The organism is Alcanivorax sp. UBA3183 (assembly GCF_002364155.1).
Lineage (GTDB): Bacteria > Pseudomonadota > Gammaproteobacteria > Pseudomonadales > Alcanivoracaceae > Alcanivorax > Alcanivorax jadensis.
The window spans coordinates 17710-75218 of record NZ_DEXN01000048.1; the positions used below are offsets into that span (position 1 = coordinate 17710).

Annotated in this window: 55 protein-coding genes and 2 pseudogenes; 22 read left to right on the plus strand and 35 right to left on the minus strand. The window is 56.9% G+C overall.

What is annotated here, in order from left to right:
- Positions 1 to 126 precede the first annotated feature (126 nt).
- The 3 genes from rdgB to B3Q33_RS15945 all read left to right on the plus strand — a co-directional run bounded on the left by rdgB (position 127) and on the right by B3Q33_RS15945 (position 1478).
- A complete protein-coding gene (gene rdgB / locus B3Q33_RS15935; RefSeq protein ID WP_272975165.1) occupies positions 127 to 714 on the plus strand; it encodes an RdgB/HAM1 family non-canonical purine NTP pyrophosphatase in 588 nt (195 codons plus the stop codon).
- A 75-nt stretch (positions 715 to 789) separates the two neighbouring features.
- Positions 790 to 960 carry a hypothetical protein gene (locus B3Q33_RS15940; RefSeq protein WP_272975164.1) on the plus strand — a complete coding sequence of 57 codons (171 nt, stop codon included), beginning with the start codon at positions 790 to 792 and terminating at the stop codon, positions 958 to 960.
- 74 nt (positions 961 to 1034) lie between these two features.
- Complete coding sequence (locus B3Q33_RS15945; protein ID WP_286829292.1) at positions 1035 to 1478, plus strand: hypothetical protein; 444 nt, start codon at positions 1035 to 1037, stop codon at positions 1476 to 1478.
- Here the strand turns inward: B3Q33_RS15945 and B3Q33_RS15950 are convergent.
- On the minus strand, positions 1469 to 1921 hold the full coding sequence (locus B3Q33_RS15950; RefSeq protein WP_337894537.1) for a YaiI/YqxD family protein: 453 nt from the start codon (positions 1919 to 1921) through the stop codon (positions 1469 to 1471). The two genes, B3Q33_RS15945 and B3Q33_RS15950, sit on opposite strands and share 10 nt — an antisense overlap.
- Positions 1922 to 2088: 167 nt before the next feature.
- Here B3Q33_RS15950 and hemW point away from each other — a divergent pair, with 167 nt between their 5' ends.
- Both hemW and B3Q33_RS15960 read left to right on the plus strand, forming a co-directional pair.
- Positions 2089 to 3237, plus strand: coding sequence for a radical SAM family heme chaperone HemW (gene hemW / locus B3Q33_RS15955; RefSeq protein ID WP_272975160.1), 1149 nt, complete (start codon positions 2089 to 2091; stop codon positions 3235 to 3237).
- Between the two features lie 66 nt (positions 3238 to 3303).
- Positions 3304 to 4059: a TetR/AcrR family transcriptional regulator gene (locus tag B3Q33_RS15960; protein ID WP_286829302.1), complete on the plus strand. Its 756-nt coding sequence runs from the start codon at positions 3304 to 3306 to the stop codon at positions 4057 to 4059.
- Positions 4060 to 4243: 184 nt separating this feature from the next.
- On the opposite strand, the gene B3Q33_RS15965 is transcribed toward B3Q33_RS15960, so the two are convergent.
- From B3Q33_RS15965 to mutM, 4 genes are all read right to left on the minus strand, one after another.
- The gene (locus tag B3Q33_RS15965; RefSeq protein WP_286829308.1) at positions 4244 to 7174 is read right to left on the minus strand and encodes a hypothetical protein; all 2931 of its coding nucleotides are present in this window, start codon (positions 7172 to 7174) and stop codon (positions 4244 to 4246) included.
- Positions 7175 to 7188: 14 nt separating this feature from the next.
- Positions 7189 to 7704 (minus strand): outer membrane beta-barrel protein, encoded by a 516-nt coding sequence (locus B3Q33_RS15970; protein WP_272997584.1) that lies wholly within the window; start codon positions 7702 to 7704, stop codon positions 7189 to 7191.
- 67 nt (positions 7705 to 7771) lie between these two features.
- Positions 7772 to 8107, minus strand: a complete 336-nt coding sequence (locus B3Q33_RS15975) for a hypothetical protein (RefSeq protein ID WP_035248658.1) — start codon at positions 8105 to 8107, stop codon at positions 7772 to 7774.
- A 176-nt stretch (positions 8108 to 8283) separates the two neighbouring features.
- Complete coding sequence (gene mutM, locus B3Q33_RS15980) at positions 8284 to 9093, minus strand: bifunctional DNA-formamidopyrimidine glycosylase/DNA-(apurinic or apyrimidinic site) lyase (protein WP_272962268.1); 810 nt, start codon at positions 9091 to 9093, stop codon at positions 8284 to 8286.
- 128 nt (positions 9094 to 9221) lie between these two features.
- Here mutM and B3Q33_RS15985 point away from each other — a divergent pair, with 128 nt between their 5' ends.
- Positions 9222 to 11198, plus strand: coding sequence for a hydantoinase/oxoprolinase family protein (locus B3Q33_RS15985; protein ID WP_286829339.1), 1977 nt, complete (start codon positions 9222 to 9224; stop codon positions 11196 to 11198).
- A 206-nt stretch (positions 11199 to 11404) separates the two neighbouring features.
- Positions 11405 to 12598, plus strand: a complete 1194-nt coding sequence (locus B3Q33_RS15990) for a DesA family fatty acid desaturase (RefSeq protein WP_035248666.1) — start codon at positions 11405 to 11407, stop codon at positions 12596 to 12598.
- 195 nt (positions 12599 to 12793) lie between these two features.
- Here the strand turns inward: B3Q33_RS15990 and B3Q33_RS15995 are convergent, their stop codons facing one another.
- From B3Q33_RS15995 to B3Q33_RS16065, 15 genes are all read right to left on the minus strand, one after another.
- A complete protein-coding gene (locus B3Q33_RS15995) occupies positions 12794 to 14551 on the minus strand; it encodes a hypothetical protein (protein WP_035248669.1) in 1758 nt (585 codons plus the stop codon).
- 22 nt (positions 14552 to 14573) lie between these two features.
- Positions 14574 to 14846 carry a hypothetical protein gene (locus tag B3Q33_RS16000; RefSeq protein WP_035248672.1) on the minus strand — a complete coding sequence of 91 codons (273 nt, stop codon included), beginning with the start codon at positions 14844 to 14846 and terminating at the stop codon, positions 14574 to 14576.
- Positions 14843 to 15514, minus strand: coding sequence for a tetratricopeptide repeat protein (locus B3Q33_RS16005; protein ID WP_035248674.1), 672 nt, complete (start codon positions 15512 to 15514; stop codon positions 14843 to 14845). Before B3Q33_RS16005 ends, B3Q33_RS16000 begins: the two co-directional genes overlap by 4 nt.
- A gap of 15 nt (positions 15515 to 15529) precedes the next feature.
- Complete coding sequence (locus tag B3Q33_RS16010; protein WP_286829352.1) at positions 15530 to 16399, minus strand: type II secretion system F family protein; 870 nt, start codon at positions 16397 to 16399, stop codon at positions 15530 to 15532.
- Entirely contained in the window at positions 16392 to 17312 is a 921-nt protein-coding gene (locus B3Q33_RS16015) for a type II secretion system F family protein (protein ID WP_035248678.1), read from the minus strand. Before B3Q33_RS16015 ends, B3Q33_RS16010 begins: the two co-directional genes overlap by 8 nt.
- Positions 17309 to 18469 carry a CpaF family protein gene (locus B3Q33_RS16020; protein ID WP_035248681.1) on the minus strand — a complete coding sequence of 387 codons (1161 nt, stop codon included), beginning with the start codon at positions 18467 to 18469 and terminating at the stop codon, positions 17309 to 17311. Before B3Q33_RS16020 ends, B3Q33_RS16015 begins: the two co-directional genes overlap by 4 nt.
- An 11-nt stretch (positions 18470 to 18480) precedes the next feature.
- Positions 18481 to 19671, minus strand: coding sequence for an AAA family ATPase (locus B3Q33_RS16025; RefSeq protein ID WP_035248683.1), 1191 nt, complete (start codon positions 19669 to 19671; stop codon positions 18481 to 18483).
- A gap of 4 nt (positions 19672 to 19675) precedes the next feature.
- The gene (locus B3Q33_RS16030) at positions 19676 to 20848 is read right to left on the minus strand and encodes a type II and III secretion system protein family protein (RefSeq protein WP_232222095.1); all 1173 of its coding nucleotides are present in this window, start codon (positions 20846 to 20848) and stop codon (positions 19676 to 19678) included.
- Positions 20838 to 21680, minus strand: coding sequence for a Flp pilus assembly protein CpaB (cpaB, locus tag B3Q33_RS16035; RefSeq protein ID WP_035248685.1), 843 nt, complete (start codon positions 21678 to 21680; stop codon positions 20838 to 20840). The genes B3Q33_RS16030 and cpaB overlap by 11 nt, the downstream gene beginning before the upstream one ends.
- A 57-nt stretch (positions 21681 to 21737) precedes the next feature.
- Entirely contained in the window at positions 21738 to 22205 is a 468-nt protein-coding gene (locus B3Q33_RS16040; RefSeq protein WP_035248687.1) for a TadE/TadG family type IV pilus assembly protein, read from the minus strand.
- Positions 22206 to 22223: 18 nt separating this feature from the next.
- Entirely contained in the window at positions 22224 to 22451 is a 228-nt protein-coding gene (locus B3Q33_RS16045; RefSeq protein WP_035248689.1) for a Flp family type IVb pilin, read from the minus strand.
- 452 nt (positions 22452 to 22903) lie between these two features.
- Positions 22904 to 23071, minus strand: a complete 168-nt coding sequence (gene rpmG, locus B3Q33_RS16050) for a 50S ribosomal protein L33 (RefSeq protein WP_007151127.1) — start codon at positions 23069 to 23071, stop codon at positions 22904 to 22906.
- A 21-nt stretch (positions 23072 to 23092) separates the two neighbouring features.
- A complete protein-coding gene (rpmB, locus tag B3Q33_RS16055; protein ID WP_035248690.1) occupies positions 23093 to 23329 on the minus strand; it encodes a 50S ribosomal protein L28 in 237 nt (78 codons plus the stop codon).
- 194 nt (positions 23330 to 23523) lie between these two features.
- Complete coding sequence (gene radC, locus B3Q33_RS16060; protein WP_272975152.1) at positions 23524 to 24198, minus strand: RadC family protein; 675 nt, start codon at positions 24196 to 24198, stop codon at positions 23524 to 23526.
- A complete protein-coding gene (locus B3Q33_RS16065) occupies positions 24189 to 24491 on the minus strand; it encodes a four helix bundle protein (protein ID WP_052042915.1) in 303 nt (100 codons plus the stop codon). The genes radC and B3Q33_RS16065 overlap by 10 nt, the downstream gene beginning before the upstream one ends.
- Positions 24492 to 24609: 118 nt before the next feature.
- Between B3Q33_RS16065 and coaBC the strand changes: the two genes are divergently transcribed.
- From coaBC to slmA, 5 genes are all read left to right on the plus strand, one after another.
- Positions 24610 to 25809 carry a bifunctional phosphopantothenoylcysteine decarboxylase/phosphopantothenate--cysteine ligase CoaBC gene (gene coaBC / locus B3Q33_RS16070; RefSeq protein ID WP_035248694.1) on the plus strand — a complete coding sequence of 400 codons (1200 nt, stop codon included), beginning with the start codon at positions 24610 to 24612 and terminating at the stop codon, positions 25807 to 25809.
- 87 nt (positions 25810 to 25896) lie between these two features.
- A complete protein-coding gene (gene dut, locus B3Q33_RS16075; protein ID WP_035248696.1) occupies positions 25897 to 26349 on the plus strand; it encodes a dUTP diphosphatase in 453 nt (150 codons plus the stop codon).
- 198 nt (positions 26350 to 26547) lie between these two features.
- Positions 26548 to 28944 (plus strand): phosphomannomutase/phosphoglucomutase, encoded by a 2397-nt coding sequence (locus B3Q33_RS16080; protein WP_035248698.1) that lies wholly within the window; start codon positions 26548 to 26550, stop codon positions 28942 to 28944.
- Positions 28945 to 29159: 215 nt separating this feature from the next.
- Positions 29160 to 30059, plus strand: a complete 900-nt coding sequence (gene argB, locus B3Q33_RS16085) for an acetylglutamate kinase (protein ID WP_035248699.1) — start codon at positions 29160 to 29162, stop codon at positions 30057 to 30059.
- Positions 30060 to 30169: 110 nt separating this feature from the next.
- Positions 30170 to 30757, plus strand: coding sequence for a nucleoid occlusion factor SlmA (slmA, locus tag B3Q33_RS16090; RefSeq protein ID WP_035248701.1), 588 nt, complete (start codon positions 30170 to 30172; stop codon positions 30755 to 30757).
- Between the two features lie 49 nt (positions 30758 to 30806).
- Here the strand turns inward: slmA and B3Q33_RS16095 are convergent, their stop codons facing one another.
- The 3 genes from B3Q33_RS16095 to rph are packed head-to-tail and all read right to left on the minus strand — an operon-like array spanning position 30807 to position 32818.
- Complete coding sequence (locus B3Q33_RS16095) at positions 30807 to 31427, minus strand: hypothetical protein (protein ID WP_035248703.1); 621 nt, start codon at positions 31425 to 31427, stop codon at positions 30807 to 30809.
- 2 nt (positions 31428 to 31429) lie between these two features.
- A complete protein-coding gene (gene pyrE, locus B3Q33_RS16100) occupies positions 31430 to 32092 on the minus strand; it encodes an orotate phosphoribosyltransferase (RefSeq protein WP_035248706.1) in 663 nt (220 codons plus the stop codon).
- Between the two features lie 9 nt (positions 32093 to 32101).
- On the minus strand, positions 32102 to 32818 hold the full coding sequence (gene rph / locus B3Q33_RS16105) for a ribonuclease PH (RefSeq protein WP_035248709.1): 717 nt from the start codon (positions 32816 to 32818) through the stop codon (positions 32102 to 32104).
- Positions 32819 to 32976: 158 nt separating this feature from the next.
- Here rph and B3Q33_RS16110 point away from each other — a divergent pair, with 158 nt between their 5' ends.
- The 4 genes from B3Q33_RS16110 to B3Q33_RS16125 all read left to right on the plus strand — a co-directional run bounded on the left by B3Q33_RS16110 (position 32977) and on the right by B3Q33_RS16125 (position 37259).
- A complete protein-coding gene (locus B3Q33_RS16110; protein ID WP_272962922.1) occupies positions 32977 to 33828 on the plus strand; it encodes a YicC/YloC family endoribonuclease in 852 nt (283 codons plus the stop codon).
- Positions 33829 to 34120: 292 nt separating this feature from the next.
- Positions 34121 to 35338 (plus strand): tyrosine-type recombinase/integrase, encoded by a 1218-nt coding sequence (locus tag B3Q33_RS16115; protein WP_063508271.1) that lies wholly within the window; start codon positions 34121 to 34123, stop codon positions 35336 to 35338.
- A 449-nt stretch (positions 35339 to 35787) separates the two neighbouring features.
- Positions 35788 to 36102, plus strand: coding sequence for a helix-turn-helix domain-containing protein (locus tag B3Q33_RS16120; protein WP_052042919.1), 315 nt, complete (start codon positions 35788 to 35790; stop codon positions 36100 to 36102).
- 233 nt (positions 36103 to 36335) lie between these two features.
- Entirely contained in the window at positions 36336 to 37259 is a 924-nt protein-coding gene (locus B3Q33_RS16125) for an alpha/beta hydrolase (protein WP_035248713.1), read from the plus strand.
- A 74-nt stretch (positions 37260 to 37333) separates the two neighbouring features.
- On the opposite strand, the gene B3Q33_RS16130 is transcribed toward B3Q33_RS16125, so the two are convergent.
- The 7 genes and pseudogenes from B3Q33_RS16130 to B3Q33_RS16160 form a co-directional block, all read right to left on the minus strand.
- A complete protein-coding gene (locus tag B3Q33_RS16130; protein ID WP_231866110.1) occupies positions 37334 to 37903 on the minus strand; it encodes a LysR substrate-binding domain-containing protein in 570 nt (189 codons plus the stop codon).
- Between the two features lie 189 nt (positions 37904 to 38092).
- A pseudogene (locus B3Q33_RS16135) lies at positions 38093 to 38219 on the minus strand (LysR family transcriptional regulator); the annotation flags it as partial.
- A gap of 194 nt (positions 38220 to 38413) precedes the next feature.
- Positions 38414 to 38575: pseudogene (locus B3Q33_RS16140) on the minus strand (integrase core domain-containing protein); the annotation flags it as partial.
- A gap of 19 nt (positions 38576 to 38594) precedes the next feature.
- Positions 38595 to 38897 carry an iron-containing alcohol dehydrogenase gene (locus B3Q33_RS16145; RefSeq protein ID WP_063508270.1) on the minus strand — a complete coding sequence of 101 codons (303 nt, stop codon included), beginning with the start codon at positions 38895 to 38897 and terminating at the stop codon, positions 38595 to 38597.
- A 220-nt stretch (positions 38898 to 39117) separates the two neighbouring features.
- Entirely contained in the window at positions 39118 to 40299 is a 1182-nt protein-coding gene (locus B3Q33_RS16150; protein WP_063508269.1) for a lipid-transfer protein, read from the minus strand.
- Positions 40300 to 40322: 23 nt separating this feature from the next.
- Positions 40323 to 43310: a peroxisomal multifunctional enzyme type 2 gene (locus B3Q33_RS16155; RefSeq protein WP_200819534.1), complete on the minus strand. Its 2988-nt coding sequence runs from the start codon at positions 43308 to 43310 to the stop codon at positions 40323 to 40325.
- 56 nt (positions 43311 to 43366) lie between these two features.
- Positions 43367 to 44542 carry an acyl-CoA dehydrogenase family protein gene (locus B3Q33_RS16160; protein ID WP_063508267.1) on the minus strand — a complete coding sequence of 392 codons (1176 nt, stop codon included), beginning with the start codon at positions 44540 to 44542 and terminating at the stop codon, positions 43367 to 43369.
- 162 nt (positions 44543 to 44704) lie between these two features.
- Between B3Q33_RS16160 and B3Q33_RS16165 the strand changes: the two genes are divergently transcribed.
- Entirely contained in the window at positions 44705 to 45370 is a 666-nt protein-coding gene (locus B3Q33_RS16165; RefSeq protein ID WP_035248720.1) for a TetR/AcrR family transcriptional regulator, read from the plus strand.
- A gap of 681 nt (positions 45371 to 46051) precedes the next feature.
- Here the strand turns inward: B3Q33_RS16165 and B3Q33_RS16170 are convergent.
- From B3Q33_RS16170 to B3Q33_RS16185, 4 genes are all read right to left on the minus strand, one after another.
- Entirely contained in the window at positions 46052 to 47284 is a 1233-nt protein-coding gene (locus B3Q33_RS16170) for an NAD(P)/FAD-dependent oxidoreductase (RefSeq protein ID WP_035248721.1), read from the minus strand.
- 97 nt (positions 47285 to 47381) lie between these two features.
- Positions 47382 to 49037: a GMC family oxidoreductase gene (locus B3Q33_RS16175; protein WP_273009714.1), complete on the minus strand. Its 1656-nt coding sequence runs from the start codon at positions 49035 to 49037 to the stop codon at positions 47382 to 47384.
- Positions 49037 to 50377: a cytochrome P450 gene (locus tag B3Q33_RS16180; RefSeq protein WP_414631554.1), complete on the minus strand. Its 1341-nt coding sequence runs from the start codon at positions 50375 to 50377 to the stop codon at positions 49037 to 49039. The genes B3Q33_RS16175 and B3Q33_RS16180 overlap by 1 nt, the downstream gene beginning before the upstream one ends.
- Positions 50378 to 50463: 86 nt before the next feature.
- Entirely contained in the window at positions 50464 to 50784 is a 321-nt protein-coding gene (locus B3Q33_RS16185) for a 2Fe-2S iron-sulfur cluster-binding protein (protein ID WP_273009710.1), read from the minus strand.
- A gap of 122 nt (positions 50785 to 50906) precedes the next feature.
- Here B3Q33_RS16185 and B3Q33_RS16190 point away from each other — a divergent pair, with 122 nt between their 5' ends.
- Positions 50907 to 51950 (plus strand): AraC family transcriptional regulator, encoded by a 1044-nt coding sequence (locus B3Q33_RS16190; protein ID WP_273009708.1) that lies wholly within the window; start codon positions 50907 to 50909, stop codon positions 51948 to 51950.
- 69 nt (positions 51951 to 52019) lie between these two features.
- Here B3Q33_RS16190 and B3Q33_RS16195 read toward each other — a convergent pair whose 3' ends face one another.
- Positions 52020 to 52625 (minus strand): TetR/AcrR family transcriptional regulator, encoded by a 606-nt coding sequence (locus B3Q33_RS16195; protein WP_007151233.1) that lies wholly within the window; start codon positions 52623 to 52625, stop codon positions 52020 to 52022.
- Between the two features lie 181 nt (positions 52626 to 52806).
- On the opposite strand from B3Q33_RS16195, the gene B3Q33_RS16200 reads away from it, so the two are divergent.
- The 4 genes from B3Q33_RS16200 to B3Q33_RS16215 are packed head-to-tail and all read left to right on the plus strand — an operon-like array spanning position 52807 to position 57214.
- Positions 52807 to 53751 (plus strand): metal-dependent hydrolase, encoded by a 945-nt coding sequence (locus B3Q33_RS16200; protein ID WP_007150490.1) that lies wholly within the window; start codon positions 52807 to 52809, stop codon positions 53749 to 53751.
- A complete protein-coding gene (locus B3Q33_RS16205) occupies positions 53748 to 54575 on the plus strand; it encodes an SDR family NAD(P)-dependent oxidoreductase (RefSeq protein ID WP_273009705.1) in 828 nt (275 codons plus the stop codon). The genes B3Q33_RS16200 and B3Q33_RS16205 overlap by 4 nt, the downstream gene beginning before the upstream one ends.
- A gap of 39 nt (positions 54576 to 54614) precedes the next feature.
- Positions 54615 to 55574 carry an alpha/beta hydrolase gene (locus tag B3Q33_RS16210; protein ID WP_273009704.1) on the plus strand — a complete coding sequence of 320 codons (960 nt, stop codon included), beginning with the start codon at positions 54615 to 54617 and terminating at the stop codon, positions 55572 to 55574.
- Positions 55571 to 57214, plus strand: coding sequence for a flavin-containing monooxygenase (locus B3Q33_RS16215; RefSeq protein WP_273009702.1), 1644 nt, complete (start codon positions 55571 to 55573; stop codon positions 57212 to 57214). Before B3Q33_RS16210 ends, B3Q33_RS16215 begins: the two co-directional genes overlap by 4 nt.
- Positions 57215 to 57509: the final 295 nt, after the last annotated feature.

A 57509-nucleotide genomic window follows, 5' to 3' on the forward strand; every position in this document is an offset into this window, starting at 1 on the left:
TACGAGCTACGAGCTACGAGCTAAACAGTTGGATAACAAAGAGCCGGGCACTCAAGTTCCAGGCTTTTCTCTTTTCCTCGCAGCTCGTCGCTAGAAGCTCGCCGCTAACGACGTCAGGAGTTTTCCATGGAAAAAATCGTTCTTGCCTCCGGCAACGCCAAAAAACTCGCCGAAATGCAGCAACTGCTGGCGCCACTGAATATTGAGGTGGTGGCCCAGAGTGAGTTTTCCGTGCCGGAAGCGGATGAAACCGGTACCACCTTTGTGGAAAACGCCATTATCAAGGCCCGCAATGCCAGCAAGTACACTGGCCTGCCCGCCATCGCCGATGATTCCGGCATTGAAGTGGCAGCACTGAAAGGAGCCCCCGGGGTGTACTCAGCGCGTTTTTCCGGGGTCGGCGCCACCGATGCCAAGAACAATGCCTTGCTGGTGGAAATGCTGACCGATGCGCCGGACGTCTCCCGTAACGCCCGCTACGTAGCCGTGATCGTGCTCATGCGCCACGAGGATGATGCCACCCCGCTGATCTGCCAGGGCACCTGGGACGGAGAAATCGTACTGGAACCCCAGGGAGAGCAGGGCTTCGGCTATGACCCGCATTTCTTTGTTAAAGAAAAGCACTGCACCGCCGCCCAGTTGCCCGTGCAAGAAAAAAACGCACTCAGCCACCGGGGCAAGGCCATGGCCCAGCTGATCCAGGCCCTGCAGTAATGTTCTCCAGCCACCTTCACCCGTGTATCGTCCCGACCTGTTAGCATGGACTTCACGTGCAGCAGGGATGCCATTATGCGAACACGACAACTTGCCGTCGCCAGTGCCCTGACATCACTCGTCTCACTGGCCCAAGGCAGTGGCCTGGAGGGCAGCTTCCAGTCTCAGTGGCAAAGCCGCTATGTGACCGAAGGGCGAGACAACCTGGACAGCAACCCTCTGGTCTCCGCTGCCGCGTTGACCTGACCCGCCAGGCCATCACCGCCGGGGTCTGGCAGGCCTGGGCCAATGGCAGCGATTACCGGGAAAACAATCTCTTCGTGGAATACGCTCCCTACGTGGAGCACTGGAGCCCCTACCTCAATGTCACCTACCTGCAGTTTCACCCACAGGGTGGGGATGATGTGGAAACCGGCGCCGGTTTTATCGCGCCGCTTCAGCCCTGGCTATCCGTATCTCTGGATGGCACCTGGAGCAAACAGGCCTCTGGCGCTTTCTATGCTCTGACTCTGCACGCCCGGAGAGAACTGGCCCCCGATTGGACCGGTAAACTCCATATCACCCAGACCTACGATGACGGCTATGCCAGTGAGGATTACAACGGCCCGAATCACAGGGAGGTGGGCGCTCATTTACTCTGGGACGTACTGCCGGCACTGGAACTGCATGCGGGCTGGCAACATAGCTGGGCCGGGGAAGACGTACGCCGGGACGGCGGTAATGACCTCAGCTGGGGCCAGATCGGCCTGATCAGCTATTTCTGAACACGAGCCAGCCAGCGATCCAGGGCATTGGCGAATCTCGCCTTGTCCTGACCCGAATAACTGCTGGGGCCGCCGGTCTGCATACCGGCCGAGCGCATCTCTTCCATGAAATCGCGCATATTCAACCGCTCGCGCACGGTATCCTTGTCCAACCAATGCCCGTGTGGCGTTACCGCCTCCGCCCCCTTGGCGACCACCTCTGCCGCCAGCGGGATATCCTGGGTCACCACCAGGTCCCCCGGCTCGCAGCGGCGCACAATCTCGTTATCGGCCACGTCAAAGCCCTGTCCCACCTGAATGGCACGGATCAACGCAGAGCGCGGCACTGCCACCGGTTGATTGGCCACCAGAGTGCACGGAACCTGCACCCGCTGAGCCGCCCGAAACAACACCTCTTTCACCGGCCGCGGACACGCGTCGGCATCTACCCAGATATGCACCATATAGACCAGTTGATAATTGACAGTGAACAGTTGACAGCTAAAACCCTGTAAGCCCCATAACTCGACGCAACTCTTTGTTTTTCGCTGTCAATTGTCAACTATCAACTGTCAACTATTCTGCTACCATGCCCACACTTTCCCATTGCCCCAGCGCTCCTCCAACTCTCATGCCTCTGAAGAACCCACCCCTCTCCCTCTACATCCACACCCCCTGGTGTGTGCGCAAATGCCCTTATTGCGATTTTAATTCCCACGAGCGGGGTGAATTGCCAGAGGCGGCTTATCTACAGGCACTGCTGAAGGATCTGGATCAGGATCTACCGCTGATCAAGGACCGGCCGGTGGAAACCGTGTTTATTGGTGGCGGCACGCCGAGTTTGCTGTCCGGGGATTTTTATCAACAATTGTTTCAGGGTATCCGGCAACGGCTATGCCTGACCGATCAGGCTGAAATCACTCTAGAGGCCAATCCTGGCACGGTGGAAGCGGGTCGCTTTGCCGGCTTTCGGGAGGCTGGCATCAACCGGCTGTCTATCGGAGTGCAGAGCTTTAACAATGCGCACCTTCAAGCCCTGGGCCGCATCCATGATGCCAGTACCGCCATTGATGCCGCCCGCCAGGCCCGGGAGGCCGGCTTCACCACCTTCAACCTGGATATCATGCATGCCCTGCCCGGCCAGAGCCGGGCCCAGGCCCTGGATGACCTGCAACAGGCCATTGCGCTGCAGCCGACACATCTGAGCTGGTACGAGCTAACCATCGAGCCGAACACCGTCTTCTACCGCTCCCCCCCCGACCAGCCCGCACCCGACAGCATGGCCGATACCGAAGAGGCCGGCTTTGCCCTGCTGGCCAGCGAGGGGTTTCAGCGCTATGAGGTTTCTGCCTTTTCCCTGGACGGCCATGCCTGTCGGCATAACCTGAATTACTGGCAATTCGGCGATTACCTGGGTATCGGCGCAGGCGCCCACGGCAAGATCACCGATGCCGCCCGGGGCACCATCCACCGCTACCAGAAAACCCGTAAGCCGGAAGACTATCTGGCCCACCCGGAACAGGCCCGCCGCCAGTTCCAGCCAGTGACAGAAGATGACCGCTTGTTCGAATCCCTGATGAACGGCCTGCGACTCGTGGAGGGTATCCGGTTACAGACTGTAGAGGACAACACCGGCCTTCCTGCGGCACAATGGATAAAGAATCTGGGGGAACTCCGGCAACAGGGACTGCTGGAGGTCACCGCTCAGCGACTGCATTGCACCGACAAGGGCATGCACCACCTGAACGGGGTATTGGCGAAGCTGGCAGAGGCGCTATGACAAAGCGCTTGAACCACTCCCCAATGCTATCCACACTGTTTCCATGCATCACAACAGATACCGACTATGATCAAGACACGGAGCGGGCGCGAACAGGCGCTGGCAGAGCGCGAACAACTGTTTATCGAAGCCACCCGCCAGCAATTGTGCAACGAAGGCCTGCTCGGCATCCAGATGGCTGCCATTGCCCGGAGCTGTAATTTCGCTACCGGCACGCTGTACCACCACTTTGCCTCGAAAGAGGATCTGCTTATCGCGGTCTGCACGGAGTTGACCACGACTCGCCGGGACTACTTCCAGCGCGTCGCCGACTCCGAGCTCAGCACCCGTGACAAGATGCTGGCCTTCGCCGTGGCCTATGCCCTGTTTGCCCAGCACTACCCGGAACACTTCCGGCTGGAACAATATGTAATGACCGAAGTGGTCTGGCACGCAGCGTCTGCCAATCGCCGCGAACAAATGCTGGAAGCAACCCAACCCATCGGCCGCATGGTGGAGCAGGTAGTCAAGGACGCCATGGAAAATGGCGAACTGGAAACCCACGGCCTGGCGCCGCTGGCTTTCAGCATCGGCCAATGGTCCATGAGCATGGGCATGCACACCCTGATCCATGCGGAAGGGATTCTGGACATGTATGACCTGAAAGACCCCTACCGGATGCTGCTGCGCAATATCCAGCTACAGCTCAATGCCATGAAGTGGCAGCCGCTGGCTGGCGATCCCTTTGACGATGCTGAACTCGACCAGAAAGTGGATGACTTGTGCAGAACGCTCTTCAGTGATCTGTGCAGTGAAAAGAAGCATTGCCTGGCTCTGGGATAATTCACCTACCCACTACTAGTGGCAGACTCTCCCCCACAGGCCCAAGCGACCAGTTTGGGCTGCATACTATATGTTACAACAAGCACAGCCCCCAACCCGCCCTCGCAATCTGAATACTTGAACCCATAAAAAACGGCCTAGGCACTTAGACACCTAGACCGTTTCAAAAACCGCAACTATTGAATCAGTTTACTGGCACGATCCGGCTTATTGCGCGACCAGTAGGCGGATCCACCGTAATCACCAGCGGCAAGAAATTTTGCCCCTCGGGGTTTTTGGTGAATGCGAATGAGCAGAATTCTGGCTCGGAAGTCGAACCAATCGTACATTCTGTTGCACCTGCCGATAGCAGCATATCCCCAGGATCGACCGAAATGGTTGTGCCCTCCTCAGGAGCGTTACCGTTCAGATCTGCCACCATTGGAGAAATGGTAAAACCACCCACATCGGCATAAGTGACGCTTTGAATAAACCCTTCTGCGGATACGGTTACCCCGCTCACTGGGCTGCCTGCTACAGAATCAACAAAAAGCGCGTCAGCCCACCCTTGCGGGGAATCGTTACTTCCACTGGCAAGCCAGGCCTGCTCAGAAACCCATTCGGCGCTGCTCAAATCCGCATTGGCCATAAAAGGATACAGCTGAACATTTGCGGTAGAAGATACGATCACCAGCTGTCGTCTTACGTAGATCCGGCAATCCCCTCCCTGAGCACAATCGCCATTGATGCCGTTATACTCACCATTACGCTGCTGGTAGCTTCCTGCATTTTCAATATTGAAGAAAACATTATTAGGCGGAGCACCATACAACCCGGTTTCATTGGCATCCACGAATGGGTCTGGCAAATCCACATAGACCCGATCACTATTATCCGCCGCCGTTCCCCAGATTGAATCACCATTGGTGTCGATAAAAGATTCGACGCCAGGCGTATAAGCGAGAACCGTACTACGACCAAAACGATCATGGAAACCACACCCAAATCGGGCCACACCATACTGAGAGACAAACTCTCCAGGCTGCGCAGTCACACAGGTCCGCCCTTTCTTAGAGGCATCGAACTTTTCTTCTCGCAAACCCTGGCTGGTCCAGGTTACCGAACAGGTACCATCTACTGTCTGACAACTGGATCCAATTTTTCCCAACTCGGACACAAACTGAACATTAGTGCCATCCGGCACAGGGTTGCCGAATTGATCAGCCGCACTGGCGATCACCTGAGTCGGTGTATTTAGAATACTGCCACCAGCAGGAGATGGGTTTTGTGAACCAACAGCAATTCGAAAGTTCTCCTGTACCGGCAGCCCGGCACTGATTGATAGCGCATTTGTACTAGTGGTGACTGCAGGGAGAGCGGTGAGCGTCGCCTGGACTGCCAACGAGGTGGGCACAGTACCGGAGTTCACCTGTACACTGACCTCACCCTGGGAATTGCTCTGACGGACAATTTCCGTCTGGCCACCGGCAAATACAATACCGCCGATGGTCGTGGAGAGGGTAAACGTCACATCCGCAGGGGAGGTGAGCGGCGTACCGTTCTCGTCTTTCAGCAGGAATAGCAAGGTAGCACTTTCCTGGCCACCCACAGATGCAGAGCCCTTGATGCTCAGCTGACCGTCAGCCGGATCCGAACCAAGATATTCGATGGAAGACGGCGCCGCATTCTCGATGGCGATTGTGCCGGACTGGGCTTGAAGCTGCTCGCCGTTCACGGTTGCAAACGCACGGATACTGTCAGAATCACAACCCGCACCGGCAGTATAGGTCACTGTGACGACGCCGCTGCGAGCAATCTTGCTGGCCTCCACCTGAGAGGTACCACAATTTACGCTCTGGAAAGTCACTTCCGTTTCGTCGGTGTAGGCTGTACCCGCAGTCACATTACGAAGGTTACCGGTGACGGTAATCGTGCTACCGGCAGCGATGTCATCGTTGCTGAGGCCCAATACCCCTTCCTGAAAGCTGGCGCCATCATCGAAACCAAATTGCACTTCATCCTGAACCGCATTGAAAACCCGCTCTTCGACCACGGTCTGGTTATCAAAATCAGTGGTTGCCTGAAGCGTACCCGCACCAGAATCATTGCCGATATCCAGTGACACCGTTGCCTGTCCTGACGCATTGGTCAGCACTTTACCGGTAGAGGGCGACAGAGTGCCCAGATCGGTGGAGAAAACCACGATCTTGTTCTGCTGGGTCGCCCCCGAGGAATTCCTCACCTCAACCGTAATATTTTCGGGCTGAGAAGAATTGATCTCCGTGGGCATCTGCACAAACGAAATGGTGCCAACCTGCACATCACTGCCGGAACCATCGGTAACGAAATTGACCGTAGCGTTCAAATTGCCATAGGAGGCGGCGGCGGCGGCGGCACCCGCGGAAGAACCCGCCGAGAGATTCGCGCTGGCACAGCCATTATTCTGTGTAAGGGCGGTACCGGAGGCTGGAGAAATCACCCCCAGGGAAGTCTGGAAGAAGATGACTTCACCCGGTACCGGGTCACCCTCCGAGTCCACCAGGCAGGCTTTTAACAACCCTAATTGATCACGACTGACTTCGGCGATGTTCACCGTATCATTCTGGTCACGCAGCACCAGGGACAACGCATTACTATTATCCACCGTTCCACCGCCGCCAGTCGCATCGCCAAGGGTTTCAAAGTTCACAATGCCCAGCGAGTCGGTGTTCGGAATACCTGCCACCAGTTGACCGGCGCCTTCTACATCACCAGCGCGAAGAACAATGGTCGCGACACCACTGGCATTCGTCAAAGCTGTACCGCCTTCTGGCGACAGCTCGCCCAGTGATGCCTGGAACTCGACAATGACACCTTCCTGGGGCACCCCATTTTGCGCAACAAATGCTCTTGCCCTTGCCGGGTTATCCGCTGAAATAGGGTTCATCGCGCTGCCAATGGCACCACCAGAAAGATCATTCAGACTAACGGATATGGAGAAACCGGACCCATCATCACTACCGGGGGTTCCTCCGTTTCCGGGGATCAGATCCTGACTACTACCACCACCGCCACAGGCGGCCAGCATTAGCACCAACAGGCCGATCATAAAGCCTGGCAACAACCGCAAGGACGCCGCCTTATTCATCTCAGACATTTCCTTCCCCCACTTCAGAACTGATGAACCAGGCCTACTGATGGGCCTTTATAAGTTACATCCCCGATATCGTAATACTGGGTATATTCCACATTGACACCGAGACGTTCACCAAATATGAAATCGGCCCCTACACCATAGGAGACATCCTCAATGGTATTCTTGAAAGACCAGGATGCTCCTTCAAACTCTTCCTCCCCTGCGGTGAAACCGACTAATGCATAGGGACGAACCAAACCAAGCTGATAACCAAGAGACAGATACCCGCCGGCATGGTAGTTAAAGCGATATTCCGCATTGTTTTCAGAATGATCCGACAGGGTTGTGCCGAGCCGCATTTCAGCACTGACATACTCGTTAATATGTGCACCCAATCGAACAAAGACCTCACCGGTGTCGAAACGGTCACCCCGGAAGAAACGGTCATCCTGCTCCAGCTGGGTATAATTGATCCCGATAAAACCATCATCCGCTACTGACAAAGATGGCATCAGTACCAGCAAGGCGGCGGCCCCCGCAAATACTTTCATTGTTCTCTCCTTGGCGTCCAAACCAGGATCTGGACGTTTCTTTTTTTAAGGTCTGTCAGGTCGCTAGCTAGCGATCCATAGCGTTCTGTGCCGGAGTGCAACCCAGGCAGCGCAGGAATGTAGAGCGAGCCGGGGTTTTCACCAACACTTCAGCGGCTTCGTCTTCATTTTTTCCCAAAAGCGTAAAGGGCAAAGACACCGTGTAAACAGCGGTACCAACAATCGTCGCTCCCAGCATCAACGGACGCACCAGCAAAGTATCGGCGATCATGGCGATTTCACCTGGCCGGTTCCCTTCAATGTCGTCCATCTGACGAGCCTGGGCAGCAAGCGGAGACAGCGCCCCAAAAGCCATGCTGATCGCGAGTGCGGATGCCACTACCGGGCGCTTTGCTCGCTTCATGGTGATTCCCTCTTCGAGTCTTGATTCTTGTAGTTAAAGTATCGCTGACATTGTTCCAGCTAAGTCGTTAATATTCCGACAATTGCATCACAATCTACACCTTTGTTCGTAGCCCAGCAATAGGCTGAATGATCAATTCATGACCAGCGGCACCCGACTGCGGACCAGGTCTCATACTAGCGTTGGCATTGCGGGCAATAGCTGGTGCTGCGCTGGCCATGACGATCTGCCTTGAGCAACGCCTCGCATTGCGGGCAGGGCTGGCCGGCCCGACCATAGACATTCAGGGACTGGGCAAAATAGCCTGGCTGACCATCTGCACTGGTAAAGTCTTTCAGGGTCGTGCCGCCCGCCTCGATTGCCCTGGCCAGCACCACCCGGATGGCATCCGCCAACCGCTTGTAACGCTCCCGGGAAATCCGACCTGCCGCCCGGGAAGGATGGATTCCAGCAATAAACAGACTTTCCTGCGCGTAGATATTGCCCACCCCGACCACCGTGGCGTTATCCATGATGAAGCTCTTCACCGCCACCTTGCGCCCCCGCGAGCGGGCAAACAGCCAGTCACCATGGAAGTCCTCACCCAAGGGTTCCGGGCCAAGTGCCGCCAGTAACGCATGGGGCTCGCCTCCAGGCTGATACAACACGCTGCCGAAACGTCGCGGATCGTTAAACCGCAGCACCTTGCCACTGTCGAGCAGCAGATCCACATGATCATGCTTGCGCAGAGGCAGAGCGGCCTCCACCACTCGCAAAGTCCCAGACATGCCGAGATGAATCATTACCTGGCCCGCCTCGAGCTCAATCAGCAGGTATTTAGCCCGTCGCCGCAGGGCAATGACCGGGCAATCCTTCAGCGCATACAGGGCGTCACTGACCGGCCATCGTAACCGTGACTCACGCACAGTAACGGCTTTCAGGGTGCGCCCTTCCAGGTGGGGGCGAATGCCTCTGAGGGTGGTTTCCACTTCGGGTAATTCGGGCATAGGAAAGTCAGTTGACAGTTGATAGTGGACAATTGACAGCTAAGGGCGTGCTGGCGCCAGCTATGTTACCTTGCTGCCAGTTTTTTTGTCTTTCGCTGTCAACTTTCAACTGTTAACTGTCAACTGATATGTCCGTTTCCTATTGGCTCGGCGTCGACACCGGCGGCACGTTTACCGATTTTGTGCTGCTCGGGGACGGCGAGCCGCGTATTCACAAGGTACTGTCCACTCCAACAGCTCCCGAACAGGCGATCCTGCAAGGCATTGGTGAGCTTGGGCTCGATGACGCCATGGCCGCGGGCCAGCTGGCCATCGTCCATGGCACTACAGTGGCTACCAACGCGGCGCTGGAAGGCAAAGGCGTCCACACGGTGCTGGTCACCAACCAGGGGCTGGAAGACATACTGCGCATCGGCCGGCAGAACCGGGCAGAGCTTTATAACCTGACACCGACACAGCCCCCCTCAGTGCTGGAGACCTTGCCCGTTGCCGGCACATCTTGCCGGCTTGATGCCCAGGGCCAGGAAGTGACACCACTCAGTGAAGCGAGCCTGTCACAACTGGTGGAGGAGGTGCTTGCCCACCAGCCGCAATCTGTGGCCCTGTGTCTGCTGTTTTCCTATCTGAATCCGGCCCATGAGCAACGGATCCGCGAGGCCCTGGAAGTCACCGGCCTGCCGGTCAGTGCCTCCCACACCATTCTGCCCACCCGGGGTGAGTACGAACGTGGCATAGCCACTTGGCTGAATGCCTGGCTGGCCCCCAAGGTAGCCAACTATCTGCAGCGCCTTCAGCAGGCGACAAGCCCCGCGCCACTGGCAATTATGCAATCCCACGGCGGCACCATTGCCTCCGAGCAGGCCGCCGATCTGGCGGTAAACCTGCTGCTATCCGGCCCTGCCGGCGGCCTTGCCGCCGCCAAGCGACTGGGCGAACAGCTCCAGCAGCCGCAACTGATGACCTTTGATATGGGCGGCACCTCCACGGACGTTGCCCTGCTGGACGGCGACCTGCGACTCACCCAGCAGGGCCACATAGGCCCCTATCCAGTGGCGGTTCCCATGGTAGACATGCATACCATCGGCGCCGGTGGCGGCTCACTGGCCTATGTGGATGATGCGGGCCTGCTCCACGTGGGGCCGCATTCCGCTGGCGCCGACCCTGGGCCAGCCTGTTATGGACGTGGCGGTGACCGGGTCACGGTCACCGACGCCAATGTAGTGCTCGGCCGTCTGCAACCGGATTTCGCCCTGGGCGGCTCCCTGACACTGGATGTGGCCTCCGCGAAAAATGCCATGCAGCAGCTGGCAACACAGCTTGGGCTCGGCATGGAGGAAACGGCAGAAGGGGTATTGGCACTGGCCAATGAACACATGACCCAGGCACTACGGGTGATTTCCATTCAGAAAGGCTTCGATCCAGCGGATTTTGCCCTGCTCAGTTTTGGCGGTGCCGGCGGTCTTCACGTCTGCGCCCTGGCAGACAATCTGGGCATGCAGAGGGCCATTGTTCCCCGTCGTGCAGGCGTCCTTTCTGCCGAGGGGCTGGTGTATGCACCCCGTAAACGCGAACACCTCCAGGCGCTGCCCGAGGCCTCTGACGACACGACACTGCAATCCCTGACAGCCCTGCAACAACAGGGCAGCGAAGAACTGATTCAAGAAGGGGTCCCGGAGCGCGACATTCAGCACCAGGTCTTTGTGGATATGTGTTACCAGGGCCAGTCATCCGTATTACAGATTCCCTGGCAGAGCGCCGCCGCAGAGCGAGAAAAACGGTTTCACGCGGCCCATGAGCAGCGTTTCGGTCACCGCCTGGCACTGCCGGTACAACAGGTGAATATCAGGGTACAAAGCCTGGCCACCACCTATCCACCTCCCCAGCCGCCCCTGCCTGCGCGAACCGGCCAGGCAAATCGCCAAGCGCAGCTGCCCGGCGTGGACCCGCTGGTGACAGTTTATGACCGCGAGACCCTGGGCGCAGGCCAGACCCTACATGGCCCGGCATTGATCAGTGAAGCGGTGGGAACGACCTGGCTCGCCCAGGGCTGGCAGGCTTCGGTGGACCAGTCCGGCCATTTGTTGCTGGACCGCTCTGACGCCTGACACCAATCAGTGTAGTCGCCCTGAGTCCAGCACGCGGTTTTGCTTATTTTGCGTCCTGCGTCAGGCCCAGGGGCTCTTTTTCCTACCGCTCATCCGCCCCTGGCCAACCCCTGGCCCGAAAGTCCGAATATGACCCGTTCGGCACCTTCTTCCTGTCATCCTGACTGGGCACAATAGGAGCTCCGTTTTTACCTTGTGCGATTTTCATGCTGAATTATCTGAGCAACGGCCTGCTGGCCCCTAGCCTGGGTGTGCTGATTCTGATCACCCTGGCCATGACCCACATCACTATTGTCGGCGTCACTGTATACCTGCACCGCTATTCCGCCCACCGGGCCCTGGAATTGCATCCGGTGCTGAAACATTTTTTTCGCTTCTGGCTGTGGCTGACCACCGCTCAGAACACTCTCGAGTGGACCGCCATCCACCGCAAGCACCACGCCAAATGCGAAACCGAAGACGACCCGCACAGCCCGCAGGTCAAAGGCATCAAAAAAGTCCTCAGCGAAGGGGCCGAGCTTTATCGTGAAGAAGCGGAAAATCAGGAAACCCTGAAAAAATATGGCGCCGGCTGCCCGGACGACTGGGTTGAGCGCAATATCTATTCCCGCTTCCCCATGGGCGGCGTGACTCTGATGGCGGTGATCGACCTGCTGCTGTTTGGTGCCGCCGGTATCACCGTGTGGGCGATTCAGATGATGTGGATTCCACTGTTCGCTGCCGGGGTCATCAACGGCATCGGTCATTACTGGGGCTATCGCAACTTCGAGTGCGCCGATGCCTCCCGTAACATTTCGCCGTGGGGCATCCTGATCGGCGGTGAAGAACTGCATAACAATCACCACACCTACCCCAACTCCGCGAAACTTTCCGTACGCCGCTTTGAGTTTGATATGGGCTGGGCCTGGATTCGTCTGTTTGAAATGCTGGGTATGGCCAAGGTGAAAAAAGTCGCTCCCAAACCGGCCTTCGAGAAAAGCGCCAGCAAAGTGGACCTGGATGCCCTGCGCGGCATCATGCAGCATCGTTTCCAGGTAATGGCCACCTATCGCAAGACCGTCATCGTGCCGGTGTTCAAGCAGGAACAGGCCCGCGCCTGTGACGCTACCCGCGATTTGTATGCCCGTGCCCACGCCCTTTTCCATCGGGACATAAGCCTGATCAAGCCCGGCCAGAAAAAGCGGCTGCAGAAGCTGACCGAAAGCAACGAAACCCTGGATGCCATCTACCAGTTTCGGTTACGCCTGCAGGACATCTGGACCCAGACCAGCCGTAATTCTTCGGAGATGGTAGAAGCTCTGGAGCAGTGGTATCACGATGCCCGAGAGTCAGGCATTGCGGCCCTGCAGGAGTTTGCCGACCAGCTGACTCGCTATCGGCCAGCGACTGTGTCGCACTGATTTTCAGTTGTCGAGCACCACAAAAAAGGCCGCATTTTTGCGGCCTTTTTTTGTGGTGCCAGGTTGGCAGTCTTCGAAGAACACGAAACTCAATATCCAGGCTGAAGCAGAGGAGAGGGCGCGAATAGGCAGAGTACTCCAGTGCCAACATCACCTCTGATTAGCCGTTTCCTAAAAGAGCGACCGAAAGGGCCATCACTGATCCGGCTGCTCAACCGCAATATTCTCGATCAGTTGGATACCATCCTGGTTGGCCGCACTGACATTAACGCTAATACCCCCCAGCCCAACACCCAGGGTTCGTAGCAAAGGATTGATAACAGCCTCCGCGAGGCTTGATATGACATCATTCAAAAGCACAAGCACCGGATCCACAATAGGGGTCAATAGCGGCGTCAGGTTAATCAAGCCAAAATTGCTCCTGAGAAGCGAAGCCTCATGAACCGTTATATCCAGATCCAGACCAGACAACCCATCACCCAGATCGTTGTGTTGTGACTGATCGCATCCTTCAATTGGATCACAATACAAATTATAGCGAGGGTCCATGAACACCGTTTCTTCAACACCGGGAACCTCCCCCTCCACTTCCGCGTTCAGATAAAGTATGCCTTCGATGGGGGGAAGCAGCCCAGACAACAGCGACAATCTACCAACATTTGCTTCCAATCGCTCTGGCAGTAACTCGCCCCCCGGCCCCAACCGCCCGGTTACAATACGAGCCACTTCCCGCTCAAGATTAACGCCAAACTCCACCGAGTTTGAGCGCCCTCTAGCGCAATCAGCGGAAATTAATTGGCCTTCGCCGCCGCCTGCATTGACGGCCAGAGGGACCGTTAAATCCGCAAGAGAAAATGTCAGCAGGGGACCCAGGCTTATCGGCAACAATTCTACCTGTGCGGATAACTGCAACGTCACATCCGGCGCATAAAAACGGGTGACCCATTCCCCATCCGCGTCCTGACGAGCAGGACCGACAGCTACAGTCGGTGGCTCGCCCACGTTCAAGCCAAGGTCCACCGAATTAATATTGGCGATAAGCGGGACAGACAGGTTGTTGATAGTTAGCGGCAACGACAGCAGGCCGCCGGCTCCAGCCTGCTGCTGCTCAGCCAGATTGAGCACCAGGCTGATGACTAGATCATAGACAGGAAACTCACTGGAAGCAGGAACAGAGGCATTTTCCACCACATTGATAATGTCTCCCACTTTGACAGTATCGATTCCTTGGGCCGTTACAATATCATCCAATAGATCGGCAACCGGCGCCGTAACGTCTCCAACATCACCAATGGCCGCCGCTAATTCGGACGCATCAAGCGCCAGGAGATCCACCAGGTCATCAACACCGACTGCTGTCAACAAATCGCCTAATTGCACGGTGGTATTTTCTAGGCTGTTGAGGTCAGTCGGATCAAGACTGAACCCCGGCTGATTGAGAACAACGCCTAGCAAACTGCCCAGCAAGGTGGCATCACCGCCCACGCCTGCAGTGCTGCCAGCCGCACTGACGGTTGCCACCACCTCCTTGCGCACAGCAGCATTGACGGAAATATCAATGCCCCCGAACACCGATTGCGGCAACAGCATGGAAATCGGTTCTGTGCGGGTATAGCTCACCAGCACCGCATTACTTTGTTCGATAATATTGACGGGAGCGAAAGCCACCACACCATCATTATCGGTATCATCAATCACACCGAGCTGCACTTCCAGCTCTTCAGCAGCACCCTGAAAGCCCTGGGCGGCTGCCGCCGCCAATGCGCGCTGCTGGACAAGGGCAGTGCTGGGTGCTTGCCCACCACAGGCCTGAGCCTCTCCTGCTGCAGCCTGGGCCGCCACATTCACTTGAGCCTGCATATCACTGCGCAAACTGTAAAGGCGCGCACCATCCAGCGCCATGACCGTGAGGGTAATGACGATCAACAGCAACAGCGGGGTAATGACTGACAAGGCCCCGCGTTGCCGGAGACGGTTAATTGTCGTCTCGGGTCTGTTCACCGAAGCTTTCCGGAATCGCGGTACGGAAGGAGTCTGCCAGTCGGCGCTGGGTATCTACATAAAGCGGCGCTGACAGCTCACTCTGCCCTGCCGGGCGGGAGTCACGCTGCTGGTTAAGCAACCAGTCAGTCACTGTCTCGGATTCATTACTGACAACCTGCCCGGAAACACCAAAGCTATAGGTTTGCTGGGGCTCCGCTGCCAGAACCGCTCCAGGCAACACGAGTATCAAGGCCAGTTTTTTCATTGTCGGGTCCTCCCGAACTGTTCACTGAGTTTCTCGGCATAGGCGATTTCATCCTCCGAGAACCCATAATTGGACTGTAACGCTTGCAGCCCCTCACGGTCATCGGTCATCAGATAGGCCACTGCCAGGTTCTGACGAACCGGTCCCTTGCCATTCGCCAGCTCCAGAGCGGTTCGCAACTCGAAGGCGGCATCTTCATAGCGCCCCACCAGCATCAACGCATAGCCATAATCATTACGCACCTGAGAGGTGGCGGGCGCAAGGCTTCGTGCACGCTCCAGATGCGACAGTGCCGCCATGACCTCATGCCGCTTTAGCAGAACCATACCCAGCCCATGGCGGCTGCGACCATCATCACAGCGGTTGGCCAGGGTCCGGTATACCTGTTCGGCCTCATCAAGCTTGCCGGAAGCTGCCAGCAACTGGCCGTATCGCAACCAGTGGTCGATTGCGCCCATCGGCTTGCTTTCCAGCTGTGCCAGAGCCGCATAATTGCGCCCCTTGGCCATCAGAGTATCAACCATTTCCAGATCCACGCGCTGCTCTGGCTGCAATGCGTCCTTGCAGGCAATTGCTGATACATCCACTGTGCCGGGGGCCGACTCCGGCACTGACTGGTGGGCACAACCCGCCAGCAATACCAGTGCTCCCCAAACCATGCCACGCATGTTGTTACTCCCTTGTTATCGTGCCAATGCATCGGCGATGGAAATCACCGCCGGTCCGCCGATCAAGATAAACAGTGCTGGCAGCATGAACGCCATCATTACCACCGTCATCTTGGCGCCGATCCGGTTAGTTTCCTCCCGGATGCGGCTACGTTCCACGTTCTGGGCTTCTTCAATAATCTGATCCAGGCTAGCTGAGACACCCGCCCCCAGTTGGCTGCTTTGCTTCATCAGCACCACATAGCTACGCAACACTGGAATACGCTTGTTTTCACCCAGTTCATCCAGCGCCTGTGTGCGCTCCGCACCAGACTTCATCAGCCGGTTAAAACGATCTATCCGCATAATGAGAATGGGTAGAAGTGGTCGACCCTGGCGGCCGATGATACGCAGCACTCGTTCCAGCGAGAGACCCGCCTCCACCAGCATCCGCGTCATATGACAAAGCTCCACGGCTTCCAGATTCTGTCGCAATTCGGCCTGAGCGCCCATGCCGCGAATCATCCGCCGCGGCACAATAAATCCCGCTGCCGATGCCAGCAGGCCACCCAACAGACCGAACACCAGAAATCCCACTAGAGCCACCAGGCCCGGCAACAGCCAGCAGGACAGCAGGTAGATAACCTGGGATTGTTCGCGGCTTTTGCCCATGCCTGCCAACGCCTGGCGAATCTCCTGATAATCGCCGGAAGCGACAGAGGAGTCCGTCAATGCACTGGAAAGCTTCCAAAGCCAGAACCCCCGATCCTCATCGTCCCGATGACTGCCGCTATCCTGCAAACGCTGACTAACGCGCGCACGCAGCGCCCAGTCCCGGGTCTTGTATACCAGCCACAAGGACAACGCAGACAGAAGAATGGCGACTATCAGCAGCGCATTATTCACGGCCCACCCCCTGGATCATTCGCCAGATCACCAGCACGCCCACACCCTGCAGGATGCCGGCGATCATCAGCATGGTATGGCCGGTATCCGTGTTCAGCAGAACCTCGGCATACTTCTCGTTGATCAGCATCATGTACGCAGCCATACCCAGTGGCAGCAGGGTAAAGGCACCGGCTGTAAAACGGGTTTCAGCCGTTGAGGCAAGAAATTCCCGACGCAGCTCCTGCTGGGAGCGAAGCGAGGTGGCCACCTGCTCAAGTACCGGCCGAATGGAGGAACCAAACCGGGCAGAAGTGCGTAATGCAATGGAAACCAGCACCAGAGACGACACCTGATAAAGTCTGGAAAAATCTTCAAACAGGCCGGTGTAATCCCGTCCCGATTCAATGGCACTGCGCAACCGGAAGGTCAACGGCGCAAACACGGGTGGCGCATCCTGAAAAGATTCCAGCAGGGACGCTTCCAGAGACCGGCCCGCACTCATATAACGCAAAGTGGATTCCATGATTCCAGGCAGGGACTCAAAAATCATGCGTCGCTGTTGCTGGAAGCGAAACCGCCAGTACATCCACAGGCTCGCCGCCAACAGGGCCAGCACTACAGCAGCCGCAATGAACCCCGAAGATGCCAGCACCAGCACCACGATCAGGAAGATAACAATACCGAGTAACGACAACTGTACTCTGGACAGGCGGATATCGGCCCGCAATAACAGCCGCTCCAGCGGCCCCGCCACCACTCGCACCTGTCCCGGCTCACCACCGATTTCCATCCGCTGCTGCAAACGCTGGCGCACCCGCTCGGTGAGCAGGCTACGTTGCCGGTAGCGAAACCAGACGAGCTGCATCAGCACGGTCAGCACGGCAATAATGCCGAGCATCTGCGCCATGCCGAGCAACTCCACCGCACTCATGCCTGACTCCTGTACAGGTAATCCATGTGATAGAGATCATTTTCCGTAGGCGTCAGCGCCACCACCTCGCTGACGCGACGGCGACCATCGGGCAACCTTTCCAGCTGAATGATGATATCCAGCGCCGAGCCGATCAGTCGGCCGATAGCGGTTTCGCTGGCTTCATAGCCACTGACCGCCAGCAAGGTTTCGATCCTCACCAGAGCATCGCGGGTGCTATTGGCATGAATGGTGCTCATGGAACCATCATGGCCGGTGTTCATGGCCTGGAGCAATTCGATGATCTCGTTGGAACGTACCTCACCGAGGATAATCCGGTCCGGGCGCATCCGCAGGGCGTTGATGACCAACTCCCGGGCACTGATTCGGCCCCTACCCTCTGTGTTGGCCGGGCGGGTTTCCAGACGAACCACATGGGGATGGTTGAGCACCAGTTCGGCAGAATCCTCAATGGTGAGGATGCGCTCCTGGCGAGGAATATACTGGCTGATCAGGTTCAGCATGGTGGTCTTACCAGTACCCGTACCGCCACTAATAATGATATTTCGCTGCGATTCCACTGCCTTGACCATGGTGTCCAGGCACGCTTCGGTCAGGGAGCCGCTGTCAATCAGCTCCTGTGCGCTCAGATGGTTACCGGTGAATTTACGGATACTGATACTGGGGCCGTCCAGAGCCAGCGGCGGAATGATCGCATTGACCCGGGAACCATCCGGCAGCCGGGCATCCACCATGGGGCTGGATTCATCCAGCCGGCGCCCCAGGGGAGCCAGCATGCGACGAATCACCCGTACTACATGGTCATCATTGATGAACCGCACCGATGCCTTTTGTAGCACCCCGGCCACCTCAATAAAGACGCTGTCCGGACCATTGACCAGAATATCGTTGATCCGCGGGTCTGCCAGCAAAGGCTCCAGCGGCCCGTAGCCGGTCACTTCGTCCAGCGTATCGCGCACCAGCTGATTAAGGTCCTGGGTGGACAGGGGCACCCGGTTAAGAGCGATATGCTGCCCTGCGGCGGTTCGGACAAAATCCGCAAGCTGATCTCGGCCGGTATTACCTACCTCGATGCCTTCTTCATCCAGCCGCTCCACCACCCAGCGATGAGTGCGATCCTTGAGGTGCTGGTACTCCGCGTCGATTCGTCCCGCCACAAGTGCTCCTGCTATCCGTTGCTACGCAGTCGTTGCCACCAGCTCTCGCCGATACTGTTTTCCTGCTGGGACTCCAGTTTGTTCATCAACGTCTGCAAGCTACGACTGTAACGACAGCGGGAAGATTGCTCCTGAATCGGCAGTCCACTGTTCATGGCCATCAGGCGATGACGCCAGTCCATGGGCAATCCACCCAGCAGGCTCACTCCGGCGGTCTCCGACAGCTCATCCAGCCCCGGTGGCACCTTGCCTTCCATGCCATCCACAACAAGATGAACCTGGCTATCGCGGCCAAGGTGAGAGCGCCATTCATTGCCCAGGGTCCGCACGGCATGGGCCTGGTCCACCAGCGGCTGCATGGTGATCAGCAGATGGCGGGCATGAATACCCAGCGCCCGCACCCAGTGACGGCTCTCCAGAGTGCCCACATTGATCACGATGCGATCGAACATCTGCATCAGGTGGTTGAGCGCGATAAACAGATCTGCGCTGCGATCTCCCTCCAGCTCGCGGCTATCGATACCGCCGGCCAGCAATCGTAGCCCTGGCCGGTACTCTTCCAAAGCGGTGCCGATCAGGGTTTCATCCAGGGTTTCCGGGCTCGCCAACAAGTTCTCCAGGGTGTATTCGTTATGCACATCCAGATAGAAAATACCGCGCTCGGCGGGCTGGGTATCGATGGCCAGGCAGCGCTCATTGGGGAACAGGCGGTTCAACCCCAACGCCACGTTCTGAGCCAGAAAACGGGTGTCCACCGTGGGGCTCGCTGCTGCAACCAGGGTCAGATTATTGGTGGCCGAACGGGCCTGATCATCATAGTGACCGACTCGCAGCAGCTGATGGCGACGCAAGCGATCACGGACATCGCCGGCTTCACTGCCTGCCACAAAACAATCCCGGGCACCGGCGCGCATGGACTGCAGCAGCAATTCCTGATTGGCGCGGGCGCAAACGGTAATCACGGTTACCCAGGGGCGAGCACTGGTCAGGGCAGTGATAATCGCCAGTGACTGGTCCATATCCACTTCGGAAATTTCCACCATCACGACATGGGCCGTAGTGGCTTCCAACAACCGCAGCACCCGGGTCAGGTCACTGCGGCTGACCTGCTCCAGACGGAAGGGTTCATCCACCACCCGTTCCAGCCAGGCCTCGATGCCTTCATCGTCAACGACGGAAAGAACAATGTCATGATCACTCATAGCATCACCAGCTCAGGCCGTGACGAATGGGCTGAGAACCACGGCGGCTTTCCGTGGCCATATCCAGCCAGCCCATACTGCTGCTGTGGTAGCCCGCGCCAGGCAGGGTCACCGGAGGTTCGGTGCTTTGCTGTGGCGTCACCAGATGAGGCGTCACCACCATCACCAGCTCCTTGTCACTTTTCTCGATACGCGAAGAACGGAAAAAGGCACCCAGCAGCGGGATATTGCCGATACCCGGCAGTCGATTGCTGTTATTGATAGTGTTGCGGCTGACCAGACCACTAATGATAAAAGTCTCTCCCGGCGCCAGAGACACGGTGGTCTCAGCACGCCGCACCCGCAGGCCCGGCACCGCCACGCCACCGGTTTCCACACCGGCAGAGAAATCCAGTTCGGATACTTCCGGCGCCACCTTGAGAATAATCTGTCCGGCATCAATCACCGTAGGGGTCAGACTCAGGCCAATACCGAATTCCTTGAACTCAATCTGTATCCCGGTGTTATCACTGCGAATCGGAACGGGAAACTCACCGCCTGACAGAAAACTGGCGCTCTGTCCGGACAGGCTGGTCAGAGAGGGCTCTGCCAGGGTGTACGCAAAGCCGCCGGCCTCGAGGGCATTAATGGCCAACACTGAATTGGGGCCAAAGCCGAACAGATTGAAGCCGTCTGAACTCAACGGCGCCGGCACCACTCCCGGCACCTGGAAGCCAGCCCCGGGAGGGGCAATCCCCACGGCAGACTGGCCATCATTAAAGACATTGCTATAGCTCATACCCAGTTGATTGAGCTCGGAACGGCTTACCTCGAGCACGCGGATATCCGTTTGCACCTGAGTACCAAATGGCAATGCGGATCCCAACGTTGTTGCAACTACCACGGTGCTGCGAAGTGGCTTTGACTCGCCACGCAACCATACCGATATCACCGCCGAGCCCTCAGCCTTGGCCGTCAGCAACAGCTCTTCACTGCCGGTCACGGTTAGCGCTGCCACCTTCGGGTCGGAAGTCGCTACCTTGGCCACAGCGGCCGGAAAGTTCAGAACTTTCTGATCTCCAGGCGCAACTCGCATGGTGCCTTGAAGGGTTTCCGCCTGCGCCACCATGGCAAGCGACAGGGATAACCACAGTGCCAGGCAGGTCCCGGCCCCCTTCCACAACCACTTAACGCACATAAGTGCTCCTTGACTCTGATCCCTCATACACTTCCACTTTCTGGCCCGGTGTCGCCCGTGGTGCAGGTGCGCGGGCCGCCGGGAACAGATCCTTGTAATAAACCGGTTTGGCTTTATTTTCTTCGTCGCTGTCGTCAGCAGCCTTGTCTTGGCTGGCCACCACCGCCAATCGCAACGTACCCTCTTCCGAGGCAAGCAACAGTGTCGGCACCTTCTCTTTCGGTACCGCCAGTACCACGGTGTTGTTGCGGCGCTGGGCCTCGCGATCCTGGTCACTGCTAGCCGCAGCCATGGCACCCTTCACGGCAAGCACCTGAAGGCTGCGCAACAACACCATGGCAGCCGGGTTGTCCCGTTCCGATTTGCGAAAAGACACCGCCACATCCACCAGATCGCCAGGTTGTAGCAAACCTCCGGCCATGACCACATCATCCACCCCTACCGCCACGGCGCGGAAGCCGGAGGGCAGAGTGCTGGGCAGGGTGCCACCAGGCTCAAGATGGTTTCGGGAAAGTAGCTCGCCCGGGCGGGCGTATTGACGTAATTCCTTGCCGACCACCTTTTCATCAGCAGTCAGCACATTGGGGATGGGCGCCGGCGAAGATACTACCGCCAGAGCCTCTTCATCCAGGGAGTCACCGATATTGAGACTTTCAGTAACGACCCAATAGCGGTAACTGGGCGTTTCCTGATCGCGCACTTCCTCGCCGGAGGCGTTATCGCGGACTACCAGCGACGGTGCCGGGTCGCGACTTAATCCCACCAGCGCCAGTATCAGCGCAACCAATGCCACCGCCAACGCCGGCAGCATGTAGAGCAGTCTTGATCCCATGTTCTCTCCGGAACATCCCTGTCAAATATTGATTCTTTTGCCGATCCGCATCCTAAATCAAAACGCGGCCCGGGCATCCACATCCAGTTGTGCCGGCAGTGGGGGGAAATCCCCCAGCATGCCAAAACTCAACACCGGCACAATCGGGTTGGTTTGATAGTTGGGGTATACCAGACTGCAGCGAAGCACTTCCACCCCCCCCGCAATGGTTTCCAGCCCACAGGCCGAAGCCGTATTCAGATTATCTCTCAGACTTTCCGGTAACTGCGCCACCAGGCCAGCCAGAGCCGTGTTGGCCCTCTGTGATACCGCTGTGCCGATGTTACTGGCCTGGTTTTCGGACCGGTCCACATACAGCGCCGTTGATACTGCGGTATCCACGGCGGCCTGCATCCGATACTGGGCAAAGAAAGTCAGGCCGTAGACCGCCGCGCCATAGAGCATGGCAATCACAAAAGGGAACAGCATCAGAAACTCCAATGCTACCGCCCCAGTCCATCTCCGGCGAGTCAGCATACTTTGCATCCGAATGGCGATTAAACTCTACGAGCCACCAGCGTTGGAAGCGTCGGTAAACAGATCTGTAAATGCCGTATTAATGGTGGTCTGGACAGTCTCATTCGTTGCCAAAACACCAATAATGATAATCAGTGCCGCAGCCAGCACAATATATTCAAGCGCACTAGCGCCACGCTGGTTACGTGCTCGCCCCGGCAATTGGGTGTACAGGCGGATCATCAACAAACGAAACATATTTTTAAAGGTACTCATAGTGCTCTCCGTTGCACGTTCCTTGATGTGAACATTGCGTAAATTCATATGCGAAAAAGTGAATTACTCATTTAATGCTATGCATCCGTGAAGTGCATCACAACTTTCACTGCGTAGTGTTTTGTTGCGATGTACCGCTTTCTGTAAACGTAGCACCAGAGTACCGGCAGCAGCATGGCAAAAGCCCCATTCGGGCCTGAAAGGTGACGAACGGTGTTTCAAAAGCACAGAATTGCACGTATGCGACAGACAAAGGTTGTGACTTTGTGATATCGATTTGAATATCGGCAAACTATTGCCTCCCCGCAGAAGGAAATTTGCCGCAACCATCCGGCAAAAGGCACCTTAACCAACTTTTTTGACCTTCCCGGCAAGATTTCGGACATAAAAAAACCCGGAACAGAATCCCGGGTTTTTTTATGTCCGTTGCCAGGCAGGCAGGAAGAAAATCGTTACTTGATCTTCGCTTCCTTGTAGGCCACGTGCTTGCGCACGACCGGATCATACTTCTTGGTTTCCATCTTTTCAGGATGGAGACGCTTGTTCTTGGTGGTAGTGTAGAAGTGCCCCGTGCCAGCAGAGGACACCAGGCGGATTTTTTCACGAATAGGACCGGCCATGGGTTAGCTCCTTAATTAGCCTTAAACACGCTCGCCGCGAGAACGGATATCAGCCAGCACGGCATCAATCCCTTTCTTGTCGATAATACGCATGCCCTTGGAGGTCACACGCAGGCGCACAAAGCGCTTCTCGGACTCAACCCAGAAACGATGGTGGTGCAGATTCGGCTCGAAACGACGCTTGGTCTTGATGTTCGAGTGAGAAACTCTGTTGCCCGTTACAGGGCGCTTACCGGTCACCTGGCAAACCTTGGACATTGTCTTGCTCCGTAAATCTTCTTGCGGGGGGACGGTAGAGCCCCGGAAAAGGCGCGTTTTATACCAATCCGCCGGTCAAGTTTCAAGCTAAATCTTGGATATTCGACCGGAAGGGCCAGGATTCAGGGACTTACCTCCGCCTTGCCAAGACCTGGCAGGGCGAAAATACCCCGCAGAGAATCTTCGCAACGCCACTATAAGGCCCCTCTCGAGGCCAGCGACACCCAGCCACCATCACCGATCACCAGATGATCCAGCACCCGAATCTCCATCAGCCCCAGCGCCTCCACCAGCCGCCGGGTGATGGCATGGTCGGACTGGCTGGGTTCCGCCACACCGGAGGGGTGATTGTGAGCCAGAATCACTGCCGCCGCATTGTGCTCCATGGCCCGGCGCACCACCTCCCGCGGATACACCGCTGCCGCATCGATAGTGCCCTGAAACAACTGCTCAAAGGCAATCAGCCGATGCTTGTTGTCCAGAAACAGGCAGGCAAACACCTCGTAAGGCAACCCGCGCAGGCGAGCAGTGAGTAACTGCCCGGCCTTGTCCGGATTATCCAGCGGCAAGCCCCGCTCCAGAGGTTCAGCCAGATAACGCCGCCCCAGCTCCAGGGCCGCCAGCAACAAAGCCCGCCGGGCAGTGCCCATGCCCGGCAGACGGGCCATACGCTCCGGCCCGGCATCCAGCAAGGCGCGCAGCCCGCCCCCTGCCAACAACTGTGTTCTGGCCAGATCCACCGCTGTCATACCCTGCTGCCCGGTGCGCAAGAAAATCGCCAGCAGCTCCGCATCACTCAGTGATTCCGCCCCTCTTGCCAGCAACTTTTCCCTGGGCCGCTCATCCGTCGGCCAGTCAGTTATCGCCACAGGAACGCTCCACACGGCATGGAACCACGCAACATGGAATAATCAGACATCACGCCGCCTCCAGCTTTCTCAGCACGCCCATAGCCCTGGGCGATATTGGACGGTATTCCCAGCGCCGCTTTTTGCATCTGGCCAGCCAGCCCAGAGCGTTTTTCTCTCGGCCACCACTTGGTCATCCCATATACCGCTTCGGCCAATTCCACCGCTCCCAGCCAAACTCGCAAATTTCTATAGCGCCGATTCTCTCTCTCCACCTTTTCGCCCCTGATCTTTTCCGTGTTGCGTGCTTGCATGCTGCGTGCCGCGCCTCTTTTACAGTGCTACCCTATGCGCCTCGATTAATAGCATTCCGGGGGCAGCATCGGCAGACGAGATTTGCCATGATTGCCGTCAGCCAATAAGGGTTCTCGCATGCATCGTCTGGTGAACAAACGCATCCTTCTGGGAGTCACGGGCGGGATTGCCGCTTATAAAGCCGCCGATCTGGTTCGTCGCCTGCAGGATGTGGGTGCCCAGGTGCGGGTGGTGATGACCCAGGGAGCCTGCGAATTCATTACCCCATTGACCATGCAGGCCCTGTCCGGGCATCCGGTCCATACCACCTTGCTGGACCCCAACGCGGAAGCCGCCATGGGCCATATCGAGCTGGCCCGATGGGCGGATCTGGTACTGATTGCCCCGGCCTCAGCCAACTTCATGGCGCGTCTCGCTCATGGCCATGGCAACGATCTGCTCGCCACCCTCTGCCTGGCCACCGGCGCCCCCATCGCCATCGCTCCGGCCATGAATCAGCAGATGTGGGCGGACACCAGCACCCAGAAAAACCTGCTGATCCTGCAGGAAAAGGGCATCAAGGTATTCGGCCCCGGCAGCGGCAGCCAGGCCTGCGGCGAAATCGGCGCAGGGCGGATGCTTGAGCCGCTGGAGATCCTCCAGCATGCCGCCGAGGTATTCGATTACCAGCTACTCACCGGCAAACATGTGGTGATTACCGCCGGCCCTACCCGCGAGGCCATCGACCCGGTGCGCTATATCACCAACAAGAGTTCCGGGAAAATGGGCTTCGCCCTGGCCGAGGCCGCCGCCGAAGCCGGTGCGCGGGTCACCCTGATCGCCGGGCCGGTCAATCTGCCGACCCCGTCGCGGGTAGACCGGGTGGACGTGAGCCGGGCGGTGGACATGTTCGATGCCTGCATGAAAACCGTGGACGAGGGCTGTGATGTGTTCATTGCCACTGCCGCCGTGGCCGACTACCGCCCCACCGTCACCGCCGACCACAAGATCAAAAAATCCACCGAGGAAATTCACCTCACCCTGGTGAAAAACCCGGACATCGTGGCGTCGGTGGCAGAACACGACAAACGCCCCTTCACTGTGGGCTTCGCCGCTGAAACCCGGGATGTGGTGGCCTACGCCCAGGCCAAACTGGTGAACAAGAAACTGGATATGATCGCCACCAATGATGTGTCCGGCAGCAACGTGGGCTTCAACAGCGACAACAACGCCCTCACCGTCATCTGGCCCGGTGGCCACAAGGTGTTGCCGCTGGCCTCCAAGGCCCAGATTGCCAAACAACTGATCGAACTGATTGCGATACGGTATAAAGATTAATAACGCCTGACGCCTGACGCCAGATGCCAGACGCTCAGCGCGTCCGGCGTTCAGCGTCAGGTGTCCGGCCAATCAGGAACTGATTCCATGAAACTGCAATACCGCGTTCTCGACACCCGACTGGGCGACGCAATTCCACTGCCCCATTACGCCACCGACGGCTCCGCCGGCCTGGACCTGCGTGCCATGGTCAAAGAACCACTGACACTGGCACCGGGGCAGACCGAATTACTGCCCACCGGCATGGCCATCCACATCAGCGATCCCGGCTATGCGGGCATGATCCTGCCGCGCTCCGGACTGGGCCACAAACACGGCATAGTGCTGGGCAATCTGGTGGGGCTGATTGATTCTGACTACCAGGGCGAGCTGATGGTGTCCTGCTGGAACCGGGGCAACCAGCCATTCACCGTGGAACCCGGCGAGCGAATCGCCCAGCTGGTGATCGTACCGGTGATGCAGGTGCAACTGGAACAGGTGGAGACTTTCACCAACACTGAGCGGGGCAGCGGCGGTTTCGGCCACAGCGGCCGTCACTGAGCCTAACCTGAAGCCATGACTTCAGCGCGGATGGATGGCATAAAAATTTGTTGTCACAGCGAGCTTTCTGAAGAAGTCTCGTATCAGAGAGTACGATTGACTGAAGACTTTTCTTCAGAAAAAACGGGTCTGTGGCGGCAAAGGCTTGTGTCAGACGCCGCGCCGCCATCACGGATTCAGGTCTAATCCGGAGGGGATATGGGGAACAACAAGAAGAACAATAAAGGCGCCGACGTCAGCGTATTCAAGCCACTGGCGCCCCTGCTGATTGCCGCCCTGGCGGCCATCCTGGTGGCCGGCAGTGCAACCTGGTTTTACCAGACGAGGGTGGCAGACGCGGCACAACAACAGCAAGCCGCCACGCAGCTTGCTCAGTCCATCGCCAACCTGGCCCAGAGCCATATCAAGGCACACCAGCAGCAGCTGGCATTGCTGGCCACCCGTAACGATATCGACCAGGCACTATCCACTGACACCGTCGCCAACTTCAACGCCCATCATCACCAATGGCTGCCGGATGCCAGCCTGCGCCTGGTGCCACGCCGTGGCGCGAACACCGACGATTTCAGCTATACCGCACAGCAACTGCTCAAGGAAGTGCGTCTGGGCCAGTCACCGGGCCCGGCCATCATCGCCGGCCAGCCCCCCACCCTGATTCTGGTGAAAGCCACCCGCACCCAGAGTGGCGCCCTGCTACTACAAGTGCCTCTGAGCGTATTGGCAAAAAGCCTGCAAGACCTGGCGCCCGCCGGTAGCCAACTGCAGGTAACATTCGCTGGCAGCAACCTCTTCAGCCAGCCCGACAACAATAATGGCACCCGTGTCGACGCCACTTCTGGCCAGGTGCTTGTCCAACTGACGCTGCCCCCCACCGACAGCAATCTGCTGATGATCAGCACCATCGTTGTAGCCCTGGGCATCGTGTTGTTATTACTCGGCACCTTGTTGGTCAACCGCTTGCTGGCCCGGTTTCTCAAGCAAGACTGCGCCGAACTGATTCGTTACTGCGATGAACTGGCGCGCCAGCCCGGCGTCAGCGCCCGCAATCACTTCCATTTTCCGCTTTTCAGCACCGTCAACGACGCCCAGGCACGCATGGCAACCAAGCTTCGTGAGCGGGGCGGCCCACACCGCTCTGCTGTCAAAAAACAGTCGGAAGACCTGGTCGTGGTGGAAGAAAATGACGACAGCATTCTGCTGATGGACGAGAAACAAGGCGAGACCCTCCCGGACAGCATCTTTCGTGCCTACGACATCCGTGGCGTGGCCGGCGACACACTCACCGCCCAGGGTGTGTATCTGCTCGGCCGCGCCATCGGCACCGAAGCTGGCGACGCCGGCCAGCAAAGCGTACTGGTGGCCCGGGACGGGCGCCTGTCCAGCCCGGAGCTGAGTCGCTCTCTGATCAAGGGCCTGCTGGAATCCGGTCGTGATGTCATCAATCTGGGGCTGGTGCCCACCCCGGTGCTCTACTACGCCACCGAAGTGCTGGAAACCCGTAGCGGCGTCATGCTCACCGGCAGCCACAATCCGACCAGCCACAACGGCCTGAAGATCGTTATCAATGGCGACACTCTCTACGGCGAACGCATCACTGCCTTGCAGGAACGCATCCGCAACAAGGCCTTCAGTGAAGGCAAGGGCCGCGAGGAGGAACGCGATATCGCCGATCGTTATCTGGACGATATTCTCAGCGATATCGTGCTGGCACGATCCCTCAGAGTCGCCATAGACTGCGGTAACGGCGCTGGCGGCGAACTGGCGCCACGCCTTTTCCAGCAACTTGGCTGTGAAGTAACCTCTTTATACACCGATATCGACGGCAACTTCCCCAATCACGCCCCCGACCCGGGCAATCCGGACAACCTGGCCGACCTGATCCGCATCGTGCAAGAGGAAAATCTGGATCTTGGCCTGGCCTTTGATGGCGACGCTGACCGGGTTGCAGTGGTCACCAACAGCGGCGAAATCATCTGGCCCGACCGCCTGTTGATGCTGTTCGCCAAGGATCTGCTGGGGCGCAGCCCGGGCGCAGACATTCTCTTTGACGTAAAATGCAGCCGGGCTCTGCCGGCCATTATCCGCAAGAACGGTGGCCGCCCGATGATGTACAAGACCGGGCATTCACTAATCAAGGCCAAAATGAAAGAGTGCGGTGCGCCACTGGCCGGCGAGATCAGTGGCCACATCTTCTTCGCCGACCGCTGGTTCGGCTGCGATGACGGCCTGTACGCCGGCGCTCGTCTGCTGGAAATCCTCTCACTGCAGGATGACAGCGCCGGGCAGGTGTTCGACGGCCTGAAAACCGGTCTCACCACCCCGGCCCTCTACATCGATGTGAGCGAAGAAAACAAGTTTGCCCTTGTGGACGCCCTTGCCGCTCGCGCCGAACAATTCGCTGGCGGCCGGCCCACTACCATCGATGGTTTGCGGGTGGACTTCCCGGACGGCTGGGGCCTGGTGCGCGCCTCAAACACCACGCCGTCGTTGGTGGCCCGCTTCGAAGGCCGCGACGAGGAAGCCCTGGAAAGGGTCAAGGAACAGTTCCGCAAGCACCTTCAGGCCGTGGACGACAGCCTGGAATTGCCATTTTGAGTTAGAATCAAGCAGTCGAGGAGTTGAAAGTTCAAAGTGCAAAGTTGAAAAGCGTGGGCAAGGCATTTTGTATTCGGCAAGGTCGCACCCGCGTTCGCGCCAAGGATGAAGCGCGGAGCAAAATATTTTCGGTTAGCGTGGTGCCATCTTCACGTTTCAACTTTGAACTTTAAACTTTCAACTCCCCGGCTAACGCTAATACCCTAGGAGATCCAATGGACACCAACAGTGCCCACGACACTGCCCGGATTCTGATCGAGGCGCTGCCCTACATTCAGCGCTTTTCCGGTGCCACCGTGGTGATCAAGTACGGCGGCAACGCCATGGAAAACGACGAGCTGAAAAACAGCTTCGCTCGCGACGTGGTGATGCTGAAACAGGTTGGCCTCAACCCGGTGATCGTTCACGGCGGCGGCCCACAGATCGGCAGCCTGCTGGAACGCCTGGGCAAGGAATCCAAGTTTGTTCAGGGCATGCGCGTCACTGATCAGGAAACCATGGACGTGGTGCAGATGGTGCTCGGCGGCCTGGTCAACAAGGACATCGTCAACCTGATCCAGCACAACGGCGGCCAGGCCATCGGTCTCACCGGCAAGGACGGACGCCTGATCAAGGCCCGCAAGATGCTGCTCAAGGCACAGGACAAAAACGACCCGGCCCTGCAGACGTCGGAAATTATCGACATCGGCCATGTGGGCGAAGTGCAGGGTATTGATACCACCATCATCGACCTGATTGCCGGCAGTGACTTTATTCCGGTAATCGCCCCCATCGGCGTGGATAAAGATGGCGTTAGCTACAATATCAATGCGGATCTGGTGGCCGGCAAAATGGCCGAGGTGTTGCGCGCCGAAAAATTGATCCTGCTCACCAATGTGGCGGGCCTGAAAGATAAACAGGGTAAAGTACTCACCGGCCTTAGCGCCGAACGGGTCGATGAACTAATCAAGGACGGCACCATCCACGGCGGCATGCTGCCCAAGATCGGCTGCGCCCTGGAAGCGGTAAAAAACGGCGTACACACCGCTCACATCATCGATGGGCGGGTATCCCACGCGGTGCTGCTGGAAATCCTTACCGATCAGGGGATCGGGACCCTGATCAGCAAGGACTGAGACTGTAGGAACCATGCTCGCATGGCGAACATGGCAATGCCCTTCAGGACTTCGCCATGCAAGCATAGCTCCTACGAAGGCTGACAATATAACAACGGGAACGACGCTACATGACCGAAAAAAAACCGTCGCGCAAAGAGCAGATTCTGCAGTCGCTCGCCCATATGCTGGAAGCCGGCCCCGGGGGACGTATCACCACCGCCGGCCTGGCTCGGGAAGTGGGAGTTTCAGAGGCGGCGCTGTACCGGCATTTTCCCAGCAAGGCGAAGATGTTCGAGGGGCTGATCGAGTTTATTGAAGAGGCGATCTTCTCCCGCATTAATCGCATTACCGAAGAAGGAAATGCCACTGGCCAGGTGGAACAGATCCTGACCCTGATGCTGGCTTTTACCGAGCGCAACCCGGGGATTACCAGGCTGCTCACCGGTGATGCCCTGACCGGCGAGAATGAACGACTGCACCAGCGCATCCAGCAGTTCTATGATCGGGTGGAAAGCCAGCTCAAGCAGGTACTGCGCGACGCAGAGCTGAAGGAAGGGCTGCGCACCCGGACCACCCCCACCATTACTGCCAACCTGTTGCTGGCAGTGGTTGAGGGCCGTATTGCCCAATTCGTTCGCTCAGGCTTCAAAGCCCGTCCCAGCCAGGACTGGCAGACGCAGTGGGAATTGCTGATCCCAACCCTGTTCCGGGAATAGTCCTGTAGCCGCCAGCCTGCAGGCAGGCGGCTACAGCAAAGGGGCAAGGTTAACGTTCTGTCTTCTCGATTTCCTTCAGTCGCTGGATAATAGGCGCATATTCCTTTTTCGCCGCGTCGATATCGGTTTCGAACTCCACCAGCTTTTCTTCTGTCAGCTCAATCTGGCGCTTCAGGCGCTCAATGGCCTCCTGAACGCCATCCGGCACATCGCGACCGGCTCGCTCATTCCGGGCCGCTACTGCAATCTCGTCATCAAGCTTCATCTGTAGCTGGGCCAGGCTGTTTTCTTCATAGCTGATGCTAAGCTCCAGGGCATCGATCTTGCGATCCATGGCACGTACCGCATCTTCCGGCCCCGCATACAGGCGCACGAGCTCCTTGTCTTCACGGGCCTGACGAGCCCGCTGCAGACGAACCTCCCGGGCCTCTTCGTCATTCAGATTAACGCCGTCCACATCTTCCAGGACCCGCCCGTGCTGATCCAGCAGCTGATAACCGCTACGCATGGCGTCAGTGGTCAGAGTACGGTTCAGGTGAACCACTCCATCGGCAGTCACATGCCGAAAATAGGCCCCGTCCGGCATGCGCTCACTGGCGCGTTGTCCAAATCGCGCAGCCAGTGTTGGCGCCGACAGAATCAACACCAGAATCAGAGCAATACATCTCATTATTATTCCACTCCATAACGCTCCCGGTACTGCCGCATACGGTACACCATGGGCTCGCTATCCGGTTGCTGTTCCAGCCAGTGGATAATATCGTTCATCGCCACGATACTGCCCACCGGCACCCCCAACGATTGCTCCACTTCCTGAATCGCCGACAGCCCCCTCCCTGCTTCGGAAGGCTCCTTGCCGCATTCCTGACGATCCAGTGCCACCATGACCCCCGCCATGGTGGCATCGGTCTTCTCGAACAGCGCCGCCACTTCACGGATCGCAGTACCCGCAGTGATCACATCATCAATTACCAGCACCCGGCCCTGTAAGGGCGCCCCTACCAGCCAGCCGCCTTCGCCATGATCCTTGGCTTCCTTGCGGTTGAAGGCCCAGGGCAAATCGCGACCATGGTGTTCGGCCAGCGCCACCGCCACCGCTGCCACCAGTGGAATGCCTTTATAGGCCGGCCCGAACAGCATATCGAATTCCTGCCCGGAGGCGACGATGGCGTCCGCATAATAGCGACCCAGCCGCGCCAGGGCCTCACCGGTATTGAAGGTGCCCGCGTTGAAGAAGTACGGGCTCTTGCGACCGGACTTGAGGGTGAATTCGCCGAATTTCAGCGCTTCACGCTCCTGGGCAAAACGCAGAAAATGCTTCTTGTAGTTCTTCATTGTCTGTCCTTACCAGCCCAGCACCTGCTGTTGGGCCTGAATGATTTCACCAATGCCCTTTTCCGCCAGCCCCAGCAGAGTGTCGGACTGTTCGCGGGTAAAGGGAGCCCCTTCGGCAGAGCCCTGGATTTCGATAAAGCCGCCTTGCTGAGTCATGACCACGTTCATGTCGGTACCGGCATTGGAATCTTCGGCATAGTCCAGATCCAGCACCGGCTCGTCCTTGTAGACCCCCACGGATACTGCGCCGACCAGACCGGTGAGCGGGTCATCCTTGATCTTCTTGGTTTCCAGCAAATGGGAAAAGGCATCCACCAGGGCCACGCAGGCACCGGAAATGGATGCGGTGCGGGTGCCGCCATCAGCCTGCAGTACATCACAATCCAGAAAGATGGTGCGCTCACCCAGCTTTTTCATATCTACGGCAGCACGCAGGGAACGACCGATCAGACGCTGGATTTCAAGGGTACGGCCACCCTGCTTGCCCCGGGAAGCCTCGCGACCGGAGCGGGTGTGGGTGGAACGGGGCAGCATGCCGTACTCGGCAGTGATCCAGCCCTGGCCCTTGCCCTTCAGAAAGCGCGGCACACCTTCCTCTACGGACGCGGTACACAGCACCTTGGTATCCCCGAAAGCGACCAGCACACTGCCCTCGGCGTGAACGGTGTAGTTGCGGGTGAAGCTCAGTTCACGCAGCTGATCGTGGGCTCGGCCGGAAGGACGCATGGAAACTCCTGAAGTGTCTTGAATGCAAAAGGGCCGCCATTGTAGCAAAGGCAGGGGCGGTTATGCCTGCCTGGTGGGTCATTAGGCCCGATGGGCCCTCGTGGTCTAGACTAAGGGGCCTTTCCAACAGCTGTTTCGAGGTTCACATGATCTGCAGTATGACCGCTTTCGCCCGCGCCGACCGTCATCTGGAAGGCTACAGCCTGGTCTGGGAGATCAAAGCCGTGAATCATCGCTACCTGGAGGTGAGCCCGCGTCTGCCCGATGCCTTGCGCGCCCTGGAAAACGGCGTGCGTGAGAAATGCCGCAAGGCGCTGGCCCGGGGCAAGGTGGAAGTGACCCTGCGCTACCAGCAGGACGATAGCGAGGTCTCCCTGGAGCTCAACGAGGAGTTGGTAAAGCAGCTTTCCGACGTGTCCCGCCGGGTCGGTGATATCGTCCAGCATCCGGGCCAAGTCAACCCCATGGAAATCCTGCGCCATCCTGGCGTGCTCAGCGCCCGCAAGCTGGATGTGGAACTGCTGCAGAACGAATCCCAGTCCCTGCTGGATGAAGCCCTCGACGCCCTTATCGACACTCGCCGCCGGGAAGGCGAGCAACTGGGCCAGCTGATCGTCGACCGGCTGGATGGCATCGGCACCCAGATCGATATCGTCAAAGCCGCCATCCCCCGCATCAAGGAAGCCCAGCGCGAACGCCTGCGTACCCGCATTCAGGATGTGATCGAGTCCCCGGACCCGGACCGGCTGGAGCAGGAGCTGGTGATGCTGGCCCAGAAAATGGACGTGGACGAAGAGCTGGATCGCCTGGTTACCCACGTCAGCGAAGTGCGCCGCATTCTCAAGAAAGGCGGCCACATCGGCCGCCGCCTGGATTTCCTGATGCAGGAACTCAACCGCGAAGCCAACACCCTGGCAAGTAAATCCGTGGACAGCGAGACCACCGCGGCAGCGGTGGAACTGAAAGTGCTGATCGAGCAGATGCGGGAACAGATCCAGAATATCGAGTAAAATCCAGGTAAGTCCATAATCGTATTTAATACGTTGTTTTTAAAGAATTAAATTCGAAACTCAATCCATGGAAATCCACTGCCATCCACCACTATCCAGACAAAAGTGGTGGGCAAAATGGTGGGCAAAAACGTGACTTTTCCCTCCCTGACACCTATATTGACCTGAAATGGTGGGCAGCCATCAAGAGACTGCCTGCATACCATTGATAACAGAGAATTTTTCTCTTTAATCAACAAAAAAAAAGTGGTGGGCAGCCTGTTTTTATAGGCTCAAACGCCACAAGGTCAAAATGAGCAAACTCAGCGCCACTCAGATCAAGTCCCTGGCAAAGCAGGCCCCCAAGAAGCATACCGATGGTGGCGGCCTCTATTTCTGCGTGCGCAAGTCAGGCACGCCCTACTGGATGCTGCGCTACAGCGCCCAAGGCAAGCGCCACGAGATTACCTTGGGCCAATACCCCCAGATGTCCCTGGGTGACGCCCGGGAAGCCGCTGTGCTGACCAAGCAAGGCATCCGAACGGGCACCGACCCAATCCAGGAAAGGGCCAAAGTTGTCCAGCCCGACATCCGCACCGTCAAAGACCTCTTCCAGGACTGGCATGAGACCGATCTGTCCCGGCGCCTGAAACACCCCAACATCCCCAAGCGCATCTACCAGAAAGAAATCCACCCGGTGATCGGCCTCTACCCGATTGCCGACGTCACCCCAAGGGATATCCGGGCCGTCCTGCAGCGCGTCCAGCGCAGCAACCGCCCCACCATCGCCAATGACACCCTGATGTACATGAAGCAGCTGTTTCGTCATGGCATCAAACTGGACCTGTGCCAGAACAACCCGGCCAGTCCCTTCACCGTCAGCGACGCCGGCGGCGTCGAAGCCAGCCGGGAGCGCACCCTGACGCTGGAAGAAATCGAACATTCCTTTGGGGTCTTCCGGGAGCACATCAGCAGCTTTGGTCGAGACAACTATCGGGCCTGCTGCTTGTTCCTGGTGCTAGGCGTGAGAAAAAGCGAGCTATGCGAGGCCCGCTGGGAAGAATTCGACCTCGAGGCCGGAATCTGGGATCTCTCCAAAGAGCGCAGCAAGACTGGCGCATCGATCACCATCCCTCTGCCAACCCAAGCCATTGAGTGGCTAAAGGTACAGCAAGGCCATGCCTGCGGCTCCCCCTATGTGTTCCCTGCCAGGCGCGCCAGCAAACGCCCCCACATGGGCCCTGACACCCTGAACCGCGCCATTTCCAAGCTATTTGGCCGAGAGGCTGGCCGGAAGGTGCAGCCACCCAACAAAATGGACGACTTGGAACACTTCACCATCCACGACCTGCGACGCACCTTCCGCAGCCTCGCAGCTGCGGAAGGTGTGCCGAGCCATGTGGCGGAGAGGTGTTTGAATCACAAGCTGAAGGGGGTTGAGGGGATTTATGATCGGTATGATTATTTTGAGGAGCGAAAAATAGCTCACCAGCGAGTAGCCAACGCCATAGAAGCCTTAATACACCTATGATGTACAGGTGTGTTTAGGCTGTATTTATTGACTATCGACAACCATAAGCCAAGACCCTGAACTACAACCTATACAAAGAATCGGGATTTTGATGGACTCGCTTGGACACCTCTGGACAATCAGCAGCCTGCATCACACAACAGCAAATGTGGCCACGAATCGCTGTCCTGCTACCCTGCGCCGCCCAATGGCTTATGCATAATCTTTTAACCTGATCCAGCTCCCTAGCGCCACAGGTTGTCGCTTCTGCCTCGGATTCATTTTTGCCAGCCAGGTTGTTTAGTCAATCTATAACCGCTCAAGATACTGGCCGCTTGCGAAAAGATGGCGCCGCTTATACGCAGGGAAATTTGTTGGAGCCTGTTGTGCTCGCCGCTGGGGGGGGGCGGCGGCGTTACACCAAATCGGCAGAAAGACAGCGACATCACTCGCATCGGTCGGGTCACGACTTGGATGCATGCGAATTATCAAAAGTCTTTCAAAGTCGGGGAGCTGACCGCTATGCCGAATATAAGCCCCGCGTTTTTCATCGGCATTTCAAGACCATCAGCCAGCTAACCCAGGTGCAGTTCCAGGAGCGGGTGCGTTTGCAGGAAGCCTGGCGGCTGCTATTCAGCGAGCAGGACGTGGCCAGCGTTGATTACCTGGTCGGTTATGAAAGCCCGTCCCAGTTCAGCCGCGACTACCACAAGCTTTTTGGTGCTCCGTCAGATCGAGACAAGGCGATGATGCGGTCTAGTTTGGCGATTGAGAGTGGGGTTTAGGTGCTCGTAGACATGGAGCTGGCCTACCCCCCTTTGGGGTACGAAATAAGAGATCTGGGAAGATATTGCATCATGCAGTAAAGCGCAGTGTCGAAAATGTAGTACTGCCTTAATTCATTGGCTAAGCTAATAACCCCTTCCTTAAATTGCCATCTAATCAGAACAATCCCCGCTTGCTACCGTGAATCCCATAGTCACTGACCAACCTAATGGATTCACAAGAGGGTAAGACCATGAAAGCTGTGAGCTTCAAGAACCGTAATGTCGATGTGGCCGCCAATCTGTACTTCCCGGAAGGCTTTGATGCGTCCCGGCAGTACCCCACGATTATCTGTGCGCACCCGATCAGTAGCTGCAAGGAGCAGACCTCCGGTGCGATCTATGCCGCCCGGCTGGCGAAAATGGGGTATGTGACGCTGGCGTTTGATGCGTCCTTCCAGGGGGAAAGTGGTGGCGAGCCACGTTTTCTGGAAGACCCGGCGACCCGGGTGGAGGACTTCCGCTGTGCGGTGGACTATCTGGTGACCCAGGATTTTGTGGATGAGAGCCGCATCGGGGTGCTGGGTATTTGTGGCGGTGGCGGTTATGCCGTGCATGCGGCCATGACGGAGCGTCGTATCAAGGCGGTGGGCACCGTGGTGGCGGCCAACTATGGGCGGCTGATGCGCGAGGGGGATATGTCCCCGAATGCAGCGATCCAGACCCTGGAGGCCATTGGCCAGCAGCGTACCGCCGAGGCCCGTGGGGCGGAGCCGCTGATCACCGGCTATATTCCCAACTCGAAAGACGAGTGTGAGCAGGCAGGCATTACCGATATTGATGTGGTGGAAGCGGTGGATTACTACACCACGCCGCGCGGGCAGCAGCCGGGTTCCCCCAACAAGCTGCGTTTCTCAGGGCTGGCACCGGCAGTGGCCTTCGATGCGTTCCATCTGGCTGAGCATCTGCTGACCCAGCCGCTGCAAGTCATCATCGGCAGCAAGACCGGGGCCTTCGGTTCTCACCGGGATGGCTACGAGCTGTATGGCCGTGCGGCGTCGAAAAACAAGGATCTGCTGGTGGTCGATGGTGCCAGCCATTATGACCTGTACGATCAGCCGCAAGCGGTGGATCAGGCGTTGGCAAAACTGCAGCAGTTTTATCAGGATCACTTGTAACACATCGCGACAGCATCAAGGGCGGCCAGGTTGGTCGCCCTTTTTTATATTCGGTCGATTGGTTTCGAGAGCTCTCAGGTAAGGCGCAAGGCATCAACCACCATGGCAAAGGCAGTGGAGGCCTTGCGGCGGCTGGTGTAATAGAGGTGATAGCCGGGAAAGGTGTGGCTATAGCGATCCAGCACGGAGATCAGGCTGCCGTCGTCCAGTCCCGGCTGGGCCAGGGCTTCTGGAAGGTAGGCCAGGCCCATGCCGTCTTTGGCCGCTTGCAGCACTTGCAGGATGCTGTTGAATACCAGTTGTCCTTCCGTGTGGGTTTTCACTTCTTTCTTGCGTACCTGAAACAGCCAGGGGAAGACGCCGCCCTGGGTGGGCAGGCGCAGGTTGATGGCGTTGTGTGCCACCAGGTCCTGGGGTTTTTGCGGTGGCGTGTGTCGGTTGAAGTAGTCCGGTGAGCCCACCACGACCATGCGGATCGGCGGGCAGATCGGTACTGCAATCATGTCCTTGGCAATCAGTCCGGCGCGGCGTACCCCGGCATCGAATCGTTCCTTGGCAATATCCACCAGTCCATAGTCCACGCTTAGTTCCACCTTGATATCCGGGTGGTCACGCAGCAGGGGCTGCAGGGCTGGCCACAGCACGGTGGAGACGGCAAATTCATCGGCGGTGATGCGTACGGTGCCGGCGGGTTTGCCCTTGAGCGAGTGCAGCTCCGCCAGCCCGGCGTCGATATCGTCCAGCGCCGGCCCTACCAGTTCCAGCAGCCGGTCGCCGGCTTCCGTGGTGGTGACGCTGCGGGTGGTGCGGTTGAGCAGCTTCAGGTCCAGCCGCTCCTCCAGGTTACGCAGGGTCTGACTGAGGGGACTGGGACACACCCAGCCCGGCGGCGGCGCGGGTAAAGCTCTGTTCCCGAGCCACGGCCATAAAGGCGATCAGATCGTTCAGGTTCTCTTTCATGACTAATTAGCTGCGCTAATGGCTGATTCGGTATTGATCATGAAAGCATGAAGCGCGGAGGGGTGCCAGATTTAGTGATTCATGCGTGTCACCGACGTCTATCACGGAAAGCAGAATCGTTCTACGGGCTCACTGAGGAAGCAATCCATGAAGGTGTAATCCACCCATTTTTCATCGCTCGTTTGAGTATAGAGTCACTGTAGCAATCGGGCCGGAGGCACTCCGCCAATGGCCGAATTGGGCCATCCGTTATTGTATTGCCACCGCCACTGTGTGGTTAATAGCTGGGCATGGGCAACGCAGGTGAACTCGTGGAGATCCAGCCACTCGCGCCATGTCGTTCGATTAAATCGTTGTCCCCGTTTCCACAAAACCTCAGGCCTGCATCTTCTTCAACAGTGCCTCACACACCGTCTGATTCATATAGCGCGGTACCGCATAACTGAAATGCGCTTCCTGCAATGCAGCCCTGGCAATGTCGGGAACATCTTCGCTGCGCAATGCGTCCAGCTTCTCGGGAATGCCAAGCTCCTGTTTCAGTTCGCGGACACGTTTGATGAATTTTCCTGCCAGCGCTTCATCGGTTTCACCGCCCTGCTCCAGGCCGCTGACGCGGGCCAGTTCGGCCAGGCGCTCAATGCAGGCGGGGGCGGAATATTCGAGTACGTGAGGCAGCACAATGGCATTCGCCAGGCCATGGGGCGTGTGATAGTGGGCGCCGAAGTTGTGGGCAATGCCGTGGGCGTAGCCAAGACCGGCGCGGTGAGAAGCTGGCCTTTACTACCTTGCTTTTACTTTTTGTCGTTACCGCATTCATCCCGGACCTCCTTAACAGGGAAGCCGGCCTGCGAACCGGCAGGCCGGCACCCTGTATGTGACAGTTCAGTCTTTACGGTACTCAGTCATTGCGATACATGGTTACCACACAGGCACCACCCAGACCGAGGTTATGCTGCAAGGCCACCCGTGCACCGTCTACCTGACGCTTGTCCGCCTGACCGCGCAACTGCCACACCAGCTCAGTACATTGCGCCAGCCCGGTGGCGCCCAACGGATGGCCCTTGGACAGCAGGCCACCGGATGGATTGGTCACATACTTGCCGCCATAGGTGTTGTCACCATCCCAGATGAATTGCTCCGCACCGCCTTCCGGGCACAGACCCAGGCCTTCATAAGTGAGCAGCTCATTGGCGGTAAAACAGTCATGCAACTCGACCACATTGATGTCTTGCGGACCAATGCCGGCCTGCTCGTACACACTCTCTGCAGCCGCGCGTGTCATGTCGTAGCCGACCATCTTGATCATGGATTTTTCGTCAAAGCTGCTGGCGAAATCCGTGGTCATGGCCTGGGCGGCGATATACACCGGATTCTCAATGCCATGCTTTTTCGCGAACTCGTCCGAGCACAGGATCGCCGCACCGGCACCACAGGTGGGAGGACAGCACTGGAAGCGGGTGAGCGGATCAAACACCTCGTCGGACGCCATGATTTCTTCCAGCGAAAGCACCTGGTTGAACAGCGCGTAGGGGTTGTTGCCGGCATGGCGGCGCGCCTTCTCGGCGATCTTGCCGAAGGTTTCCCGTTTGGTGCCGTGCTGCCACCGGTACTCGCGGCCCGCGCCACCGAACATCTGTGCCGCCGGCGGCGCCTGGTTGAAACCCTGCGCATCCATCATCACCTGCGCATGCTGACTCATGGGGTTTTCGCGATCATTGAACTTGGAGCCCAGCGCCCCGCGTTCCATTTTCTCGAAACCGAGCGCAATCACACATTCGGCCAAGCCGCCCTCGATGGCCTGGCGGGCCAGGAACAGGGCCGACGACCCGGTGGAGCAGTTGTTGTTCACATTGACCACAGGAATACCGGTCAATCCCAGCTCATACACGGCGCGCTGACCACAAGTGGAATCGCCGTAGACATAACCGCAGAACGCCTGCTCCACATCGCTGTACTGGATGCCGGCATCCTTCATGGCGGCGAGGCCTGCAGCCTTTGCCATCACATGGTAATCATCGCTGGCACCGGGCTTGGCAAACTTGGTCATCCCGACACCGATTACATTCACTCTACGTTTCATTGTCGTTTCTCCGAATTCGGGTGTTACAGGATTTGTTCGAGTTTGCGTACCAGCGACAGATCACCGTCCACGCGCATGTCGCCTTGCTGATACAGGGCGCGCAAGGCCACCTTGCCGGTAATCAGATCGGCCAGCTTGCCGTCGTCCAGTGTCATCACCGCCGCAGCGTCTTTTTCGCCGCTGGAGACAGCAGGCGACGAATCGGACAGGTCGATAAACCAGGCACTGTCAGGGCGTTGTACCTTGATCTGCAATACACCACCCTGCCCGCCGATGGCGGACAATTTTTCCGCCAGCTGCGGCAGCACTTTTTCCGCCTGCGGTTCTTTCTGCTTTTTCGGTGGCGCGGCGGCGGTGTCCGGCTGGCCGGAGGCCAGTCGCTTGTCCCGCGCCTGATCCACCAGCTTCGGGTCCATGCCCTGCAACACGGTGAGCTTGTTGGAGGCCATCACATTGCCGTCGATCTTCAGCTCGCCACCGAAGAACAGTTTCTGCACGGCGGCCAGGTCACCGCCAAACAGGGTCGGCGCATGTTTGGTATCCAGTTCCAGCGTCACATCCGCCTTGTCCAGTTGCCCCGGCCCGGCGGTGCCCGGTGCATTCTTCAGATCGATATAGAAATCCTGATCCGGGTTGCTGAACGCAAACTGGAAGCTGGTGCCGGTCTTCTCGATCAGGTCCGGGTTGTCGGCGATGAAGTGGCCGATGGCACTGAACACATCCGCCATGGTCGGCTCCTGCGATTCGACCGGTGCGGCGGCAGCTTGTGAACCACCACCGTCAGCCACACGCTTGTCGCGTTCCTGTTCGGCCAGTTTCGGGTCCATGTCCTGCAACACGGTCAACTTGTTGGAGGCCATCACGTTGCCGGAGATTTTCAGCTCACCACCGAAGAACAGTTTCTGCACGGCAGCGAGATCGCCACCAAACACGGTGGAAAGGTGCTCGCTGTCCAGTGCCAGGGTCACGTCCGGTTTGTCAATCGTGCCCGGCCCTGCCGCGCCCGGTGCATTTTTCAGGTCAATAAAGAACTGCTGATCCGGATTGCTGAACTCGAACAGGAAACTGGTGCCGGTCTGGTCGACCAGTTCCGGCTTCTGCTCGATGTAGGTCGCCACCGCGGCGAACACATCGTCAGGCGTCACCGCCTGCTCCACCTGCGGCGCAGAATCTTCCTCGGCGGAAGCCTGCTCCGGCACCGGCGCCTCTGCCGGAATCTCGGAGAACAGCTCGATGGCGGCATTCTTCAGCACCACCTCGTTACGCTCTTTCACCCAGGTTTCGAAGATGATGCGGTTATCGGATTCCTTCCACATGCGTGTTTCCAGGGTTTCACCCGGGAACACCGTCTTGGCAAAGCGCACCTTGATGCTCTTGAAGTAACGGCCATCGTTATTGCTGAACGCCTTGATCACATGGCGGCCCGCGTAACCAAAGGTACAAAGCCCGTGCAGGATCGGTTTGTCATAGCCAAAGGCCTTGGCAAACGCCGGGTCCGCATGCAGCGGGTTCCAGTCACCGCACAGGCGGTACAGCAATGTCTGGTTGGCGTCGGTTTTTTCCTCGATCACCGCATCCGGTTCGCGGGCGGGCGGCACATTGATCTCGCCGGAATCGCCACGCTCACCGCCCCAGCCACCGGCACCTTTCACGAACGAGGTCATCTCGTTGTAGGCCACCTCGTTACCGTTCTCGTCGGTGGAAGTAATGGCGAAGGTGACGACTGCGTTCGGGTCCTTGTCCAGCGCCTTCTTGAATTTGAAGGTGTGTTTCAGCTTGGCATGCGGCGGCAGTGGCCGCTTGATCTCGGTGTACTGCTCACCATGCAGTAAGCGGTCAAAACCAAAGTTCATCCCCGGCAAGGTCAGCGCACCTTCCTTCGCCGCTTTCAGCATCGCGCCGATCTGCGGCATGACGCCATAGGTGGGCAACGCCTGGAAATTGCCGCCCAGCTCGTAGACGAATTTCAGTTCATCTTTATCGAGCGGGTCACGGGCGGCGCCAACACTCAGCGCGTACAGCGACAAATCATTTTCATCATAGGCCGATTCCAGCTCGACGCTTTCCTTGCTGGCCACATCCAGATCGATGAACTCGTTGCCGCCCAGAGACGGATTATTGATGTTGTCGAGGATCGGCGAGAAGGATTCGTTGACGTTGGACGGATGATCCGCGTCGGTAAAATCGGTGATCTTGTCCCAGCGACGGGCCACATCATCGACGCTGAATGCCTTGCCGAGCGGGAAGTTGTTGCCCTGGGTGCGCTCCCAGCGCAGCTTGCTGATGTAACCGGCGCCCACTTCGAAGATGCCCTTGGTCTCTTCACAGTCTTCATGACACAACCAGGCCACCAGTGGGCTGACCGCTTCCGGCTTCAGGTTTTCCAGCAGATTCGGCGGCATGATGGTTTCCGTCAGCCGCGAGGCGGCAATCGGCGCGATGGTATTCACATGAATGTTCTTGCTGCGCCCTTCCTCGGCCAGACAGTTGGCCAGCCCGGCCAGTCCCAGCTTGGCGGCACAGTAGTTGGCCTGACCGAAGTTGCCATACAGGCCCGCTGCCGAGGTGGTCATGATGATGCGGCCATAGCCCTTCTCGCGCATGATCGGCCAGGCCGCATGGGTCACGCTCATGGAGCCTTCCAGGTGGACTTTTAGCACCAGGTCCCAGTCCTGCTTCGACATCTTGGCGAAGCTCACATCACGCAAGATGCCAGCATTGTTGACCACGATGTCCACGGTGCCGAAGTTATCCAGGGCGGTCTGCACTATCGACTCGCCGTTTTCCACGGAGTCATAGTTGGCAACCGCTTTTCCCCCCATGGCCCGGATCTCTTCCACCACCTTGTCTGCGGCGGACGATGACTTGCCATCACCGTGGGCACTACCACCCAGATCGTTAACCACCACCTTGCAGCCGCGCTCGGCCAGGGTCAGTGCATGCTGGCGGCCCAACCCGCCCCCGGCACCGGTGACGATGGCCACACGATCATCAAAACGACGTTCTGCCATGATGCTTTCCTCTTTTCATTCCCGGGCCCACTTGCCGCGCGAGCCCGGGAAAATCTTTAGATAGAGCGGGAAATGAGTTCTTTCATGATTTCGTTGGTGCCGCCGTAGATGCGGTTGGCACGGGTGTCGATATAGGCGCGGGCGATGGGGTACTCGAGCATGTAGCCGTAGCCACCGTGTAGCTGCACACAGCGATCAACCACATTACTGAGCAAATCGGACACCCAGTACTTGGCCGCACAGGCTGCCTCGGGGGACAAGGCATTGCGCACCACCAACTCCATACAGCGATCCACATAGACCCGCGCAATCTGGATTTCAGAACGCATCTCGGCCAGTTCAAAACGGGTGTTCTGGAACGCCGCCACCGGCTTGCCAAACGCCTGCCTCTGTTTCACATATTCCACGGTGGTTGCCAGCGCATGCTCGGCAGCCGACGCACAGATGATGGCGATCATCATCCGCTCCCAGGCCAACTCCTTCATCAAGGCAATAAAGCCCATACCCTCGGCGCCCAGCAGGTTTTCCTTAGGCACCTTGACGTTGTCGAAGAACAACTCGCAGGTGTCCTGCCCGCGCATGCCCACTTTCTTCAGCGGCTTGCCCTTGGAGAAGCCCTCGCGATCCGCCTCGATAATCATCAGGGATACACTTTGTGCTCCCAGATCCGCCGGCCCGGTTCGCACCGCCACCACCGCCATGTCACAGAGGTAACCGTTGGTGATAAAGATTTTCGAGCCATTCACCACATAGTGATCACCCTCAAGGGTGGCAGTGGTCTTGATGCGCTGCAGATCGGAACCGGTACCCGGCTCGGTCATGGCCACGGCAGTGACCGCTTCACCGGTGGCCATTTTGGGCAACCACTGGCTTTTCTGTTCATGGGAGCCAAAGTTGTTGATGTAGTTGGCAACAATGTCCGAATGCAGCGCAAAGCCGCTGGCCGAATCACCCACCCGGGCCTGCTCTTCCATAAGAATCATCGAGTAGAGGCGGTCAACGCCGCAGCCACCGTATTCCTCGGGCATGGTGGCACACAGCAGCCCAAGCTCACCCGCCTTGTTCCACAGCTCGCGATCGAGATGCTGCTGCTCTTCCCACTTCTCGTGATAAGGGGCAATTTCCGTCTCGAAGAAACGTCGAGCGGTGGCGCGAAACGCTTCATGGTCTTCATTGAACAGGGTACGGGGAATCATTGGCGACACAGCCGCCGGTACATGCACGTCACTCATTACAGGTTTTCCACTGTTGATTCATAAACATGACAAGAACTCTATAACTTACAATACGTACGTTCAACTTGTTTTTAATCGTTCGCGCGCATAAGCTATATATCGTTTAGAATCAGCATCCTACGCCAGAGAAAGCAAACCCGACAACAGGCAGATAACGTCATGAAGGCACAGCGACGAACCCAGGAACAACGTAGCGATGCCATGCGAGAACGCATCATCCAGGCGGTACTCACGTGTCTTGAGAAGGACGGATTTGCAGGCACGACAGTGAGTCGCATCATCGAGGTCGCTGGCGTTTCCCGGGGAGCACCGCTACACCATTTCCACAGCAAAGCCGCCATGATTGCCGCTGCTGCCGAGCAACTGATTCGCCAGCAATATATTCAACTGGGCAAAGCCATTGCCAAGCTGCACGGCTCTGAGGACCGACTGGAAGAGCTGATCTTTGGCGCCTGGAAAAATGTCTTTGATCAACCGGAATACATCCCGTTGATGCAGCTACTGACCGCCAGCCAGCACGATCAGGAACTCGCCGCCATTTTGCAGCGCGTCTGGACATCCAGTTATTTCATCGTGGGTAACGCAGCCGATCACTACCTGGAGGCCACCAAGGAAGATACCGATGTGCGCTCGATGATGATGTTGACGCAATGGCTATTGCGCGGCATGGCACAGGACCTGCACATCGTTGCGGACAAGGCGCTGTTTGACCGTTATCTGAAGCTTTGGTGTGACACGCTTGCCCTTCACTTGCGAGCTAGGGCGGGCGTAACGACACCGCCCCCTTATCCACCCAGGTGGGATCTACCGCTGACTGATGTTTGACGGTAGCTATCTCAGCACGCCATGTTTATGTCAACGTATCGCTTATCCAATACTCGATATGTCACAGCATTTCGCCCCTGGCTAGCAGCGATAATGGCAGACAGGGGTATCCTCAGTTGAGCATACGCCAATAATACAAAGGTACCCGAGTATCGCTACGACTGATGCACAGGTGTTTATGGGCAAAGTCAGTGGAATTTCCAAGACAGGGAAGAGGCTGGCTACACCAATTACTACACTTTCAGTACGGTTACAGAAGCCGGACTGAAATACAGCCTAACCAGCTGATTTAAATAAAAGTACAAAGTCGAAAAAGGTGTTGCCCAACACGGTTAGCCCATCAAAAATAACCTGAAGATGGGGCCCGAACCCCTAGCGAGTAGCAGTGTATCGCAGCCCTCACGACAAGTCATCGAACGATGGAAAATCGCCAGCACAGCCAGGATCGTCCCACTGAAGAGACTCCAACACTCTATAATATTTTCCTTTCCACACAGGCATCCACCTTAGGCCCCAATGAGTGATCGTACATTCAGATGTAGTGTCAAATTAACTATCTCACTACAATTTACCCAGCCGATGCTCTCAAGGAGGCCATGCCAGTGGATCCCTCCTTTAAACCGGAATCTCTATTGGGATACCACGAAAGGATGACCGGTTACTGATCGCACTTCGCATGCTTCAGATTAAAGACTTCAGCTCGATATCCGTATTACTCAATGCGTCAGCGCTAACGCTCTTGCGTTGCTGGACCAACTGCTTGCCCACCATGAAAGCAATGGGCAGATTGACCGCGTCAACAGCAATGACAGAGCCCTCGAGCAGATAGAACACCGCAAATCCCTTATCATTGGTGGTGCCGCGCAGCACCCGCTGATCATGATTTTGCGACAGCCCAACCATCTGTAAGCGGACGTCATATTGGTTCGACCAGAACCATGGTGCGCTATCGTAGGGCATCTCCTCGCCCATCAAGGTCGCCGCCGCCGTACGCGCTTGATCAACCGCGTTGGCAACAGACTCAAGCCGTTGCATCTTTTCGAAAAAAAGATTCCGGTGGCGGGTACAGTCGCCGATTGCCAAGATGTCGCGATCATCAGTGCGGGTAAATTCATCCACGACAATACCGTCATCGCAGAGTAGGCCAGCGTTCTCGGCCAATGTAGTTTCCGGTATGACACCTATTGATACGAGCACGATATCAGCCGGAACATTGCCACCATCGGCCAAGGTCACGCCTGCCACACGCCCCTTATCACCCGCTTCGAAGCCAGTTACCGCCGTGCCAAGACGCACATCAACGCCAGCAGCAGTGTGCTTGGCGTAGAAAAACGTGGACATTTCTGGCCCCGTAACACGCTGCATCAAGCGTTCGGCGGCTTCCAGGACCGTGACATTAACACCTTTCTTGATAGCGCTGGCAGCCACTTCAAGGCCAATATAACCGCCGCCCACGATGACCAGGCGTTTACCCGGCACTAATTGATTGCGCAGAGCATCGGTGTCAGCGATATCATGCAGATAGTGTATTCCTTTCAAATCTGATCCGGGCGCTTTAAGGCGACGAACATGTGACCCCGTCGCCAGAACCAATCGATCGTATTTCAATGTGCTTTGATCCGACAACTTGATGCTTTTCGCGTATCGGTCGATCCCTTCGACGCGCACACCGAGCCGCAACTGCTGCCCCGCATTCTCATACACCGAACGCGGTTTCAGGTACAGAGACGACTGATCAACCTCTCCTGCAAGATAACTTTTGGACAAAGGTGGACGCTGGTAGGGAGGATGAGGCTCATCGCTCACCAGTACTACCTCATGCTGATATTTCTTTTGCAGCAAGGCTGTCAAGAGCGTACCGGCTGCATGTCCACCACCAACGATGACTGTCGTATCTTTCTTTTTGTTAACCATAGGTTGTCTCTTTTGTGCGCCTTGGAAGCGTATTTTCATATCCCAACACCGCAGGTGAGCAAGAGGCCGCGATATCGATCGCGCACGCACAGGATGCCTAACTGCTGAGCATCTCAGCATCCTCAAGTATCATCGCGGCTCCCTTCTCGCCGATCATGGTTGCCGGCTGGTTGGTGTTACCGCCGACCAGTGTCGGCATGATAGAGGCATCAACTACCCTCAAGGATCGCAGGCCGTGCACTCGCAGACGCGAATCGACCACCGCCATCGGATCCACACCCATCTTACAGGTTCCGACTGGATGGTAGGCGGACTCGCCGCTACGCCGCACCCATGCGGCCAGATCCTCATCATTCTGCAGCTCCGACCCTGGCGACATCTCGACTTCGTGGTGCAAGCAGAATGCAGGCTGCGCCAAGATCTTACGCACCAGACGTACCCCGCGAACGAGCTGCTCGACGTCGGCGGATTCGGCCATGTAGTTGGGATCTATCAACGGGGCAGTGAACGGATCAGCACTGTGCAAACCAATCCGCCCACGCGACAATGGCCTAAGTCCGTAGATCATCACTATGTAGCCATAACCACTCATTGCGACCTTCATGTCCCTCCCGTGATCGGCGTACAGCATAGGGCCAAAGTGTAGTTGCAGGTCGGGTATCGCCTCCTCCGGCCGGGAGCGGATGAACCCGCCTGCCTCGGCGCCGTTGCTGGACAGCACACCGCGCCGACCGATCAGGTATTGCAGCAGTGCCCCCAGGCCCTTTAGCCAGTAGCTAGGATGCATCGAGATACTCTGGCGGCTGCGCGTTCTGGCGCGCACGAACACGTCGATATGGTCCTGTAGATTCTGTCCAACGCCCTCCAGGACATGACGCAATTCAATGCCATGCCGGTACAGCTCCTCACGCGGACCGATGCCGGATAACATTAGCAATTGCGGCGAGTTGAACGTTCCGCCGCAGAGCACAACTTCGCGCCCGGCACTGACCTGCACCAGCCCCTTAGCGCTTCGGTACTCGACACCGGTGGCACGGGTGCCATCAAGCAGCACACGGGTAACATGCGCGCCGCTGCGAACCGTCAGGTTGGAACGCTCCTCGGCGGGTTCGAGATAGGCGCGCGCATTACTGCACCGCATGCCGTCTTTCTGATAAGCGTAGTAGAACCCCACTCCCTCCTGCTCACTACCGTTGAAGTCCCTATTGAGCCGGTACCCTGCCTGCCTCGCTGCCTCAACGAAGGTCGCACTTAACGGGTTGGTGTAACGGCGCTCGGCAACATTGAGCGGACCTCCGAGGCCATGAAATTCAACCTCGGCCGGGTTCAGCTTCGGCTCGAAATGTTCGGATCTACGAAAGTAAGGTAGAACATCAGTGTATGACCACCCATCACAGCCCTGCCGCGCCCACTCGTCGTAATCCCTGGCGTGACCACGGATATAGACCTGGGCGTTAATCCCGCTCGAACCGCCAAGCATCTTGCCCCGCGGCTGGAACAACGAACGACCGTACATGTGACGCTGTGGCTCGGTATAGAACTGCCAGTTGAAACGGCGACTGAACATCAACTGCAAAAATCCCAGCGGCGTGTTGACGAAAGGGTTGCGGCGACTCTCCGGCCCGGCTTCGAGTAGCAACACCGAATAGAGGCCACTCTCGGACAAACGATTGGCTACCGCGCACCCTGCCGAGCCAGCGCCCACAACGATATAGTCGAATTCTTCAGTCGCCAGCCCGGTCAAACTTTTCATTAATTTTTTGCCGTCAGTTTGACCATCAACTTCGAATAACCGCGCACGAAGTTAGACTGCACACGCTCCGGCTCGCCAACCACTTCGATATTTTCGAAGCGCTTGAGCAGTTCTTCCCACAAAATGCGCAATTGCAGTTCGGCCAGGCGGTTACCCATACAACGATGAATACCGTAGCCAAAAGAAATATGGTTCCGTGCGTCCTTGCGATCAATAATGAGTTGATCGGGGTTGTCAAACTTGCGTTCGTCTCGATTACCTGAGGCATACCACATTAACACCCGGTCCCCTTTCTTGATGGTCTGGCCACGAAGTTCTACGTCCTGTGTCGCGACCCTGCGCATGTTGGCCAGTGGAGTTTGCCAACGAATGATTTCCGAAACCATGTTCGGAATCAGGTCCGGATTAGCCTTCAGCTTGGTGAACTCCTCGGGGAATTGATTCAAGGCCAAGACACCACCGCTCATGGAATTCCTTGTGGTGTCATTGCCGCCAACGATGAGCAGAGCCAGATTCCCGATAAACTCCATCGGCCGATTGATCAGGTCTTTTGTGTCGTCGTTGCTCTGCAACATATTGATCAAGTCAAAACCGGGTTCTTCGCCGGCTGCACGACGTGCCTCCTTGTCTCGCCACAGCCTTGAGAACGCCCTCGCCATGTCTGCCGCATCGTCAAACATGACATCTGGGTCGGTAAATTCGCCACCCGTGGCAGATGCCGCACCGGACAAGCGATCAGACCATTCAACGAGTTTATGGCGGTCTTCATAAGGGAAATCCAGCAGTGTAGCCAGCATGCGGCCAGTCAGCTCTTTGGATACTGCAGGCACCCAGTTGAAGGGTTTATCCAGCGGCAGGCTGTCTAGCACTTCGGCTGCTCGGGACCGGATTAAACCTTCCATTTCCTTAAGGTTTTTTGGCGCTACCACACCCTGCACCGCCCGACGTTGCACATCATGCTTGGGCGGATCCATGGCGATAAACATTTCCACCGATAGTCCGTCCGGTGGATCACCCAGAATAATTTGCGGCTCAGAGGAAAACAGTTCATGGCTCTTGTCGACGAACAAAATATCTTCATAGCGCGTTATTGACCAGAAAGGCCCGAATGGACTGTTCTTCTGGTAATGTACCGGAGCTTCATCTCGTAACCGCTTAAAATAGGCGCGCCACTGATCTTGTCGATACAGAAAAGGGTTGCTGGTGTCGATATCTTCCAGTGCCAAGGTGCTAACATCAGGCAGGGGAGTTTCGACAAACTCCATTTGTGTGGAGCGAGAACCCACGGCCTTTCTCTTTGCCTTCATCAACATTTTCATGGTTTTAATCTGAAAATGCATTGGCACCACTTTCGACGAAACGTTGAAAACCTTGGTATGCAAACTATTGCTTGAGCTTGTTTTTGTTGACATAGCTTTCTCCCTGCTTACATCTGGAATTCAGGCAAATGCACGGTCATACCGTCCATCGCCTCAGTAATTTCTACCTGGCAGCCCAGACGCGAGGTTCTCGCCCGCTCCGGGGTCATGGACAGCATCTGTTCTTCCGCGTCACCAACCGTTCCGGTATTGCCGAACCACTCATCGGCAACAATCATGTGGCAGGTACCACAGGCGCACTCGCCGCCACAATCACCATCGATACCTGGAACGGCGTTATCAACGGCGATTTGCATTAGCGTAGAACCCACCCCGAACTCCGTAACATGCTCGGTGTCGTCATGTTCAATAAAGATAATTTTTCCCACAGCGTGTCTCCTAGCATTTATATCTACCTTGAAGATTGGCTATGTGTCGGAACACCGACGAGGACATTTCTTGACAGACCGGGGACATTTAAAGACAGTTACCGCATTCCGAGGAATCGCTGATGGCAATAACGACGCTCAAACAGGGTTTGAAAAACGTGGATGCGGATATCCCGTCGAACTACTCACGCCTTATCGCCCGAGAACTTGGCTTGAGTGTACGAGAACTCCCTAGCCTCTTGCGCAACACGGGTGTAGATGTCGAACAATTACTCAAAGATGAAAGCTTGCTCACTGCAACCCAGCAGATTCAGATCTTGCGTAATGCTTTAGATTTATCCGGCAAACCAGAGTTCGGGTTACGGCTGGGCAGGCGTCTCACCCCCGCAACCCATGGGGTGATGGGATTTGTTGCTAACAGCAGCCCCGACCTTTATACCGCGCTGCAAGCCGTTCACACTTTCCTGCCTACCCGGGCGAGCTTTATTCAAGTGGACTTGCAGCGGGCTGAGGACTACCTGGAATGCGTTGTAAACTTCCAAGTACCGATGGAAAATGATGTGGAGCGCTGCCTGGAAGATACTGTGATCAAGGCTTTTTTCGAAATCGGCGAGTTCATCGTAGGCCGCCCTCTATATGAATCTGAAGTCCACTTCCCTCATCCAGCTCCCGTCTACCAGGGCATGTACCGTGAGTATTTACCAGGCAAGGTTTACTTTAACTCCGATCACTTCAAGCTAAAATTGGCAATGGGGTTGTGTCGAAAACCGAACGCATCGGCCAATCATGAAAGCTATCATCTAGCCTTTCAGCAGTGCGAATCCATGCTTGCGCGTCTTCAGAGTCCTGAACCGGACTATCGGACTCGGTTACAGAAAATGATGCTGTCCCGGCCACCCGGAACACTTAGTGAAGAAGAGGCGGCTGCCTCTCTCTTTATAAGCAAGCGCACCCTGGCACGGAAACTCAAAAATGAGAACAGCAGTTTCAGGAAGATTCGCGATGAAGTGCTATCCAGGCAAGCAGCAAGCTATTTGTGCAATAGCCAGCTGTCCGTCGAAGCCACCGCCACACTGTTGAATTATCACGACACGGCGAGCTTCAGACGGGCATTTAAACGCTGGTTTGGTCAGACACCCGATCAATACAGGCAGCATGCAGGTTAGTGTTTATAAACAGACTGCACTCACAATCAGCAGCGAGTACGGCCATCAGTTCTCACTGAATAGCAACGTCTACCGCTTGAGCACACCATCCTTAATTACCGTCCACACAAAATCTCCGACATCCTTCACCGTATATCGCCCCCCCTCATTGAACCACGTTGCTACCCAGTTCAACGCGCCCAGCCCGATAAGACGCAAAAGATCACGATCCACATCAGCACGAATCAGGCCCTGAGAGGACAAAGATTGCAACATGGCAGACCAAAGAAGCTCGTATTTGTCTCGTAGATCAATCATTTCCTGGCGGGACTCACCATGCAAGGAGCGCCATTCAAAAAGGAGGACATAGACCATATCCGACCCACCAACCAGCAACTCAAGGTGAGCATTGATCCCCTGACGCAACTGCTCAAGCGGCTCACTTTCCCCCCGAATGGCCTCAGACAAGGCCGTAGACGCTTGCTCAAGCGCAAGGCGCATCAAGTCGACCAGAATGCTTTCCTTGGAGGGGTAACGGTAATGCAAGCTGCCAGGCAGCATGCCACAAGCCTCGGCGATTTCTTTAACGGTGGTTTTATCGAACCCCTTTTGACGAAATAGACGAGCTGCAGCACCGAGCACAAACACTCGATCCGCCTCCGCCACCGGCGTTACCTGATTTTTCTTTCTTCCCACAAGGCACTCCCATGCTGTAAGCCTTTGATTCTAGCATTCCTTTTAAAGTCGGCCCAGCCTTCCTGGCCGATGGCACTATTCGATCTATACAGATAAAAACACGCTGTCTACCTTATAATCTTGAATTTGGTTGGTCATACAAATAAAGTCCAATGAATGCACTTTACTTGGGAGCGATCCAATGGCTCTGGCAAACCGCAAGATTGGTTACGACGAGGTTGTAACCCGTGACATTCACTTTCCCATGAACATCGAAAACGTGGCTCGCCACTGGTTTCGCAACGACCCGTGGTCCACTCACTGGATGAATGCCATTCTCGCCGCCGTCCCCGACGGTGAACGCTGGGTGATGAATTCTGCAAGACGGCAGCTTGGCAAGCTTGACGATCCAGAAGTGCTGAACGCAGCTAAAGAATTCATTCGCCAGGAGCGCATTCATGCTCGTGAGCACGATGAAATGAACGCCATCGGCGTGCAACACGGGGTTCCCATCGACAAGGTTGAAGGCGTGTTCAAGCTGATCCGTAAGCAACTCCAACACCGCCTCAGTGACGATATGCAGAGCTCCATCGCAGCGGCGTTTGAACATTTCACGGCCATTATTTCCTCGGTACTGCTTGAGCACCCGGAGCTGTTTGACGAAACCCACCCGGATTTGCGTGCCATGCTCTACTGGCACTTTGTCGAAGAAACCGAGCACAAGAGCGTCAGTTATGACGTCTTCGTCGATGCCAGTGGTGGTGGCTACCGCAGTTACCGACTGCGTATCAGTGGCATGCTACTGGCCATTGCCCTGGGCTTCCCCATTATGATCGGCAACCAGACCTATCTGCTCTACAAGGATCGTCAAATTCTGAATTTGTGGTCCGCCGCCAAAATGACCAAAGTCCTGTTCTGGCGTCCCGGCATTCTTTCCAAGGTACTCGCTGGCGTGCCCCCCTATTTCTCCCCCACTTTCCACCCGTGGGATGACGATAACCGTGATGTAATCCGGATCTGGAAACGCGCCTACGAAAGAACTGGCGACCCTCATAAGGCCTATCAAGCGCTCAGAGACCATCGCGCCAACAATGTACACGGTACATCCGAAACGCCACAACCTGAACCCGCATGGGGGCAGGCATGAAAAAGAAACCCTTGCACCCGTCAACTCAGGCGGCAGCTGTCATCACCGGGGCGGGTAGCGGCATCGGTCGTAGCTTTGCTTACGAAGTTGCCCGTCGAGGCGGTTCGGTACTGTGTGTCGATATCAATGAAGAGCGCGCCGAACAGGTGGCGATCAGCCTGCGAGCACTCGGTACTCACGCGGTAGCCCTGGGGTGTGATGTCGGCGATGAAAAACAGATGGCATACCTGGCGGAAAATGCCGAGCCTTTGCTCGGCAGGCCGGTAACCCTGGTAATCAACAACGCCGGCGTCGGCCTCGGTGGCCCAATCGGCGAGGTGTCACTTGAAGATTGGCACTGGTGCATGAACGTCAATCTATGGGGGGTTATTCACGGCTGCCATTATTTTGCCCCTCAGCTTCGCGATCTGGGCTATGGAGGCATCATCAATGTGGCCTCTGCTGCCGCATTCGGGTCCGCCCCGGAAATGGCCGCCTACAACGTCACCAAGGCGGGGGTGCTGGCCCTGTCCGAAACGCTGTCTTCTGAACTGACCGGTACCGGCGTAAAAATCACGGCCCTGTGCCCAACCGTGGTCCCGACCAATATCGTCGAGAATGGGCGCCTGCCTGAACGTCGCCGTGACTTTGCCCGTTCAGCGATGACCCGCTATGCCCTCACCAACGCCGACCAGGTTGCTCGCCAGGCCCTCAATGCCCTCGACCGTGGCGACATGTACATGCTGCCACAGATTGACGGTCGCATTGCCTGGCGATTGAAACGCTTGACGCCAAGACTATACGCCCGCGCCATTGGCGGAGTTTACAGAATTCTGGCTGATTAAACCGCATTCATGGAATAAGGAACATTCAAGGAACCAGATATGGCCTCCATTCCCGCAAACATCATGAAGTTTCTTCTTCGCGCTGGGGTCAAGCGCGACATACACGACCCGGACAAACTGGTAAGACACCTGCGCAGAGTAATGAACGCGCCTTTGGCACCCTCACTACTGCCACGTGGAATACGGTTGCAGCGAAGCAAAGTTGCTGGAATATCAGGCCACTGGCTTAGTACCGCCGACCCCAAAACAACAATTCTCTACCTGCATGGTGGCGCGTTTATAGGCGGCCGACTTGATACCTATCATCACTTTTGTGGGCGCCTGGCTCACTCAATGAATGCGCGGGTCTTTCTTCCGGATTACCGACTAGCCCCTGAGCACCCCTTCCCGGCAGCAACGGATGACGCCTTTAATGTGTATCGTGAACTGATCGCAGACCCTCGCCCTGTGGTCATTGCGGGAGACTCTGCGGGAGGCAACCTGACGTTAGTCACATTGCTGCGTGCCCGTGATCAGCTGCTGAAAATGCCGGCTTGCGCCCTCGCCATTTCGCCGGCATCGGATGCGCGAGGCACCCTGATGTCCAGACAGGCGAATAGCGACAGCGATACCATGCTTTCCCATGGCATGATTGAGGTGGCAACGGATATCTATCTGGCCGGCGCGGACCCCGCTCACCCGTATGCCTCACCAATCACCGCGGATTTCACCGGCTTGCCCCCTCTACTTTTCACTGTCAGTAGCGAAGAGTGTCTGCGCGACGATACCCATGCAGCAGCACAATGCGCGCGAGATGCGGGGGTGCCCGTGCAGGTTCTGGAGCGCGATGATATGCCGCACGTGTGGCCCGTATTCACCTTTTTGCTACCAGAGGCAAAGCAGGACTTCCCTACCATCGTCCGAATTCTGGGAAAGTATCTGACCAGCAATAACGTCGGCAAAGCCCCATCCCAAACGGTCAATGCTAGCGATAGCGCCATAGTTGAGGTTGCATCATGAATATGGCTGCTGTTGCAATCCATAACCCTCGCCCCAGCGTTACTCCTGATCATGAAGTCATTATCATCGGCGCGGGAATTTCTGGAATTGGTGCGGCAATCCAGCTGCGTGCCGATGGCATCAAAGATATCTTGATCCTTGAGCGAAGCAAGGATGTGGGAGGAACCTGGCGCGACAACCGTTATCCGGGAATCGCTGTCGACATTACCTCGTTTACCTATTCATTTTCCTTCGAACAAAACGCAAATTGGTCTCGCGTTTTTGCGCCGGGAAACGAGCTTTACCAGTATACAAGACAGGTAACAAGCAAGTATGGCATCTACCCACTGATTCGCTTTGGTGTCGAAGTCGCTAGCGCCCGTTTTGATCTCGACAGCCATGTCTGGTTGATCGATCTTACGGATGGCAGGCGACTTAGTGCACGCCATATTGTCTCGGCCTGTGGCGGTTTGATATCACCCAAGATGCCAGATATTGAAGGGCTTGATACGTTCCAGGGCAATGTCATTCACACTGCACGCTGGCCAGATGACCTTGATCTTAGTGACAAGCGAGTAGCGGTAATAGGCACTGGCGCCACTGCAGTGCAACTGATTCCGAAAATTGCCCGCCAGGCTCGTCAACTTGACGTCTACCAGCGCACCCCCATCTGGGTGCTGAAGAAGCCGGATCAGACTCTGCCTGGCTGGCTCAAGGTATTGTTCCGAACCGTACCGGGCTTGCAACGCAGCCTTCGCGGCGCTACCGACACCGTCAGCGAAACCCTGATGGTGCTTTCCGCAATATATTACCGGCAGGCCCCCTGGCTGGTTCGCATGTGTGAAAAGGCGGGCATAAACAACCTGCGCGAACAGCTGCCCAACCGCCAGGACCTGTGGCAAGCACTGACACCGAAATACGGCTTCGGGTGCAAAAGGCCAACGTTTTCCAACGACTATTTCCGAACCTTTGCCCGAAACAACGTTGAGCTTGTCACGACCCCGATCAAGCGTATTACGTCCCGCGGCATCACCACCCAGGACGGCCGCTCACGGCGTATCGATACCTTGATCCTCGCCACCGGTTACAAAACCTTCGAGAAAGGAAATATTCCCTCGTTCGACGTCATCGGCAGCAACAACATCAATTTGGGCGATTTCTGGCATGACTACCGTTACCAGGCCTATGAAGGGTTGACCATTCCGGGCTACCCGAACTTTTACATCATGCTCGGTCCCTATGCCCTTATCGGCACCTCTTACTTCAAGATGGTCGAAGGGAATGCCATCCACCTCTCTCGCTGTATTCGCGAAGCCAACCGACGTGGAGCCAGCCAAGTGGAAATACGTCAGTCCGTCCATGACGCGTATTTCCGCAATATCCAGAAACGCCAGCAAAACACCGTGTTCCTTAACCACAACTGCGCGCTGTCGAACAGTTATTACTTCGACCATCATGGTGATGCGCCAATGCTGCGGCCCTCTACCTCTCTGGAAATGCTGTGGCGAGCCAAGCATTTACCGATGGATCACTACCGATTCAGTGTACTGGCCGGGCACACTCCCAGCAGACACGACGGCGGGAGACAAGCCTGTGAGCCACATCCCCAGCTGCCAGGGAAGGGCATTCCGGCAAAACAAACAGATAACAATTCTCAGTGACTGTGCCAGAGAAAGTGTGGAGCCTGCTTGTACATGTCACGCCAGCAGAGCTCTCCAGATCCAGTTGACCGTGCGCTTTAGCGCTGCCCAGGAGGCGTTATACCACTCGATAACCCATGCCTGGTCAGCAACAGAACACGGCATCTCGTCATAGACGACGACTGGGCGTCACGCATTAATGTGTGACATTACCGGAGCGCCAGAGCACAACGTCATTACAGTCATGGACACAGACAGCTAAGCCTGAGACCAATATTGGTTGTTTAACCAAACAAACAGAAAATCAGAACAACTC

What these genes read in the sequence shown, in the direction of transcription:
- coaBC (WP_035248694.1), top strand. Translation starts at nt 24,610, where the DNA reads ATGCATCGTCTGGTGAACAAACGCATCCTTCTGGGAGTCACGGGCGGG.
- B3Q33_RS15975 (WP_035248658.1), bottom strand. Translation starts at nt 8,107, where the DNA reads ATGAAGCGAGCAAAGCGCCCGGTAGTGGCATCCGCACTCGCGATCAGC.
- B3Q33_RS16180 (WP_414631554.1), bottom strand. Translation starts at nt 50,377, where the DNA reads ATGCATTTTCAGATTAAAACCATGAAAATGTTGATGAAGGCAAAGAGA.
- rph (WP_035248709.1), bottom strand. Translation starts at nt 32,818, where the DNA reads ATGCGTCCTTCCGGCCGAGCCCACGATCAGCTGCGTGAACTGAGCTTC.
- B3Q33_RS16160 (WP_063508267.1), bottom strand. Translation starts at nt 44,542, where the DNA reads ATGAGTGACGTGCATGTACCGGCGGCTGTGTCGCCAATGATTCCCCGT.
- B3Q33_RS16170 (WP_035248721.1), bottom strand. Translation starts at nt 47,284, where the DNA reads ATGGTTAACAAAAAGAAAGATACGACAGTCATCGTTGGTGGTGGACAT.
- B3Q33_RS16030 (WP_232222095.1), bottom strand. Translation starts at nt 20,848, where the DNA reads ATGTGCGTTAAGTGGTTGTGGAAGGGGGCCGGGACCTGCCTGGCACTG.
- dut (WP_035248696.1), top strand. Translation starts at nt 25,897, where the DNA reads ATGAAACTGCAATACCGCGTTCTCGACACCCGACTGGGCGACGCAATT.
- B3Q33_RS16210 (WP_273009704.1), top strand. Translation starts at nt 54,615, where the DNA reads ATGGCCTCCATTCCCGCAAACATCATGAAGTTTCTTCTTCGCGCTGGG.
- B3Q33_RS16190 (WP_273009708.1), top strand. Translation starts at nt 50,907, where the DNA reads ATGGCAATAACGACGCTCAAACAGGGTTTGAAAAACGTGGATGCGGAT.
- B3Q33_RS15960 (WP_286829302.1), top strand. Translation starts at nt 3,304, where the DNA reads ATGATCAAGACACGGAGCGGGCGCGAACAGGCGCTGGCAGAGCGCGAA.
- B3Q33_RS16165 (WP_035248720.1), top strand. Translation starts at nt 44,705, where the DNA reads ATGAAGGCACAGCGACGAACCCAGGAACAACGTAGCGATGCCATGCGA.
- B3Q33_RS16015 (WP_035248678.1), bottom strand. Translation starts at nt 17,312, where the DNA reads ATGAGTGCGGTGGAGTTGCTCGGCATGGCGCAGATGCTCGGCATTATT.
- slmA (WP_035248701.1), top strand. Translation starts at nt 30,170, where the DNA reads ATGACCGAAAAAAAACCGTCGCGCAAAGAGCAGATTCTGCAGTCGCTC.
- cpaB (WP_035248685.1), bottom strand. Translation starts at nt 21,680, where the DNA reads ATGGGATCAAGACTGCTCTACATGCTGCCGGCGTTGGCGGTGGCATTG.
- B3Q33_RS15965 (WP_286829308.1), bottom strand. Translation starts at nt 7,174, where the DNA reads ATGTCTGAGATGAATAAGGCGGCGTCCTTGCGGTTGTTGCCAGGCTTT.
- B3Q33_RS16025 (WP_035248683.1), bottom strand. Translation starts at nt 19,671, where the DNA reads ATGAGTGATCATGACATTGTTCTTTCCGTCGTTGACGATGAAGGCATC.
- B3Q33_RS16080 (WP_035248698.1), top strand. Translation starts at nt 26,548, where the DNA reads ATGGGGAACAACAAGAAGAACAATAAAGGCGCCGACGTCAGCGTATTC.
- B3Q33_RS15970 (WP_272997584.1), bottom strand. Translation starts at nt 7,704, where the DNA reads ATGAAAGTATTTGCGGGGGCCGCCGCCTTGCTGGTACTGATGCCATCT.
- B3Q33_RS16115 (WP_063508271.1), top strand. Translation starts at nt 34,121, where the DNA reads ATGAGCAAACTCAGCGCCACTCAGATCAAGTCCCTGGCAAAGCAGGCC.
- B3Q33_RS16040 (WP_035248687.1), bottom strand. Translation starts at nt 22,205, where the DNA reads ATGCAAAGTATGCTGACTCGCCGGAGATGGACTGGGGCGGTAGCATTG.
- rdgB (WP_272975165.1), top strand. Translation starts at nt 127, where the DNA reads ATGGAAAAAATCGTTCTTGCCTCCGGCAACGCCAAAAAACTCGCCGAA.
- B3Q33_RS16200 (WP_007150490.1), top strand. Translation starts at nt 52,807, where the DNA reads ATGGCTCTGGCAAACCGCAAGATTGGTTACGACGAGGTTGTAACCCGT.
- mutM (WP_272962268.1), bottom strand. Translation starts at nt 9,093, where the DNA reads ATGCCCGAATTACCCGAAGTGGAAACCACCCTCAGAGGCATTCGCCCC.
- B3Q33_RS16215 (WP_273009702.1), top strand. Translation starts at nt 55,571, where the DNA reads ATGAATATGGCTGCTGTTGCAATCCATAACCCTCGCCCCAGCGTTACT.
- B3Q33_RS16000 (WP_035248672.1), bottom strand. Translation starts at nt 14,846, where the DNA reads ATGAAAAAACTGGCCTTGATACTCGTGTTGCCTGGAGCGGTTCTGGCA.
- B3Q33_RS15985 (WP_286829339.1), top strand. Translation starts at nt 9,222, where the DNA reads ATGTCCGTTTCCTATTGGCTCGGCGTCGACACCGGCGGCACGTTTACC.
- B3Q33_RS16110 (WP_272962922.1), top strand. Translation starts at nt 32,977, where the DNA reads ATGACCGCTTTCGCCCGCGCCGACCGTCATCTGGAAGGCTACAGCCTG.
- pyrE (WP_035248706.1), bottom strand. Translation starts at nt 32,092, where the DNA reads ATGAAGAACTACAAGAAGCATTTTCTGCGTTTTGCCCAGGAGCGTGAA.
- B3Q33_RS16125 (WP_035248713.1), top strand. Translation starts at nt 36,336, where the DNA reads ATGAAAGCTGTGAGCTTCAAGAACCGTAATGTCGATGTGGCCGCCAAT.
- B3Q33_RS16095 (WP_035248703.1), bottom strand. Translation starts at nt 31,427, where the DNA reads ATGAGATGTATTGCTCTGATTCTGGTGTTGATTCTGTCGGCGCCAACA.
- B3Q33_RS16045 (WP_035248689.1), bottom strand. Translation starts at nt 22,451, where the DNA reads ATGAGTACCTTTAAAAATATGTTTCGTTTGTTGATGATCCGCCTGTAC.
- B3Q33_RS16150 (WP_063508269.1), bottom strand. Translation starts at nt 40,299, where the DNA reads ATGAAACGTAGAGTGAATGTAATCGGTGTCGGGATGACCAAGTTTGCC.
- hemW (WP_272975160.1), top strand. Translation starts at nt 2,089, where the DNA reads ATGCCTCTGAAGAACCCACCCCTCTCCCTCTACATCCACACCCCCTGG.
- B3Q33_RS16205 (WP_273009705.1), top strand. Translation starts at nt 53,748, where the DNA reads ATGAAAAAGAAACCCTTGCACCCGTCAACTCAGGCGGCAGCTGTCATC.
- B3Q33_RS16155 (WP_200819534.1), bottom strand. Translation starts at nt 43,310, where the DNA reads ATGGCAGAACGTCGTTTTGATGATCGTGTGGCCATCGTCACCGGTGCC.
- B3Q33_RS16065 (WP_052042915.1), bottom strand. Translation starts at nt 24,491, where the DNA reads ATGCAAGCACGCAACACGGAAAAGATCAGGGGCGAAAAGGTGGAGAGA.
- B3Q33_RS15940 (WP_272975164.1), top strand. Translation starts at nt 790, where the DNA reads ATGCGAACACGACAACTTGCCGTCGCCAGTGCCCTGACATCACTCGTC.
- B3Q33_RS15950 (WP_337894537.1), bottom strand. Translation starts at nt 1,921, where the DNA reads ATGGTGCATATCTGGGTAGATGCCGACGCGTGTCCGCGGCCGGTGAAA.
- B3Q33_RS16005 (WP_035248674.1), bottom strand. Translation starts at nt 15,514, where the DNA reads ATGCGTGGCATGGTTTGGGGAGCACTGGTATTGCTGGCGGGTTGTGCC.
- rpmB (WP_035248690.1), bottom strand. Translation starts at nt 23,329, where the DNA reads ATGTCCAAGGTTTGCCAGGTGACCGGTAAGCGCCCTGTAACGGGCAAC.
- rpmG (WP_007151127.1), bottom strand. Translation starts at nt 23,071, where the DNA reads ATGGCCGGTCCTATTCGTGAAAAAATCCGCCTGGTGTCCTCTGCTGGC.
- B3Q33_RS16175 (WP_273009714.1), bottom strand. Translation starts at nt 49,037, where the DNA reads ATGAAAAGTTTGACCGGGCTGGCGACTGAAGAATTCGACTATATCGTT.
- B3Q33_RS15990 (WP_035248666.1), top strand. Translation starts at nt 11,405, where the DNA reads ATGCTGAATTATCTGAGCAACGGCCTGCTGGCCCCTAGCCTGGGTGTG.
- argB (WP_035248699.1), top strand. Translation starts at nt 29,160, where the DNA reads ATGGACACCAACAGTGCCCACGACACTGCCCGGATTCTGATCGAGGCG.